This window comes from Caballeronia sp. ATUFL_F1_KS39, assembly GCF_023630985.1.
Classification (GTDB): domain Bacteria; phylum Pseudomonadota; class Gammaproteobacteria; order Burkholderiales; family Burkholderiaceae; genus Caballeronia; species Caballeronia zhejiangensis.
This window is the reverse complement of record NZ_JALQDZ010000001.1, coordinates 112,009-168,753: the sequence shown is the minus strand read 5'-3', so window position 1 is coordinate 168,753 and position 56,745 is coordinate 112,009. Positions and strand designations below refer to the sequence as shown.

At 63.4% G+C, this 56,745-nt stretch carries 53 protein-coding genes and 1 tRNA gene (2 of these 54 cut by a window edge); 28 read left to right on the top strand and 26 right to left on the bottom strand.

Features of this window, described 5'->3' with window-relative positions:
- Both NCR93_RS00825 and NCR93_RS00820 read left to right on the top strand, forming a co-directional pair.
- On the top strand, window positions 1-32 hold the final stretch of the coding sequence (locus tag NCR93_RS00825; RefSeq protein ID WP_250507156.1) for a DUF1289 domain-containing protein. Its footprint begins 526 nt before the window's first position; 32 of the gene's 558 nt are visible here — the last part of the coding sequence; its start codon lies off the left edge, out of view; the stop codon is at window positions 30-32.
- A complete protein-coding gene (locus NCR93_RS00820) occupies window positions 29-940 on the top strand; it encodes an MBL fold metallo-hydrolase (RefSeq protein WP_250507134.1) in 912 nt (303 codons plus the stop codon). The genes NCR93_RS00825 and NCR93_RS00820 overlap by 4 nt, the downstream gene beginning before the upstream one ends.
- A 177-nt stretch (window positions 941-1,117) precedes the next feature.
- On the opposite strand, the gene NCR93_RS00815 is transcribed toward NCR93_RS00820, so the two are convergent.
- Window positions 1,118-2,008: an alpha/beta fold hydrolase gene (locus NCR93_RS00815; protein WP_175979726.1), complete on the bottom strand. Its 891-nt coding sequence runs from the start codon at window positions 2,006-2,008 to the stop codon at window positions 1,118-1,120.
- A 259-nt stretch (window positions 2,009-2,267) separates the two neighbouring features.
- On the opposite strand from NCR93_RS00815, the gene NCR93_RS00810 reads away from it, so the two are divergent.
- Window positions 2,268-3,230: an NAD(P)H-dependent flavin oxidoreductase gene (locus NCR93_RS00810; RefSeq protein ID WP_008351955.1), complete on the top strand. Its 963-nt coding sequence runs from the start codon at window positions 2,268-2,270 to the stop codon at window positions 3,228-3,230.
- 68 nt (window positions 3,231-3,298) lie between these two features.
- Here NCR93_RS00810 and NCR93_RS00805 read toward each other — a convergent pair whose 3' ends face one another.
- Together NCR93_RS00805 and NCR93_RS00800 are read right to left on the bottom strand one after the other, a co-directional pair.
- The gene (locus NCR93_RS00805; protein ID WP_008351956.1) at window positions 3,299-4,408 is read right to left on the bottom strand and encodes a porin; all 1,110 of its coding nucleotides are present in this window, start codon (window positions 4,406-4,408) and stop codon (window positions 3,299-3,301) included.
- Between the two features lie 508 nt (window positions 4,409-4,916).
- On the bottom strand, window positions 4,917-5,285 hold the full coding sequence (locus tag NCR93_RS00800) for a hypothetical protein (RefSeq protein WP_034470363.1): 369 nt from the start codon (window positions 5,283-5,285) through the stop codon (window positions 4,917-4,919).
- A gap of 513 nt (window positions 5,286-5,798) precedes the next feature.
- Here NCR93_RS00800 and NCR93_RS00795 point away from each other — a divergent pair.
- The 9 genes from NCR93_RS00795 to NCR93_RS00755 all read left to right on the top strand — a co-directional run bounded on the left by NCR93_RS00795 (window position 5,799) and on the right by NCR93_RS00755 (window position 13,517).
- Entirely contained in the window at window positions 5,799-6,818 is a 1,020-nt protein-coding gene (locus NCR93_RS00795; protein WP_033536558.1) for a bile acid:sodium symporter family protein, read from the top strand.
- 321 nt (window positions 6,819-7,139) lie between these two features.
- Complete coding sequence (locus NCR93_RS00790; protein WP_250532130.1) at window positions 7,140-8,177, top strand: acyl-CoA dehydrogenase family protein; 1,038 nt, start codon at window positions 7,140-7,142, stop codon at window positions 8,175-8,177.
- A complete protein-coding gene (locus NCR93_RS00785) occupies window positions 8,165-8,956 on the top strand; it encodes a PIG-L deacetylase family protein (protein ID WP_034470357.1) in 792 nt (263 codons plus the stop codon). Before NCR93_RS00790 ends, NCR93_RS00785 begins: the two co-directional genes overlap by 13 nt.
- A complete protein-coding gene (locus NCR93_RS00780; RefSeq protein WP_034470354.1) occupies window positions 8,953-9,564 on the top strand; it encodes a class I SAM-dependent methyltransferase in 612 nt (203 codons plus the stop codon). Before NCR93_RS00785 ends, NCR93_RS00780 begins: the two co-directional genes overlap by 4 nt.
- A gap of 203 nt (window positions 9,565-9,767) precedes the next feature.
- Window positions 9,768-10,787, top strand: coding sequence for a LacI family DNA-binding transcriptional regulator (locus NCR93_RS00775; protein ID WP_008351968.1), 1,020 nt, complete (start codon window positions 9,768-9,770; stop codon window positions 10,785-10,787).
- Window positions 10,784-12,037, top strand: a complete 1,254-nt coding sequence (locus NCR93_RS00770) for an AGE family epimerase/isomerase (RefSeq protein ID WP_034470352.1) — start codon at window positions 10,784-10,786, stop codon at window positions 12,035-12,037. The genes NCR93_RS00775 and NCR93_RS00770 overlap by 4 nt, the downstream gene beginning before the upstream one ends.
- A gap of 5 nt (window positions 12,038-12,042) precedes the next feature.
- Complete coding sequence (locus NCR93_RS00765) at window positions 12,043-12,954, top strand: carbohydrate kinase family protein (RefSeq protein WP_008351973.1); 912 nt, start codon at window positions 12,043-12,045, stop codon at window positions 12,952-12,954.
- 65 nt (window positions 12,955-13,019) lie between these two features.
- Entirely contained in the window at window positions 13,020-13,241 is a 222-nt protein-coding gene (locus tag NCR93_RS00760; protein ID WP_008351974.1) for a hypothetical protein, read from the top strand.
- Between the two features lie 30 nt (window positions 13,242-13,271).
- On the top strand, window positions 13,272-13,517 hold the full coding sequence (locus tag NCR93_RS00755; RefSeq protein WP_008351976.1) for a hypothetical protein: 246 nt from the start codon (window positions 13,272-13,274) through the stop codon (window positions 13,515-13,517).
- Here the strand turns inward: NCR93_RS00755 and NCR93_RS00750 are convergent.
- A complete protein-coding gene (locus NCR93_RS00750) occupies window positions 13,514-14,164 on the bottom strand; it encodes a glutathione S-transferase family protein (protein WP_034470349.1) in 651 nt (216 codons plus the stop codon). The genes NCR93_RS00755 and NCR93_RS00750 overlap by 4 nt on opposite strands.
- Window positions 14,165-14,398: 234 nt before the next feature.
- Here NCR93_RS00750 and NCR93_RS00745 point away from each other — a divergent pair, with 234 nt between their 5' ends.
- Window positions 14,399-17,965, top strand: a complete 3,567-nt coding sequence (locus tag NCR93_RS00745; RefSeq protein WP_250532129.1) for an indolepyruvate ferredoxin oxidoreductase family protein — start codon at window positions 14,399-14,401, stop codon at window positions 17,963-17,965.
- Here the strand turns inward: NCR93_RS00745 and NCR93_RS00740 are convergent, their stop codons facing one another.
- Window positions 17,966-19,282, bottom strand: coding sequence for an EAL domain-containing protein (locus NCR93_RS00740; protein WP_008351986.1), 1,317 nt, complete (start codon window positions 19,280-19,282; stop codon window positions 17,966-17,968). It lies immediately after the preceding gene.
- A 344-nt stretch (window positions 19,283-19,626) separates the two neighbouring features.
- On the opposite strand from NCR93_RS00740, the gene NCR93_RS00735 reads away from it, so the two are divergent.
- The 3 genes from NCR93_RS00735 (at window position 19,627) to NCR93_RS00725 (ending at window position 23,096) form a co-directional block, all read left to right on the top strand.
- Window positions 19,627-21,276: a Na+/H+ antiporter gene (locus tag NCR93_RS00735; RefSeq protein WP_250433399.1), complete on the top strand. Its 1,650-nt coding sequence runs from the start codon at window positions 19,627-19,629 to the stop codon at window positions 21,274-21,276.
- Between the two features lie 481 nt (window positions 21,277-21,757).
- The gene (locus tag NCR93_RS00730; RefSeq protein WP_241814073.1) at window positions 21,758-22,357 is read left to right on the top strand and encodes a contractile injection system protein, VgrG/Pvc8 family; all 600 of its coding nucleotides are present in this window, start codon (window positions 21,758-21,760) and stop codon (window positions 22,355-22,357) included.
- Window positions 22,245-23,096 carry a KPHS_23130 family T6SS system protein gene (locus NCR93_RS00725; RefSeq protein WP_502799841.1) on the top strand — a complete coding sequence of 284 codons (852 nt, stop codon included), beginning with the start codon at window positions 22,245-22,247 and terminating at the stop codon, window positions 23,094-23,096. Before NCR93_RS00730 ends, NCR93_RS00725 begins: the two co-directional genes overlap by 113 nt.
- Before the next feature lie 185 nt (window positions 23,097-23,281).
- Here NCR93_RS00725 and NCR93_RS00720 read toward each other — a convergent pair whose 3' ends face one another.
- The 5 genes from NCR93_RS00720 to NCR93_RS00700 form a co-directional block, all read right to left on the bottom strand.
- Entirely contained in the window at window positions 23,282-24,583 is a 1,302-nt protein-coding gene (locus NCR93_RS00720) for a solute carrier family 23 protein (RefSeq protein ID WP_250532127.1), read from the bottom strand.
- A gap of 145 nt (window positions 24,584-24,728) precedes the next feature.
- Window positions 24,729-26,306: a methyl-accepting chemotaxis protein gene (locus NCR93_RS00715; protein WP_250532126.1), complete on the bottom strand. Its 1,578-nt coding sequence runs from the start codon at window positions 26,304-26,306 to the stop codon at window positions 24,729-24,731.
- A 442-nt stretch (window positions 26,307-26,748) separates the two neighbouring features.
- Complete coding sequence (locus NCR93_RS00710; RefSeq protein ID WP_250480201.1) at window positions 26,749-27,291, bottom strand: response regulator transcription factor; 543 nt, start codon at window positions 27,289-27,291, stop codon at window positions 26,749-26,751.
- A 45-nt stretch (window positions 27,292-27,336) separates the two neighbouring features.
- Complete coding sequence (locus NCR93_RS00705; protein ID WP_008351999.1) at window positions 27,337-28,635, bottom strand: ATP-binding protein; 1,299 nt, start codon at window positions 28,633-28,635, stop codon at window positions 27,337-27,339.
- Between the two features lie 108 nt (window positions 28,636-28,743).
- The gene (locus NCR93_RS00700; protein WP_235366273.1) at window positions 28,744-28,962 is read right to left on the bottom strand and encodes a cysteine-rich CWC family protein; all 219 of its coding nucleotides are present in this window, start codon (window positions 28,960-28,962) and stop codon (window positions 28,744-28,746) included.
- 147 nt (window positions 28,963-29,109) lie between these two features.
- On the opposite strand from NCR93_RS00700, the gene argB reads away from it, so the two are divergent.
- Window positions 29,110-30,009 carry an acetylglutamate kinase gene (gene argB / locus NCR93_RS00695; protein ID WP_008352001.1) on the top strand — a complete coding sequence of 300 codons (900 nt, stop codon included), beginning with the start codon at window positions 29,110-29,112 and terminating at the stop codon, window positions 30,007-30,009.
- Window positions 30,010-30,070: 61 nt separating this feature from the next.
- Entirely contained in the window at window positions 30,071-30,823 is a 753-nt protein-coding gene (locus NCR93_RS00690; RefSeq protein WP_008352002.1) for a pyrimidine 5'-nucleotidase, read from the top strand.
- Here NCR93_RS00690 and NCR93_RS00685 read toward each other — a convergent pair.
- Together NCR93_RS00685 and NCR93_RS00680 are read right to left on the bottom strand one after the other, a co-directional pair.
- Window positions 30,809-31,129, bottom strand: coding sequence for a type II toxin-antitoxin system RelE/ParE family toxin (locus tag NCR93_RS00685; protein ID WP_008352003.1), 321 nt, complete (start codon window positions 31,127-31,129; stop codon window positions 30,809-30,811). The two genes, NCR93_RS00690 and NCR93_RS00685, sit on opposite strands and share 15 nt — an antisense overlap.
- Window positions 31,126-31,407, bottom strand: coding sequence for a type II toxin-antitoxin system Phd/YefM family antitoxin (locus tag NCR93_RS00680; protein ID WP_034470337.1), 282 nt, complete (start codon window positions 31,405-31,407; stop codon window positions 31,126-31,128). Before NCR93_RS00680 ends, NCR93_RS00685 begins: the two co-directional genes overlap by 4 nt.
- 304 nt (window positions 31,408-31,711) lie before the next feature.
- On the opposite strand from NCR93_RS00680, the gene metX reads away from it, so the two are divergent.
- Genes metX through NCR93_RS00660 form a run of 4 tightly spaced genes read left to right on the top strand, consistent with a single transcriptional unit; the run spans window position 31,712 to window position 35,705 of the window.
- Entirely contained in the window at window positions 31,712-32,857 is a 1,146-nt protein-coding gene (gene metX / locus NCR93_RS00675; RefSeq protein WP_008352005.1) for a homoserine O-succinyltransferase MetX, read from the top strand.
- The gene (metW, locus tag NCR93_RS00670; protein WP_008352006.1) at window positions 32,854-33,462 is read left to right on the top strand and encodes a methionine biosynthesis protein MetW; all 609 of its coding nucleotides are present in this window, start codon (window positions 32,854-32,856) and stop codon (window positions 33,460-33,462) included. Before metX ends, metW begins: the two co-directional genes overlap by 4 nt.
- Window positions 33,463-33,507: 45 nt before the next feature.
- Window positions 33,508-34,794, top strand: a complete 1,287-nt coding sequence (locus tag NCR93_RS00665) for an AmpG family muropeptide MFS transporter (RefSeq protein ID WP_008352007.1) — start codon at window positions 33,508-33,510, stop codon at window positions 34,792-34,794.
- A complete protein-coding gene (locus NCR93_RS00660; RefSeq protein WP_175979713.1) occupies window positions 34,791-35,705 on the top strand; it encodes a M48 family metallopeptidase in 915 nt (304 codons plus the stop codon). The genes NCR93_RS00665 and NCR93_RS00660 overlap by 4 nt, the downstream gene beginning before the upstream one ends.
- Before the next feature lies 1 nt (window position 35,706).
- Here NCR93_RS00660 and NCR93_RS00655 read toward each other — a convergent pair whose 3' ends face one another.
- The 5 genes from NCR93_RS00655 to gatC all read right to left on the bottom strand — a co-directional run bounded on the left by NCR93_RS00655 (window position 35,707) and on the right by gatC (window position 40,764).
- On the bottom strand, window positions 35,707-36,492 hold the full coding sequence (locus NCR93_RS00655; RefSeq protein WP_250480198.1) for an exodeoxyribonuclease III: 786 nt from the start codon (window positions 36,490-36,492) through the stop codon (window positions 35,707-35,709).
- 21 nt (window positions 36,493-36,513) lie between these two features.
- A complete protein-coding gene (locus NCR93_RS00650; protein ID WP_175979711.1) occupies window positions 36,514-37,353 on the bottom strand; it encodes a PPK2 family polyphosphate kinase in 840 nt (279 codons plus the stop codon).
- Between the two features lie 77 nt (window positions 37,354-37,430).
- Window positions 37,431-38,900 (bottom strand): Asp-tRNA(Asn)/Glu-tRNA(Gln) amidotransferase subunit GatB, encoded by a 1,470-nt coding sequence (gene gatB / locus NCR93_RS00645; RefSeq protein ID WP_250435423.1) that lies wholly within the window; start codon window positions 38,898-38,900, stop codon window positions 37,431-37,433.
- A 2-nt stretch (window positions 38,901-38,902) separates the two neighbouring features.
- Window positions 38,903-40,408, bottom strand: coding sequence for an Asp-tRNA(Asn)/Glu-tRNA(Gln) amidotransferase subunit GatA (gene gatA, locus NCR93_RS00640; RefSeq protein WP_250435422.1), 1,506 nt, complete (start codon window positions 40,406-40,408; stop codon window positions 38,903-38,905).
- Window positions 40,409-40,464: 56 nt separating this feature from the next.
- Window positions 40,465-40,764, bottom strand: coding sequence for an Asp-tRNA(Asn)/Glu-tRNA(Gln) amidotransferase subunit GatC (gatC, locus tag NCR93_RS00635; RefSeq protein ID WP_008352020.1), 300 nt, complete (start codon window positions 40,762-40,764; stop codon window positions 40,465-40,467).
- Between the two features lie 376 nt (window positions 40,765-41,140).
- On the opposite strand from gatC, the gene NCR93_RS00630 reads away from it, so the two are divergent.
- The 5 genes from NCR93_RS00630 to rodA all read left to right on the top strand — a co-directional run bounded on the left by NCR93_RS00630 (window position 41,141) and on the right by rodA (window position 47,531).
- Window positions 41,141-42,184, top strand: coding sequence for a rod shape-determining protein (locus tag NCR93_RS00630; protein ID WP_004189550.1), 1,044 nt, complete (start codon window positions 41,141-41,143; stop codon window positions 42,182-42,184).
- A 185-nt stretch (window positions 42,185-42,369) separates the two neighbouring features.
- A complete protein-coding gene (gene mreC / locus NCR93_RS00625) occupies window positions 42,370-43,488 on the top strand; it encodes a rod shape-determining protein MreC (protein ID WP_034470331.1) in 1,119 nt (372 codons plus the stop codon).
- On the top strand, window positions 43,485-43,997 hold the full coding sequence (gene mreD, locus NCR93_RS00620) for a rod shape-determining protein MreD (protein WP_008352165.1): 513 nt from the start codon (window positions 43,485-43,487) through the stop codon (window positions 43,995-43,997). The genes mreC and mreD overlap by 4 nt, the downstream gene beginning before the upstream one ends.
- Window positions 43,998-44,079: 82 nt before the next feature.
- Window positions 44,080-46,359 carry a penicillin-binding protein 2 gene (gene mrdA / locus NCR93_RS00615; RefSeq protein ID WP_250480195.1) on the top strand — a complete coding sequence of 760 codons (2,280 nt, stop codon included), beginning with the start codon at window positions 44,080-44,082 and terminating at the stop codon, window positions 46,357-46,359.
- An 11-nt stretch (window positions 46,360-46,370) separates the two neighbouring features.
- The gene (gene rodA, locus NCR93_RS00610; protein ID WP_008352167.1) at window positions 46,371-47,531 is read left to right on the top strand and encodes a rod shape-determining protein RodA; all 1,161 of its coding nucleotides are present in this window, start codon (window positions 46,371-46,373) and stop codon (window positions 47,529-47,531) included.
- A 62-nt stretch (window positions 47,532-47,593) separates the two neighbouring features.
- Here the strand turns inward: rodA and NCR93_RS00605 are convergent, their stop codons facing one another.
- The 5 genes from NCR93_RS00605 to queC form a co-directional block, all read right to left on the bottom strand.
- On the bottom strand, window positions 47,594-48,262 hold the full coding sequence (locus NCR93_RS00605) for a tetratricopeptide repeat protein (RefSeq protein WP_034470327.1): 669 nt from the start codon (window positions 48,260-48,262) through the stop codon (window positions 47,594-47,596).
- Window positions 48,259-49,041, bottom strand: a complete 783-nt coding sequence (locus NCR93_RS00600) for an HpcH/HpaI aldolase family protein (protein WP_175979707.1) — start codon at window positions 49,039-49,041, stop codon at window positions 48,259-48,261. The genes NCR93_RS00605 and NCR93_RS00600 overlap by 4 nt, the downstream gene beginning before the upstream one ends.
- Window positions 49,042-49,222: 181 nt before the next feature.
- Window positions 49,223-49,669 carry a 6-carboxytetrahydropterin synthase QueD gene (gene queD, locus NCR93_RS00595; protein WP_008352173.1) on the bottom strand — a complete coding sequence of 149 codons (447 nt, stop codon included), beginning with the start codon at window positions 49,667-49,669 and terminating at the stop codon, window positions 49,223-49,225.
- 5 nt (window positions 49,670-49,674) lie between these two features.
- Window positions 49,675-50,307 carry a 7-carboxy-7-deazaguanine synthase gene (gene queE / locus NCR93_RS00590; protein ID WP_250532125.1) on the bottom strand — a complete coding sequence of 211 codons (633 nt, stop codon included), beginning with the start codon at window positions 50,305-50,307 and terminating at the stop codon, window positions 49,675-49,677.
- A 26-nt stretch (window positions 50,308-50,333) separates the two neighbouring features.
- Window positions 50,334-51,068 carry a 7-cyano-7-deazaguanine synthase QueC gene (gene queC / locus NCR93_RS00585; RefSeq protein WP_175979706.1) on the bottom strand — a complete coding sequence of 245 codons (735 nt, stop codon included), beginning with the start codon at window positions 51,066-51,068 and terminating at the stop codon, window positions 50,334-50,336.
- A 756-nt stretch (window positions 51,069-51,824) separates the two neighbouring features.
- Between queC and NCR93_RS00580 the strand changes: the two genes are divergently transcribed.
- Window positions 51,825-52,853 (top strand): glycosyl hydrolase, encoded by a 1,029-nt coding sequence (locus NCR93_RS00580; RefSeq protein WP_250435417.1) that lies wholly within the window; start codon window positions 51,825-51,827, stop codon window positions 52,851-52,853.
- A gap of 113 nt (window positions 52,854-52,966) precedes the next feature.
- Here the strand turns inward: NCR93_RS00580 and NCR93_RS00575 are convergent.
- From NCR93_RS00575 to NCR93_RS00560, 4 genes are all read right to left on the bottom strand, one after another.
- A tRNA-Phe gene (locus NCR93_RS00575) sits at window positions 52,967-53,042 on the bottom strand.
- Between the two features lie 83 nt (window positions 53,043-53,125).
- Window positions 53,126-53,839, bottom strand: a complete 714-nt coding sequence (gene esaR / locus NCR93_RS00570) for a response regulator transcription factor EsaR (RefSeq protein WP_175979704.1) — start codon at window positions 53,837-53,839, stop codon at window positions 53,126-53,128.
- Entirely contained in the window at window positions 53,840-56,266 is a 2,427-nt protein-coding gene (locus NCR93_RS00565; protein WP_284502244.1) for a sensor histidine kinase, read from the bottom strand.
- Between the two features lie 22 nt (window positions 56,267-56,288).
- Window positions 56,289-56,745, bottom strand: partial view of a DUF4390 domain-containing protein gene (locus tag NCR93_RS00560; protein ID WP_008352184.1) — the 3' portion only. The gene runs 140 nt beyond the window's last position; the window shows 457 of its 597 coding nt (coding positions 141-597); its start codon lies beyond the right edge, outside the window; it ends in the stop codon at window positions 56,289-56,291.

The window sequence follows — 56,745 nt, the reverse complement described above, 5'->3', positions numbered from 1 at the left end:
TCGTCGTGATGCCGCTGGAGACACGCGCGTGAGAACGCTGCCGGAGTCGATGACGGTCATCGAGCGCGGCTGGCTCTCGTCGAACAACGTGCTGTTCAGAAGCGCCGAAGGCACCGCGATCGTCGATACGGGCTATGTATCCCACGCGCCGCAAACGCTCGCGCTGGTCAAACAAAAGCTCGGCGCGCGCAAGCTCGATCTGATCGTCAACACGCATCTGCATTCGGATCATTGCGGCGGCAACGCGCTGCTCCAGCGCACGTACGCCTGCGACACGCTGATTCCCGCAAGCGAAGCGCACGCCGTGTGCGCATGGGACGAAGACGCGCTCACGTTTCGCGCGACCGGCCAGCGCTGCGATCGCTTCGATTTCACGGGCACGATCGCGCACGGCGCGACGCTCGCGCTCGGCGGCTTCGACTGGAACGTGCTCGGCGCGCCGGGCCATGATCCGCATTCGCTGATGCTCCATTGCCCCGAGACGCGCGTGCTCATCAGCGCGGACGCGTTGTGGGAAAACGGCTTCGGCGTGATCTTTCCCGAACTCGAAGGCGACAGCGGTTTCGCGGAAGAACGCGCGGTGCTCGAACTCATATCGACGCTCGACGTCGATATCGCGATTCCCGGCCACGGCGCGCCGTTCACGGACGTTGCGCGCGCGCTCGAGGTCGCTTCGTCGCGACTCGATTACTTGCAGGCCGATCCCGCGCGCAACGCGAAGAACGCGCTCAAGGTGCTGATCGTCTTCAAGTTGATGGAAGTGCGCACGATGACGCTCGATGCGCTCGTCACGATGACGCAAGACGCCCGCGCGATGCGCGCCGCCGCCGATGCGCTCGCGCCATCGGGCGAATGTCATACGCTCGTCGAGAAAATCGTCGGGGAACTGGCGCGCGGCGGCTCGGTGAACGTGAGCGGCGAAACCGTGTCGGTGGCCTGAACCGCCCGAGTGCACAAAAAGAAAGCCGCTTGTCAGCTACGGCAAGCGGCAGAATCATATGGACGTGATCAACGTCCCAAGTATCGTATCGCGACACTATTTCACGTGCATCGGTGCTTTCCCTACAAAATTGTAACGACACCTGAATTCACGTAAAGCCCAATGCCGGCGCGGGTTTCAGGGCGCATCTGCCTCGAAGAACGCGAGCATTTCCGCGAGCAGCATGTCGGGCTGTTCCTCGGGAATGTAGTGCCCGCACGGCAGCGCGCGGCCGCTCACGTCGCGTGCGACGCGCCGCCATTCGTCGAGCGCGTCGAAGCGCCGTCCGATGACGCCTTGCTCGCCCCACAGCACGCGCAGCGGACAGGCGATCTTCATGCCGCGTTCGAGATCGGCGCGTTCGTGTTCGAGGTCGATGCCCGCCGACGCGCGATAGTCCTCGCACGTCGCGAAGATCGCACCCGGCGCGGCAAACGCGTCGCGATACGCCCGCAACGCATGCGGCGCGAAGGGCGCAAATCCCGCTTGGCCACTGCCCAATAGCCGATCGATATATGCGTCCGGGTTGCCGCCGATCAGCAATTCCGGCAGCGGCGACGGCTGGATCAGCATGAACCAGTGGAAGTTTGCAGTCGCGAATTCGCGGTCGGTAGCGTCGTACATCGCGAGCGTCGGCGCGATGTCGAGCAGCATCAGACGATCGACGGCGTCGGGGAAATCCATCGCCATGCGATGCGCGACCCGCGCGCCGCGATCGTGCGCGCAGACAAGAAACTGTTCGAAGCCGAAGTGACGCATGACCGCGACCTGATCGCCGGCCATCGCGCGCTTCGAATACGGCGTGTGATGCGTGTCGCTTTCCGGCTTTCCCGACGCGCCGTAGCCGCGCAGATCGCTGGCGATCACCGTGAAGTGCTTCGCAAGCTCGCCGGCGCACTTGTGCCAGATCTCGTGCGTTTGCGGATGTCCGTGCAGGAGCAAGAGCGGCGGCCCCTCGCCGCCTTTCATCCCGGCGATCTCGACGCCGCCCGCATCGACGCGAAACGGCTCGTAGTCTTTGAACGACATTGTGTTTTCTTGTTCGTGGCGTTGCGGACCATTGTAGGCGCGCTCGCGCAGTCGCCGATGCCGTGGCGAGCGTGGAAACGCCGAAACCGAATACTTCTTCGGGAAATGGCGGATGTTTCGGCGGCGATGTCGTGCATATAATCGAACGATCGTTCGCTGGCCACGCGTGCCTTCCGGAAAATGATCGTGCGTGCCGGATCGCGCGCCAGTTCTCTAGAATGGTTTAACGCTGCTCGGACACACTCAGGAGATTCGTGCCATGGCTCTGCCCGCCATCTTGCAGCACCTCAGCTTGCCCGTCGTCGGCTCGCCGATGTTCATCGTCAGTTATCCCGAGCTCGTGCTTGCGCAATGCAAGGCGGGCATCGTCGGCTCTTTTCCGGCGTTGAACGCGCGTCCCGCCGAACTGCTCGACGAATGGCTCACGCAGATTCAAAGCGAGCTCGCCGCGCACAAGGCCGCGAATCCCGATGCCGTGATCGGGCCGATCGCGGTCAATCAGATCGTTCATCAGTCGAATGCGCGGCTCGAACAGGACGTGCGCGTGTGCGTCGAGCATGAGGTGCCGATCTTCATCACGAGCCTGCGCGCGCCGGTCAAGGAGATGATCGACGCCGTGCATTCGTACGGCGGCATCGTGCTGCACGACGTCATCAACTTGCGGCACGCGCAGAAAGCGCTCGAAGCGGGCGTCGACGGCCTCATTCTCGTCGCGGCGGGCGCGGGCGGCCACGCGGGGACGACGTCGCCGTTCGCGCTCGTCGGCGAAGTGCGGCGCATGTTCGACGGCCCGATCGTGCTGTCGGGCGCGATCGCCAATGGCGGCTCGATCCTCGCGGCGCAAGCGATGGGCGCGGACCTCGCCTACATGGGCACGCGCTTCATCGCGACGAAGGAAGCGCACGCGCTCGAGGAATACAAGCGCGCGATCGTCGATGCAACCGCCGCCGACATCATCTACACGAATCTCTTCACGGGCGTGCATGGCAACTACATCCGCGAGAGCATCGTCAATGCGGGACTTGATCCCGATGCGCTGCCCGTCTCCGACAAGAACGCGATGAACTTCGCCGAAGGCACGAGCAAGGCGAAGGCGTGGAAGGAAATCTGGGGCGCGGGCCAGGGCGTCGGGCTGATGGAGGACGTGCCGAGCGTCGCGGAACTGGTCGAGCGTCTGAAGCGCGAATACGACGACGCGAAGGCGCGCCTCGCGATCGGCTGATTTTTTGTGCCGTAGAAAGCAAAACACCGCGCCCTTGAGCGCGGTGTTTTCGTTCGATGCGAAACGCTTTAGAACTTCGCGCGGAGACCGACGCCGAAGGTATCGCCCGTCGACATACCCGTGTACTTGTCGTTCAGGTACGCGGCGTAGACGTCGGTGCGCTTCGACAGCGGATAGTCGTAGCCGAGCGCCCAGCTCTTGTGCGTCTGATCGAGACCGCCGTTGCTGCGCGAGTACGCATACGACGCCATCACCGTGCCCGGGCCGAGCGGAACCGTCACACCGCCTTGTCCGGTGTTGACGTGGAACGTGCCGGGGCCTTCGTAGTCGTTCTTCGTGTACATGTACTGCGCGAAGAACTTGACGTACTTCATGTCGTACGACGCGCCCAACTGGCCGACGCTCTGGCTCTTGTAGCCCGGCGAAGCGAAGCCGTCCACCGACGTCAGATCGCCCGGGGTGTTGTTGAAGTTCACGTACTGATAGACGCCCGTCGCCGCGAACGGACCGTGGAAGTACAGGAACTGCGCGCTGTACTTCTTCGAGCGGCCGTCGCCGGCGGTGTTGCCGAAGCTGTACATCACGCTGCCCGACAGACCGTTGAAGTCAGGCGATGTGTACTGGACCGAGTTGTTCCAGCCCGAATCGCCGATCACGCCCTGATCCGTGCGGTACGTCGGGAATGTGCCCGCGCCGAGGAACACGTGATAGACCATCGGCGAGAAGACGTACGAATCGACGAACGGGTTGAACAGGATCGTCGAGACGAAGAGTTGCGTCGTCAGGCGGCCCGCGGTGAACGTGCCGATCGGACCTTGAATGCCGACGTACGAGTTGCGCGCGAAGAAGGTGTCGCCCTGGAAGCGTCCGTACTGACCGTTCTGCGCGCGGAAGAAGCTTTCCAACGTGAAGATGGCCTTGTAGCCGCCGCCGAGATCCTCGGCGCCCTTCAAGCCCCAGTACGACGTCGACATGCCGCCGCCGCTCACGTTCCAGGCACGATCGCCGCCGGGAAATTTCTGCGCGCCGACCCATTCGTCGACCTGTCCATACAGCGAAACGCTCGATTGCGCGTGCGCCGTGCCCGCGGCGAAGAGGCCGAACATCGCTGCGGCGACCGCGGTGGCCTTGACCGTTGTTTTCACCGTAGTCATTGCACGGTTGACGGTTGACTTCATGAACTCTCCTGTTCTTTGTCGAAAATTGAAATCTTTGCGGGCGAGTTGCGTTGCGCTCGCCTCGTCTGACCGGCATAACGGTTTAGTGGGCGAAGAGGCATCGCGTGTGGAGCGGCACCATCTTTACGGACCATTTTTCCGGTCAAAAATGTTTTTGGTTATTGCGGGTATAGCGGTTCGAATACTTCCCGCCCCGCCCGCGCGCAGGAAGGGACGCTTTGCCTCAGGCTCGCGATGGCCGGATCGACAACCGGCGAGATGCGCAGCGAGTACCGGCGCGCCTCTCCAAGCGTCGAAAGGCGTTTGAAATTAAGAATTTCGGACATTTTCCCGCGCAGGCCGCATTGTCCTTGCGCGGAAAAAAGAGCGGAACGTCTGAGGGAAATTCGATGCGCAACTGTGGCGAGATTACGTCATCGTGACAGCGAAGCTAGACGCGCAAACGGTTTTGCGCTCCGCGCGGTGAACGCGGCGAAACGGAGGTCAGCTCAGGAAGACTGCGGAGCGTTCAGTTGCGGTAGTTCGCGTTCGTCGGCGCGCGACCGTCGTCGGCCGGACGGCCGGGGGGGCGCGGCAGGCTGCGCTCTTCGTTGTAGCGCGTGATGTCGGCGCGAATCGAGCCCGCGCCACGCAGCGGCACCGTTTGATCGCCCCGCGGGCCCGGACGCACTTCGGCGCTAACGGGCGTCAAGCCGTCTTTGGCGGCGACCGGCGTGTAATGCAGCGATTGCCTGCTGGCGCCGGAATCGGTGAGGACTGTCGACGGCAGCCACTCGACGCGCGGCCCGGCAAGCGCGAGCGAACCCGCCACCGCGAGCGCGCCAAGCGCTGCGGATGCGAAAAGCCGGGTAGTGTTGCGAATGCCTGTGAGCGCCATGTCGAAACAGCCTGCGTCCGACCGATATTTCCGTCCGTGAATGGAAAGCGGAGACTTTCGCTTCAGGCGGACAACCGGCGGCAGTCGGAACATTCGGGGCCTTGCATCGAGCGATGCATAAACCCGCCAACCGGTGTATTCAACAATTTATTTCGCGCCGCGAAAGCAGTCGAGCCAAAAAGTGTTAGGCCCGCTCGATGGTTGTAACACCATGTTACGTCAGAGTTTTTCGCTGCCGCCTAGCATTTCGGACGACCAAACATATGAAGAACAAACGTGCTGGACAAAAGAATCTGACGGCCGCGAAATTGGCTCGCGCGCGGCCCGAGTTTTGCTGTAGCGCTCATTCGGCCTTCCTCGTGCACAGGTCGTTTCATGTGGACGTGTCATCAATCGATCCAGTAAATGAATTTGCCAATTTAATCGGGTGCGAGCGAAAATCATGGTTTTTCCTGACTTGACGCAAAAAACGCCCCGCCCAGCGGCCGGCGTGTCCAAGTACGAGACTCTTTGATGGCACGGCCCAAACTTCTTCCCGACAACTTCACGCTGGCGCTCGTCGGCACCGTCATCGTCGCGAGCTTTCTGCCCTGCCGCGGCGGCGCGGCGGTCGCATTCAACTGGATCACCGATATCGCCATCGGCCTCTTGTTCTTCCTGCATGGCGCGAAGCTTTCCCGCGAGGCGATCATCGCCGGCGCGACGCACTGGCGGCTGCATCTCGTCGTGCTGCTCAGCACCTTCGCGCTCTTTCCACTGCTCGGGCTCGCGCTCAAACCGGTGCTGACGCCGCTCGTGACGCCGGCGCTCTACACCGGCATCCTGTTTCTGTGCACGCTGCCGTCCACGGTGCAGTCGTCGATTGCGTTCACGTCGATGGCAAAGGGCAACGTGCCGGCCGCCGTGTGCAGCGCGTCCGCGTCGAGCCTGCTCGGCATTTTCATCACGCCGGCGCTCGTCGGGATCGTCGTGAGCAATCACGGCGCGACGACCGGCTCGCCGTGGCACACCGTCGGCAACATCACGCTGCAACTGCTCGTGCCGTTCATTGCCGGGCAATTGCTGCGGCCGGCCATCGGCAAGTGGATCGACAGGCATCGCGCGATGCTCAAGTTCGTCGATCAGGGCTCGATTCTGCTCGTCGTGTACGTCGCGTTCAGCGAAGCCGTGAACGAAGGCATCTGGCATTCGATTTCGCTCGGGACGCTCGCGGGGCTGCTCGCGGTCAATATCCTGTTGCTGGCGGCGGCGCTGTTCATCACGGCGTTCACGGCCAAGCGCCTCGGCTTCTCGCGCGCCGACCAGATCACGATCATCTTCTGCGGTTCGAAGAAGAGTCTCGCGTCCGGCATTCCGATGGCGAAGGTGATTTTCGCGTCGCACGCGGTCGGTGCGGTCGTGCTTCCGCTCATGCTTTTCCACCAGATTCAATTGATGGTGTGCGCGGTGCTCGCGCAGCGCTGGGGCGCACGCAAAACTGCGCCCGAAGCCGCGCGCGAGAACAAGGCCGTCGGAGCGCCCGCCCGCCGCTGATTCACGCCCGTCCGCGAACGGCGCCCGCTGGTTCGCCATATTCGATCCCTTTCCAGAAGGCCGCCGCGTGCGGCCTTTTGCGTCATTTGAACCCGGCCACGCTCAAGCGACCATTCAGCCAAGCGACATAAGCCAGAAAGCCTGACTTTTCACATCGATTCGTCGGAACCCGTTGCCGCGCGTCCGGCACTTTGGCCTACGTCTTTCGGCTGAATGGTGCTCGGGCATGTCCCTTGCCACACTCTTGTTCAAAACCGGGCAGAAACGGACACGGCGCGCCATGTGGACACAACGCATCAAACTTAAACAGCGGATGGACCGATGAACTGCGTCGAACAGCATGCGACGGCCTCCGCCTTGCGCGACTTTCTCGGCAAGTTGCCGTTTCAACGCGGCAACGCCGAAGAAACAGGCCGCGCGCTTCATGCGCTGATCGGCGCGGGTCTCGATCGCCTTCCCTTGCCGGGCCGGGGAAACACGGCTGAGCGCTGGCGCGCGTTGGGCGCGGTCGCAGCCTTCGACCTCTCTTTGGTCAAGCTCTACGAAGGCCACACGGACGCGCTCGCCATCCTCGCCGAACTGGGCGGCCCGCCACCCGACGACGGCAGCGCGTGGGCCGTCTGGGCAGCCGAACCGCCGAGCGCGCGCTTGTTGGCGCTGGGTGACGCCGGCTCACAGATCGTCGCGCTGGACGGCACGAAGGCATGGTGCTCCGGAGCGGCATCGGTCACGCATGCGCTCGTAACCGCGTGGAACGAGCGCGACGAACCGGTTCTCGCCGCCGTCGATCTGCGGCAGAACGGCGTGAAAGTCACCGGTTCCGGCTGGCAGGCGGTCGGCATGGAGGCGAGCGCGAGCGTCGACGTGCGCTTCGAGCGAGTACGCGCGCAGTTGGTCGGTCCGCCGCGTGGTTATCTCGAGCGCCCTGGTTTCTGGCAGGGCGGCGCGGGCATTGCCGCGTGCTGGTTCGGCGCGGCATCGGGCATTGCAGCGTTCGTCGCGCGCGATACAAAGCATCGCGCGGGGCCGCACAAGCTCGCGCATCTCGGTGCGATCGATACGGCGCTATCCGCGACGGCCGCGTTGCTGCGCGAGACGGCGGCGTTCATCGAACGCGAGCCGCAGGCCGACGCCATGGTGCCGACGATGCGTGCGCGCCTCGCGGCCGAACATGTGGCAACGCTGGTCGTGGAGCGCGCGGGCCGCGCGCTGGGCGCCGGCCCGCTCTGCCGCGACGCGCACTTCGCGCAGTTGATGGCCGATCTGCCGGTTTTCATTCGACAAAGCCACGCCGAGCGTGACGAAGCATCGCTCGCCGAGCACGTCATAGAGGAGGAAAGGATTTCATGGCAAGTGTGACCACGCAAGCGCCTACCGACGAAACGGCCACTGACCGCGCCATACGCGGCGAAGGCACGCCCGAAGCCGCATGGCAGGGATGGGCGCGTCTGAATGCGCTGCCCGAAGTCGATCCGGCGGAACTGGTGCCGCTCGGCAGCCGGGCCGTCGTCGTTGCGCCACACCCCGACGATGAAATCCTCGGCACCGGCGGCCTGCTCGCTCGACTGTCGGAGATCAGCCGGCACATTCTCATCATCGCCGCAACAGACGGCACGGCAAGTCACCCGAAGTCATCCGAATGGCCGCCGGAACGTCTTGCACGCGTACGTCCGCAGGAAACGAGGGCTGCGCTGCAACGGCTGCATCTGCGTCAGGTCCAGGTAGTCCGGCTCGGGCTCCAGGACGGCGATCCTGACCAGATCGAATCGAGTTTGTCAGGATGCCTGTCGGAGTACCTTCAACCGGGCGACATAGTTTTCACGACATGGCGCTATGATGGTCACCCCGACCACGAGGCGGCCGGGCGCGCCGTTCAGTCCGCGGCACAAGCGCTCGATCTGCCTTGTGTGGAGGTGCCGCTCTGGACCTGGCACTGGGCGTCGCCGGACGATACGCGCGTGCCATGGAGCCGTGCTCGCCGCATCGTGCTCGACGGCGCCACGCATGCCCGGAAGCTTCGGGCCGTGCAGGCTTTTCGGAGCCAGCTCGACCCCGACGCCACCACCGGACAAGCGCCAGTGCTGCCCGAGCATGTGCTGGCAAGGCTTACACGGCCTTTCGAAGTCGTACTCATATGAACAACACCAACAACAATACTAAGCAGTACTTCGATACTCTTTATCGAGATAACGACGATCCCTGGAAAATCAGGCATCGATGGTATGAACGGCGCAAACGCGCGCTCCTGCTCGCCTCGCTTCCGCACGAACGCTATGCGCGCGCATTCGAGCCAGGCTGCGGCAACGGCGAACTGACGGCGCTGCTCGCGCCACGCTGCGACGAGCTGATCGCAACCGACATCGCCGAGGACGCCGTCGCGCTCACGCGGCAACGCGTCGCGGAATATCGGAACGTCGATGTCCGGCAGATGCTGCTGCCCGACTGCTGGCCCACCGGCAAGTTCGATCTCGTCGTGATCAGCGAGATCGGCTATTACCTCGACGAGCCGCAGCTATGGCACATCGTCGAGCATATACACCAAAGCTTGTCGCACGACGGCGCGGTCGTCGCGTGTCACTGGCGTCGGCCGATCGAAGGCTGGCTTCAGAACGGCGACGAAGTCCACGCAAAGCTGCGCGGCCGCATGAGTCTGCCGCTGCTAAGCCACTATTGGGACGACGATCTGATCCTCGACGTATGGACGCCCGACAAGCGCTCGGTTCACGACCGCGAAGCCGCGGCGTAATGTTTCCGTATTTTTACTAAACAAATAACTCGCAAGGAATCGCATATATAACAACGGCCTACTGGTTTTCTCCAATCTTCGCTGACGCTAGGTTCGAGGCTTTTTACTATACAATCGCCTCGAACAAGTGAACCGGCCGAGCGCGCGCAACATCGCGCCTGAGCGGAAAACAGCCGAGAAAAGCGGAGACAGAGAACACCACGATGGCCACCACCATTCGCGATGTCGCGCGCGCGGCAAGCGTCTCGATCGGGACGGTTTCGCGCGCGCTCAAGAATCAACCAGGCTTGTCCGAGGCGACGCGCGTGCGCGTCGTCGAAGTGGCGCAGCAACTCGGCTACGATTCGGCTCAGTTGCGCACGCGCATTCGTCGCGTGACCTTTCTGCTGCATCGGCAGCACAACAATTTCGCCGTCAGCCCTTTCTTTTCCCATGTGCTGAACGGTTTCGAGGAAGCGTGCCGCGAGCGGCGGCTCGTGCCATCCGTGCTCACGGCCGGTCCGACGCACGATCTCGCGCAGCAGATGCGCCTGCACGCGCCGGACGCTATCGCGGTCGCGGGTTTCGTCGAGCCGGAACTGCTCGCGCATCTGCATTCGCTCGCGCGGCCCACCGTGCTGATCGACCTGCGCGCGCCGGGATTCCGCTCCGTCAACATCGACAATGTGACCGGCGCGTCGCTCGCGATGCAGCATCTGTTCGCGCAAGGGCGGCGGCGCATCGCGTTCATCGGCGGATCGCTCGCGCATTACAGCATCGCGCAACGCGCGCTCGGCTATCGGAAAGCATATTTCGATGCCGGCCAGCTTTTCGATCCGACGCTCGAGGTCATGACGCAGCCGGGCCTGACCGCCGATCAGGCCGCCGCCGACGCGATGGAACGCCTCATCGCGGAAGCCCGCGCGCAATCCGGTCCCCTGCCCGACGCCGTTTTCGCCTATAACGATGCAGCGGCCCTCGCCGCGATGCGCGTCTGTCTCGCGCACGGCTTGCGCGTGCCGGACGACATCGCGTTCGTCGGTTTCGACGACATTCCGGCCGCCGCCCAAAGCACGCCGCCGCTCTCGACCGTGACCGTCGACAAGGAAGCGCTCGGGCGCCGCGGTGTCGAATTGCTGTTGGAAGATCAATCGAGCCCGCCGAGCCAGGCCGACACGCTCGTCGCCGTCAATTTCGTTCCTCGCGCGAGCTCGGGCACGAAACAGGACATCAGCACGCCATGAACATGACCGCCTCACCTGCCCTCGCGGAACCGGCGCCAGCAGAACGCGCGATCGATTTCCGCAGCCGCGACTTCCTGCTCTCCCACGTACGCGACACGCTCGCGTTCTACGCGCCGAACGCGCGCGATCCGTCCGGCGGTTTCTTTCATTTCTTCAAGGACGACGGCAGCGTCTATAACCGCACGACGCGCCATCTCGTCAGCAGCACGCGCTTCGTCTTCAACTACGCGATGGCCTTCCGCCACTTCGGCGACGCGCGCTATCGGGACGACGCGCATCACGCGTTCAGATTCCTGCGCGACGCCCACTGGGACGCCGCGAACGAAGGTTACGACTGGGAAATCGAGTGGCACGACGGCCAGAAGCGCACGCTCGACGGCACGCGCCACTGCTACGGCACGGCGTTCGTGCTGCTCGCATGCGCGCACGCGGCGATGGCGGGCATCGACGAAGCCAGGCCGATGATCGACGAAACCTTCGCGCTGATGGAAAAGCGTTTCTGGGACGCCGACGCCGGCCTCTACGCCGACGAAGCCACGCCCGACTGGCGGCTTTCGGACTATCGCGGGCAGAACGCGAACATGCACGCGACCGAGGCGCTGCTCGCGGCTTACGAGGCGACGGGTCACGTCATCTATCTGGATCGCGCGGAAAAGATCGCGGGCAACATCACGCTGCGGCAGGCGAAGCTGTCGCACGGCATGGTGTGGGAGCATTTTCATCGCGACTGGTCGGTCGACTGGCATTACAACGAATCGGACAGTTCGAACATCTTCCGTCCGTGGGGTTTTCAGCCGGGTCATCAGATCGAATGGGCGAAGCTGCTGCTGATTCTGGAGCGGCACCGCGCGCTGCCGTGGCTCTCGGCGCGCGCCGTCGAACTGTTCGACGCCGGCTTCAACCGCGCGTGGGACAGCCGTCACGGCGGCCTCTACTACGGCTTCGGCCCGGACGACACCATCTGCGACCACGACAAGTATTTCTGGGTGCAGGCCGAAGGCTTCGCGGCGGCGGCGCTGCTCGGCGCGCGCACGGGACGCGAGCGTTTCTGGGATTGTTATGACGAACTCTGGCGCTATAGCTGGGAGCACTTCGTCGATCACGAATACGGCGCGTGGTATCGCATTCTGACGTGCGACAACCGCAAGTACGGCGACGAGAAAAGTCCCGCCGGCAAGACCGACTACCACACGATGGGCGCGTGCTACGAAGTGCTGAACGCGCTGGCCCCGACTTCGACTCAACGGTGACAAGCATGGCAAGCGAGCAAACCACTTTTCCGCAATTCGTTTCCGCGGGCGACATCCTCACCGACATGATCCGCACGGACGTGTCGAGCTGGCTTTCGCGTCCGGGCGGCGCGGGCTGGAACGTCGCGCGCGCGGTCGCGCGGCTCGGCCTGCCGACGGCCTGCGCCGGCTCGCTCGGCACGGACAATTTCTCCGACGATCTGTGGGACGCGAGCGTCGCTTCGGGCCTCGACATGCGCTTCATGCAGCGCGTCGAGCGTCCGCCCTTGCTCGCGATCGTCCACAAGACGCAGCCGCCCACGTACTACTTCATGGGCGAGAACGGCGCCGATCTCGCGTTCGATCCGTCGCGGCTGCCGCAAGGCTGGATGGAGCGCGTGAAGTGGGCGCATTTCGGCTGCATCAGCCTCGTGCGTCAGCCGCTCGGCGCGACGCTTGCCGCGCTCGCCCGTCAGTTGCGCGAACACGGCGTGAAGATCAGCTTCGATCCGAACTATCGCAATTTGATGGAGCACGGCTACGAGCCGATCCTGCGCAACATGGCGGGCCTCGCCGATCTGATCAAGGTGTCCGACGAAGATCTGCACATGCTGTTCAAAGGCATGCCCGAAGCCGACGCGCTCGCGAAAATCCGCGCGATGAACCGCCAAGCCACCGTGCTCGTCACGCGCGGCTCGTCGGAAGCCACGCTCTATGCCGGCGACGAGCAATACAGCGCGCGTCCGCCGAGCGTCGAAGTGGCCGATACGGTCGGCGCGGGCGATGCGTCCATCGGCGGATTGCTCTATAGCTTGATGGCGCGTCACGGCGAATGGCCCGAACATCTGAAGTTCGCGCTCGCGGCGGGCGCGGCGGCGTGCCGTCATTCGGGCGCGCATTCGCCGTCGCTGGATGAGGTCGAGGCGTTGCTGAAATAAGCGTCGCACGCGTTACATATCAGCGTGCTAGCATGGATTCGTCCTTGCCTGGAGGCGAATCCATCATGGAAGACACCACCTACACGAAAGGCATCTACACCGCGACGATCGGCGTGCGCGCCATCGACGGCGGTCAGTACCAGGGCCTCGTCTCGCTCGCACGCGACGACGGCGAAGATACCGAAGCGACGCTCTACGAAGTGGAAGCCGCGTCGGGCAACGAAGAAGAAGCGCTCAACGAAGCGCGCGCGCTCGCGCACCGCATCCTCGGGGAAATCGAGTTGTAGCCACGCTGCATGGCCGCATCGGAGGACAACATGCCGGAGCAGATCTTCCTTTATGGCGTCTACGCCATCCACGTGAGGCCGGTCGAGCTGCAGGGCTCGCGCTGGGACGCGGAGTACGAGATCCGTCATCACGACAAGGCGGTGCAGACGTGGACGACCGTCGGCGGCGACGACGGTCTCGCCGATCGCGCCGAAGCCGTCGAGCTGGCGCATCGGCGCGCGGTGTCGGATATCGAAGCCGGCGCGGGCATTCCCAAGCCGCGCGCGTTTCCCTAACTCTCGCTCGACGAATGCACGACGCCCGCGTGGCTGTTCAGCGCCAGCCGCTCGGCCTCGCGATGATCGATCGCTGACGCGCGCTCGTAGCCCTCGCGCCCGAGCGCGCGTTCGACGTAATCGAAAAGCACCCCCTGCGGCTCGATCAGCTTCGCCCTGAACGCGATCTGCAGCGTGCTCGCCGCGAGAATGTCCGCGGCGGTGAATTGCTCGCCGAGCAGCCACGGCCCCTCTTCCAGCGCGTTTTCGATCGCGTGCTCGACGCGCGCGAGATCGCCCCATCCGAAACTCACCGTGTTGCCTTGCGCGCCGGTCACGCGTTCGGCCATCGCGGGTTCGAGACACGAACCGGTGAAAAACATCCACTGCAGAAAGCGCCCGCGCGACGGATCGTGCAGCGGCACGCCGAGCGTCGTTTCCGGATAGCGATCCGCCAGATACAGCAGCACCGCGCCCGATTCGGCCACGCGCACGCTGCCGTCTTCCAGCGCGGGCAGCTTCGACATCGGATTGACGCGGCAGAAGTTCGGATCGTTCTGCGCGCCGGCTCGGATGTTCACGAACTCCAGTTGATACGGCACGCGCATTTCTTCGAGCATCCACAGCGCGCGAAAGGCGCGCGTCTTCGGCCAGTAAAAGAGCTTCATCGGCTGCAATCGGGTTGGCTGTCGAGGCATTCAGGTTAGCCCTTTCGCGCGCCGACGCCCGATCCGGGTTTACGCGAAGCACGGACAGATCGAGGAAATTTCTCTCGCGTATCTCGAAAATCAGCCCGATGTTTCTCGGCGCGACGGTATTCGCTGCGAGTAAGCAAAAACATTCCGCTTTTGTCGGCAAAGAATGTCGCATTGCCTCGCATACCTACAAGACACGGAGATCTCATGAACGCGCGCGTCCCCGCCGATGCCTTTTTTCCTCCCGCGCTGTCGGACTATCAACTCGGCGACAACCTCTCCGCCACGAAAGGCCAGATCTTCCTCACCGGCACGCAGGCGCTCGTGCGTCTCGTTTTGATGCAGCGCGAACTCGACCGCGCCGCCGGCCTGAACACCGCTGGCTTCATCAGCGGATATCGCGGCTCGCCGCTCGGCATGGTCGATCAGCAATTGTGGAAAGCGAAGAAACTGCTCGCGTCGCACGATGTGCGCTTCTTGCCCGCGATCAACGAGGAACTCGGCGGCACGGCCGTGCTCGGCACGCAGCGCGTCGAATCGGACGCGGAACGCACCGTCGATGGCGTGTTCGCGATGTGGTACGGCAAAGGCCCGGGCGTCGATCGAGCAGGCGATGCGCTCAAGCACGGCAACGCGTACGGCTCGTCGCCGCACGGCGGCGTGCTCGTCGTCGCGGGCGATGACCACGGCTGCGTGTCGTCGTCGATGCCGCATCAGAGCGATCAGACGATGATCTCCTGGCACATGCCGGTGGTGAATCCGTCGAACGTCGCCGACATGCTGGAGTTCGGCATCTACGGCTGGGCGCTGTCGCGCTTTTCGGGCGCGTGGATCGGCTTCAAGGCGATTTCGGAGACGGTCGAATCCGGCTCGACCGTCGATCTCGATGCGCTCAGGCTCGACTGGCAAGCGCCGCAAGATTTCACGCCGCCGGCGGGCGGCCTGCACAACCGCTGGCCCGATCTGCCGAGCCTCACGATCGAAGCGCGTCTCGCGGCGAAGATCGAGGCCGTGCGCCACTTCGCGCGCACGAACAGCATCGACAAGTGGATCGCGCCGAGCCCGCGTGCGAACGTCGGCATCGTGACGTGCGGCAAGGCGCATCTCGATCTGATGGAAGCGCTGCGCCGCCTCGATCTCACCGTCGACGATCTCGACCGCGCGGGCGTGCGGATCTACAAGGTCGGGCTGTCATATCCGCTCGAAACGACGCGGCTCGAGACCTTCGTCGAAGGTCTGAGCGAAGTGCTCGTCATCGAGGAGAAAGGCCCGGTCATCGAGCAGCAGATCAAGGACCATCTGTATAACCGCGTCGACGGCGCGCGGCCGATCGTCATCGGCAAGAACGCTCGCGACGGCGCGCAACTGCTTTCCGCGCTCGGCGAATTGCGTCCGTCGCGCGTGTTGCCGGTGTTCGCGGACTGGCTCGCGCGTCACAAGCCGGCGCTCGATCGCCGCGACAAAGTGGTCGATCTGGTCGCGCCGCAAATCCTGTCGAATGTCGCCGATGCCGTGAAGCGCACGCCCTATTTCTGCTCGGGCTGCCCGCACAACACCTCGACGAAAGTGCCGGAAGGCTCGGTCGCGCAGGCGGGCATCGGCTGTCACTTCATGGCGTCGTGGATGGAGCGCGACACGACCGGTCTCATCCAGATGGGCGGCGAAGGCGTCGACTGGGCGTCGCACTCGATGTTCACGAAAACGCCGCACGTCTTTCAGAATCTCGGCGACGGCACGTACTTTCATTCCGGCATTCTCGCGATTCGTCAGGCCGTGGCGGCGAAGGCGAACATCACGTACAAGATTCTGTATAACGACGCCGTCGCGATGACGGGCGGCCAGCCCGTCGACGGCAGCATTTCCGTGCCGCAGATCGCGCGTCAAGTGGAAGCGGAAGGCATCGCGCTGCTCGTCGTCGTGAGCGACGAGCCGGAGAAATACATCGGTCACGAAGATCAGTTTCCGCGCGGCACGACGTTTCATCATCGCGGCGAGCTCGACGACGTGCAGCGCCGTCTGCGCGACACGCCGGGCGTCACCGTGCTCATCTACGATCAGACGTGCGCCGCCGAAAAGCGCCGCCGCCGCAAGAAAGGCGAGTTTCCCGATCCGGACAAGCGGCTTTTCATCAACGAAGCCGTCTGCGAAGGCTGCGGCGATTGCGGCGTGCAATCGAATTGCCTGTCGGTCGAGCCTGTGGAAACGGAACTGGGACGCAAGCGCCGCATCGATCAGTCGTCGTGCAACAAGGATTATTCGTGCGTGAACGGCTTCTGCCCGAGCTTTGTCACGGTCGAAGGCGCGAAGCTCAAGAAGGCCGAAGGCCACGCGTTCGATCCCGCCGAACTCGCGCGCCGCGTCGATGCCTTGCCGCTGCCGCAAGGCCAGCTCGATAACGCGCCGTACGACATCCTCGTGACGGGCGTCGGCGGCACGGGCGTCGTGACGGTCGGCGCGCTCATCAGCATGGCAGCGCATCTGGAAGGCAAGAGCGCGTCGGTGCTCGATTTCATGGGCTTCGCGCAGAAAGGCGGCTCGGTGCTGTCGTTCGTGCGCTTCGCCGCGACCGATGCGCTGCTCAATCAGGTACGCATCGACACGCAACAGGCCGACTTGCTGCTCGCGTGCGACATGGTCGTCGGCGCGAGCCCGGAAGCGCTGCAGACGGTGCGGCACGATCGCACGAAGATCGTCGTGAACACGCACGCGATTCCGAACGCGAGCTTCGTGCAGAACCCCGAAGCGAATCTTCACGCGGATGCGCTGCTCGACAAGATGCGTCACGCCGCCGGCCCCGCCGCGCACGACGCGATGCGCAGTTGCGACGCGCAAGCGCTCGCCCAGCGTTTTCTCGGCGACACCATCGGCGCGAACATTCTGATGCTCGGCTTCGCGTGGCAGCTCGGCCTCGTGCCGCTGTCGCTCGCAGCGTTGATGCGCGCGCTCGAACTGAACAACGTCGCGGTCGCGGCGAACAAGCTGGCGTTTTCGATCGGCCGTCTCGCCGCGCACGACATGAAAGCGCTCGAATCGCTGACCGCTTCGACGCAGCCGAAGCGCATCGTCATGGCGGATATGCCGCTCGCGGAACTCATCGGCGATCGCGAAGCGCGCTTGCTCGCGTATGGCGGCAAGAAGTTCGTCGGGCGCTATCGGTCGCTGCTCGCGAAGGCATCGGCGAATGAGGACGTGAAGCGCGCCATCGCGATCTCGTTCTACAAGCTGCTCGCCGTGAAGGACGAATACGAAGTCGCGCGCCTGCACGCGGACCCGGCGTTCCGCGCCGCGCTCGGCGCGCAGTTCGAAGGCACGGCAGGCTCGGATTACGCGGTGAAGTTCAACTTCGCGCCGCCGGTTCTGTCACACGGCGCGCCGAAGAAGAAAGTGTTCGGCCAGTGGATGTGGCCGGTGCTCGACGGCCTCGCGAAGTTTCGCGCGCTGCGCGGCACCGCGCTCGACGTCTTCGGACGGACGCTCGAACGCCGCATGGAGCGTCAGCTCGCCGACGACTTTGAGATCACCATGACGCGCGCCTTGTCCCGCCTGAACGCCGACAACGCGAAGGACGTGCAAGCCCTCGCCGCGCTGTTCGAGAGAGTGCGCGGCTACGGACACGTCAAGCTCGCGAACGTCGCGATGGTCAAGCGCAGCGAACGCGACATCGCGGCGCGCATCGGCATCGAAGCGGCGACGGGCGACGCGGTGCGCGCCTCCATCGATTCGATGAAGGGCGCGGCATCGCTGAAGGGGATTCCGGTCGTCGTGGCGAAGTAATCAGTCGATATCGTCGGGCAGCCAGTCGATATCGCCGCACAGCACGCAGCGCTTGCCCTGCGCGCGCGTCTCCACGGAGAGCGTGACGCAGGGCATCGCTTCGTTGATCGACAGATACGGCTTCGTCACGTGCACGCGCTCGGGATCGCCGAGCGCCGCGCGGAAGTACGGACGGCGCAGCCAGTTCGCGCCCTGCGCATCGATGAGCGGCAGAAAGCGCGCTTCGTGCGCGGCGCGGTCGGCGCGCAGCACGACGTTGCGGCCGGCCTGCTTGCCGTTCTGATCGAGCAGAAAACAGCGCGCGGCGTTATCGAGCGCGAGGAAATTCCAGCACACTTCTTCGAGCGGCTCCCCCGCCGCGAGCCGCTCGGCCGCGCGCTCGAACGCGCGGATATACGGCTGAAGCCTCGTCGCGACGCGCCGTTCGCGCGCTTCGGTCTGCAGTCGGTAGCGCTCGGTCAGCTCGCCGATCACGTTTTGCGCGTGCGCGCTGTCCGCGAGACCCGGATGCGGCCGCGCGAAGAAAAAGCCCTGCACGAAATCCGCGCCGCTCGCGAGCGCGAGTTGCGCCTCGTGCTCGGTCTCGACGCCTTCGATCAGCACGAGCTTGCCCGCCTGATGCAGCAACGACACGATGCCCGACAGCACCGCCTCCATGTTCTGCCGCTGCTTGAGCGAGCGAGCGGACAGCGGCGCGTGAACGTTGTGGCCGGCGTGCGAAAGCATGACGCGATCGAGTTTGACGATGTCCGGATCGAGCTGCCAGATCCGTTCGATGTTCGTGTGCCCCGCGCCGAAATCGTCGAGCGCGATGAGAAAGCCGTGGTCGCGGAACTGCTGCACCGCGAGCGCGAGCCGCTCGATATCCTCGGCGCTTTGCTCGAGCACTTCCAGCACGACGCGGCGCGGCTCGAGATTCAGGCGCTTCAGATTCGCGAGCAGCGCGGCGGCGTGATACGGCTCGGTCAGCGCGCCGGGATGCACGTTAAGAAAGAGCCATTCGTCCTTCGCGCCGAGCATCCTGAAGTTTTCCAGATGCAGCGCCTGCGCGAGCCGGTCGATCTGCAACGCCTCGCCGACGCGCGATGCCTGCCCGAACACATCGAGCGGCGACACCGGGCGATCGAGCGCATCGTGCGCGCGCAGCAAGCCCTCGTATCCGACGGCGCGCATGTGCGACAGACTGAACACCGGCTGAAAGACGCTCGATAACGTCAACTCGCCGTGTTCGACCGAATAGCGATCGAAGCCCGATGTCACGCCTAGCTCGAAGCTGCGCGCGGAAACCGTCGTCTTCTCGGGATTTGCGATCATCATGCCGATGCCCTCGCCTGAACGCCGTGGCGAAACGCACTCGGCTGCGTGATGCCCCATACCATTGTCATAAGAACTGCCCTCGGTGATCTCGCCGGGAGTCTCTCTGTCCCGTGGCTTTCGGTAAAGCAAGCTCCATGCGCAGAGCGCGCTGCGCGCAGCCGGTGTTTTGCGTCCCGCGTGCACCGTCAGCAGGCGATTTCAGGTGCACGCGCACCGTCGCGGTGCGAAAGCCGGCGGCGCGTCCGCTGCCCGCATCGCGAGCAAACGCTAAACTTTGCGCTCATCGAAACAATGCTAGACGCCGCGCGCACAGCCGTTCGTGCGTCTGGTGCAGTAGCGCACACATGGAAATCGTTTTTACCGTCCTCATTCTTCTGCTGGCTGTCGCGCTTTCGGGATTCGGACTGAGCCTGCTTCCGATCAAGCTGCCGCTGCCGCTCATCCAGATCGCGATCGGCGCGTGCCTCGCGTGGCCGGGCTTCGCGCTGCACGTCACGTTCGATCCTGAACTTTTCATGCTGCTCTTCATTCCGCCGCTGCTGTTCGCGGACGGCTGGCGCATACCGAAGCGCGAGCTGTACATGCAGCGCCGCGCGATCCTGATGCTTGCGCTCGGGCTCGTGTTCATCACCGTCGGCGTGCTCGGCTATTTCCTGCACGCGATGATTCCGTCGATGCCGCTGCCCATCGCGTTCGCGCTCGCCGCCGTGCTTTCGCCGACCGATGCCGTCGCGCTGACGGGCATCGCCGGGCGCAACCGGATTCCCGCGAACCTGATGCACGTTCTCGAAGGCGAGGCGCTGATGAACGATGCGTCGGGCCTCGTCGCGCTCAAGTTCGCGATCGCGGCCGCGCTGACGGGCGTGTTCTCGCTGCGCGACGCGACGGTCAGCTTTTTCATCATCGCGGCGGGCGGGTTGGCGATCGGCGCGGCGATCAGTTGGGCCGTCACCGAGATTCCGTCGCGCCTGCTGAAATTCTCCGACGACGACGATCCCGCCGCGGGCGTCATCCTCACGATCCTGATTCCGTTCGCGTCGTACGTGATGGCCGAGCACGTTGGCTGCTCGGGCATTCTGGCGGCGGTGTCGGCGGGCATGATGATGAACATTCAGAGCTTGCGCGAAGGCATTCCGAGCGCGGTGCGCGTGCGCATGACGAGCACCTGGACGATGATCGAATTCGTCTTCAACGGCATGGTGTTCATCCTGCTCGGGCTGCAGTTTCCGCACATCATCGGGCAGGCGCTGATCGAGGCGCATCACGACGGCAACGCGCAGGTGGGGCTGTTGATCGGCTATGTGTTCGCGACGCTGATCGCGCTTTATGCGTTGCGTTTCGTGTGGGTGTATTCGCTGCGCTGGGTCGCCGCGCGCCGTACGGCGAAGCAGGGCCTCGACAGCGCCGCGCCCGGTTTTCGCACGCTGGCGCTGACGACGATCGGCGGCGTGCGCGGTGCCGTGACGCTGGCGGGCGTGCTGTCGCTGCCCGTGACGCTCGCCGGGCGCGATCTGGCGATTTTCATCGCGTCGGCGGTGATTCTGGCGTCGCTCCTGATCGCCGTCGTCGGCTTGCCGCTGATGCTGCGCGGCATCGAGCGCGAGAAGAATCCGCATGCGGTGGAGGAGCGCATGGCGCGTCGTCGCGCGGCGCAGGCCGCGATTCGCGCGATCGACGATACGCATGATGAGCTCATCGAACAGATGGACGAAGCCGCGTCCGCGCGTTGCGCCGATTCGACCGCGCGCGTGATGAGCATGTATCGCAGACGGCTGGAATCGCTCGGCGATGAAGAAGCGTCGCGCAAGGCCGCGAAGAAGAGCGAAATGGTGGAGACGCGGTTGAAGATGGCGGCGTTGCGGGCCGAGCGAGCGGAATTGCTGAAGCTGCGCTCGTTGCAGCATATCAACGATGAAACGCTCAATAAGCTGATGCGGGAGGTGGATCTTTCGGAGACTGCTATTGTGAATCGGAAGCGGGGGGCGGGGGCGTAGGGGTTTGGGGCTTCTTGTCGCGATCTTGATTTTTATTGGCCTCGTTTCTGTGCGGCGCAAAGCAGGAATTTTTTTATCTTCCTTACATGGGCCATGCGAATTCACGAATAGATACGACTAACGCTGAGTAAAAAGTTCGCAACGCGCGAGACGCTAAAGCGAGTTACGCTTTCCCTTTGCGACTGTCTCGCCTCGCCTGAGCGCGCAAGAACAATCTGATTCTCTCGTCCGGCGCGGGAGATTGATCTTCACAAGGGCGGTGCGTCAAGAATTGACACACATATCAAGCGGCTTGCGCCACCCTTCGTAGGACTAACGAGTCTGATCGGAAACGATGGCAACTTCGGACTAGGAAAGCGCGGCTTCTCGCGTACGTCATCGTCTGGATCAACGACGCTCCGAAGTTAAGCACTGCTTCTGACTCGCCAACGGCGGTTTTTTTTATGCCGGTTACGTGCGTTCAGCCACGAAGGAGGAATACTTGAATCGAAGCGACGAATACTTTGAAAGGCGTGACCATGCCTTTCAAGGACAGCATCAGCCTTATTTTCTGGAGATACGCAGCGCACAAAGCTCGGCCATTGCCGACGTTTTCAGTATCGAGGGCGAAGAAGCGATCGGACGCGAGAGCCGCTACACAATCCAGTTCACGCATACCTCGCATGAGCTGTCTCAGCGTGAATATCTTGGCAAGCGCGGCTCGTTGCTTATTCAGCCGCCGCGACGACTCAGACCCGAACCGCCACGTCACAAATACGGCGTCGTGACGGGCTTCTCCAAACTTTCGACCTCGAAGAACCAAAGCGTCTACGAAGTCGTATTGGAATCGCGGCTCGCGCTTCTGCGAAACACGCCGAAGGTTCGCTTCTTCTTCGACAAGAGCGAGCCCGAGATCATGCAACAACTCTTGCAGGAGCACGGCTTCAACAAGATTTGGGCGCGCGTGGACATGAAGCTGTATCGGACGTATCGAAAGCGGCGCATCGTCACGCAGTGGCAAGAGTCCGATCTGGCATTCCTCAAGCGGATGTGCGAACGCACCGGCATCTGGTTCGTCTGCGAGGAAGTCCGCCCGCTATGACTACGCCTCTGACCGGCGCAAGAGAACGCCGGACCTGTGCCTTCTGCTCGCGTGTCAGCTTCAGGAGGAAGGCGCGGCACCTTGCACGGAAGCGGCCGTCGCGCTGCTGTTCGCTTCATGGAATCTGCTTCGCGAGAAGAAGCTCAAGCCCAAGGCGCGGCTCTTTCGCTCGATGCCCACGACAACAGACGACATACCTGACGCCATCAAGACGCTTGTCACTGCCGAGCCGACACCGGTCAAGCGCCTGAAGCACATGTGGATGAGCGGTCTGTCCAAACCCGACGGCCACGTGATGCGCGCAGCGGTGAAGGACAGCGAGCCGGAATTGACCTTGCTCGACCTCGATCATGCAATCGGCCTTCCGGGACCGGCCAGCCCGCTGCTGATGCAAGCACTCGCGGCTGAATTGATGCAGTACGGGCAAGGTCCGCAGGTCGTAGTCGCGCCTGCCGCCGAGGGTGTCCGGCTGAATTTGATCGGCAAGGACTATGCACCGATCGCGCGCGCCGTCGAGCCGAACCTGAGCCTGATTCAAATGTCGACTTCATACGGCTTCGTTTGCCTGACCGTGTTGCTGCTGATCCTGGGCGAATCGGGCGAGTTCGGCCCTGGCTGGTTTTGGGGTATCGCGGCCGCCGGGGTAGTCTTTCTGTTGATAGTTCAGCCCGCTGCGCAGATCTTCAAGCGGCGCACAGTGACTCAGGAGTTCTACGAGCGAGCGCGTTCGGGGGGATGAAATCGATCAGGAGAAGCGGATGGATCGGCTGAGGTGGCGACGCGCGCTGTGGCGCGTCGATCGCTGAGCCAGCGCGTCTGCGACGGACGCGCTTGCGCGGTTTGAGGGACGTCATCCACCGATGCCGCCCCGTACGAGCGCAATGTTCTCAAACCCAAGAAATTGAAACCGAGCGGCAAAGACCCTCAAACCACCCCCGCCCCCCGCCGCCGCAACAGCGCATAAAAGATGATAGCGCCGAACGTAGCCGTCCCGATGCCACCGAGCGCGAAACCCCCGAGCTTCAGCGTGAAATCCCCGGTCCCGAGCACGAGCGTCACCGCCGCAACGATCAGATTCCGGTTATCCGAAAAATTCACCTTGTTGACGACCCAAATGCGCGCGCCCGTCACCGCGATAAGCCCGAACACGACGATCGACACACCGCCGAGCACCGGCCCCGGAATCGTCTGAATCAGCGCGCCGAACTTCGGCGAAAACCCGAGCACGATCGCGAACAGCGCCGCGATCACGAACACGAGCGTCGAATAGATCTTCGTGACGGCCATCACGCCGATGTTCTCGGCATACGTCGTCACACCGGTGCCCCCGGCAAAGCCCGATGCAATCGTCGCCAGCCCGTCGCCGATGAACGCGCGTCCGATGTACTTGTCGAGACTCTTGCCGGTCATCGCGCCGACAGCCTTGATGTGCCCGAGATTCTCCGCGACGAGAATGATCGCGACCGGCGCGATCAGCGTCATCGCCGGGGCTTCGAAGACAGGCGCGGTGAAGTGCGGCATGCCGAACCACGCAGCGTTCGCGACGATCGAAAAGTCGATCGGCTTGCCCATGCCCATCCCGTTCGTGAGCGCCGCATAAATGATGTACGCGATCGCGAGACCGATCAGGATCAGCAGCCGCTGCGCCATCCCGCGCGCGAACACCGCGACGCCGCCCACGCACAGCACGGTGACGAGCGCCATCCACGATTCGAAGCTGCTGCCCATCACGCCTTTCACCGCGATCGGCGCGAGATTCAGCCCGATCACGCAGACGATCGCGCCCGTCACGACCGGCGGCATCAGCGCTTCGATCCACTTCGTGCCGACCGCCGCAACGATCAATCCGATGATCGTGTAAGCCACGCCGCACGCAATGATCCCGCCGAGCGCCACCGGTATGTTCGGGTTCGGGCCATGACCGCTGTATCCCGTCACCGCGATCACGAGGCCGATGAACGCGAAGCTCGAACCGAGATAACTCGGCACGCGCCCGCCGACCAGCACGAAAAACAGCAACGTGCCGATGCCCGACATGAAGATGCACAGATTGGGATCGAAGCCCATCAAGAGCGGCGCGAGCACGGTCGAGCCGAACATCGCGACGACGTGCTGAACGCCCATCGCGATCATCTGCGGCCAGGCGAGGCGCTGGTCGGGCCCGACGACGCGACCCTCCTGGGCGTCCGGCTGGACCGGCCAGCGCGGGAAATAGGAATCGGACATCGGCGGGGCTCCTTGGCGGCGGTGAGGCGCCGCTCCGTGCGGCGCGCTCGATCTGAAAAGATCAGGCGCGAGTGTACGGAGCGGGCTCTCGGGTGGCAAGCGAGCCGATATTACGACCGTTTGGCCGTCGCATGCCCGCGACGCGTCACACTTTTCCCGCGCCGGAGACGTCGCGCTCCAGCTCGAAAACCGCGACCGCGCTCTTCAATTGCTCGGCCTGATCGGCCATCGCGCCCGCCGCGGCGGCGGCCTGTTCGACGAGCGCCGCGTTCTGCTGCGTCACCTCGTCCATCTGCGCGACCGCGCGATTCACCTGCTCGATGCCCGCGCTCTGCTCATGCGATGCCGACGAAATCTGCGCCATGATGTCCGTCACGCGCTGCACGGCCTGTGTGACTTCGGCCATCGTCGCGCCGGCACGCTCGGCGAGCGCCGCGCCGCTGTCCACGCGCGCCGTCGACGCTTCGATCAGCTCCTTGATTTCCTTCGCCGACGTCGCGCTCCGCTGCGCGAGCGAGCGCACTTCGCCCGCGACCACCGCGAAGCCGCGCCCTTCCTCGCCGGCGCGCGCCGCTTCCACGGCCGCGTTCAGCGCGAGTATGTTGGTCTGGAACGCGATGCCCTCGATCACCGCGATGATGTCCGTCATGCGCTTCGAGCCCGACGCCAGTTCGCGCATGTTGTCGACGACCTCGCCCACGAGCTCGCTGCCGCGCGCCGATACATCCGACGCGCCGCGCGCGAGTCCGCTCGCCTCGTCCGCATTGCTCGCATTCTGTTTCACGGTCTGCGTGAGCTGCTCCATGCTCGACGCGGTTTCTTCCAGCGACGCCGCCTGCTCTTCCGTGCGCTGCGACAGATCGGTGTTGCCCTGCGCGATTTCGCGCGATGCGTACAGGATCGAATCGCTCGAATGCCGAATCCCGCCGACGATGTCCGCGAGCTTCGCGCTCATGTTGCCGAGGCTCGCGAGCATGCTGCTGTCGTCGCCGGGACGCGTGGCGACGCGCGTCGCCAGATCGCCGCGCGCGATGCGGTCGGCGATATCCGCCGCGTACGCCGGCTCGCCGCCGAGTTGCGCCGACAGACGCCGCCCGATCAGCACCGCGAGCAACGCGCCCGCGACCATCGCGCCGAACACGAGCGCGAGCATCACGACGCGCATCGTTTCATATTCCGATGCCGCGCTGCTGCGCGCCTCGGTCGCGCGCTTGCGCTTGAAGTCGGCGAGACGCTCAAGCGATTCGCGCGCCTTCTCGCTCGCGGCGATCGCGCGCGCGATGAGGCCCATCTGATCGACGTCGACGGGCATCGCTTTCTTACCCATCTGCATCAGCACGATGCCTTCCCACGCGGCGACGGACTTGCTGGCCGCATCGTAGAGCGCGAGGCTTTCTGCCGAGCGCATCGTCGGGCGCATGCGCTCGAACGCGCGGTGCATGCTGTCGAGCGATCCGGCCATGCCTTCCTTCAGCTTTTCCTTGCCGGCATCGTCGGCGAAAGTGAGGTTGGCGGCGGCGAGGTCCGTGTTGAGCTTGTGCTTGTTGATTTCCTCGACCCAATAGAGGCCGTCCATGTGACGGTCGCCGATTTCCTCGATCAGGAAGTTCATCTTCGCGAGCGAAACCACGCCTGTGGCGCCCACGCACGCAGTGAACAGAATCACGACCGCGAAAGACAGCAAAAGCTTGCTGAGCACGGACAGGCGGTCAAACCATTTCATCGAAGTCTCCTCTTTCACGCCCCGCGGACGACGCCCGCGGACGGCGCGGCGCAAACTTCGGTTCGCGCACAGAGTGGCTTTACGGCGCTCGCTGCAAAATTCTTGAGCGCGTATGAAGGAGATAACGCCGGCGAAATGGACGCTGAAACGAGGACGAAAGAACCGCGAAAGCTCGTCCGAAAGAAATCCGCAAATTGCTGCTAAGTAGCAGACAACCTAAGCAAATTCCTAATTGGGAATTTTCTGATTTGGGCGCCCAACGCTGCAACGTATGCTTTGTCCATGCGTGTTCCATGTACGCGCATGTCGTTGCAACTCTCCGATTTCCGCCCTTGGCACCCGGCTTGGGCGGTTCTTTTTTTGGGCGCCCGTTTTCGTCGATGCGATTTTCGAACGCATCGATATCGAAACGACGCCCGAGCTTCCTCGGGCGTCATCCGCCTTACTGCCGCACCGGTTTCTTCGCCAATTTGCGCTGCAGCGTGCGCCGATGCATGTTGAGCGCGCGCGCCGTCGCGGAAATATTGCCGTTGTTCTCCGCCAGCGCGCGCTGGATGTGCTCCCATTCGAGCCGCGCGACCGAAAGCAGCGTCGGGTTCTCGATCGCCTCTTCGGCCGTCTGCTCGCTCGCCTGCTCGTGCAGCGCGGAAAGAATCGATTCGACGTTCGCCGGCTTCGCGAGATAGTTGTCCGCGCCGTCCTTCACCGCCTGCACGGCCGTCGCGATGCTCGCGTAGCCGGTCAGCACGAGAATGCGCGCGTCCGGTTGCAGGTCGCGCAGCGGCGCGACGAGGCGCAGGCCGGAATCGTTGCCCAAGTGAAGATCGACGGTGACCATGCCGAATTTGTGCTGGTTGGCGAGTTTCAGCGCTTCGTCCGCATTGTGTGCCTGATGCGGCGTGAAACCGCGCCGTGTCAGGCCGCGGGCGAGAATGCCGGCAAAGACTTCATCGTCGTCGATGATCAGGAAGTTGGTATCGCTCATGTGTTTCTTCTCCAAAATGCCGCTCGCGTGCGCCTGAGTTCGAGTTCAGGCCGCGCCGCTTCGTTCAGTTCTTGCCGTCTGCGCGGGCGCCGCCACCGCGCCGCGATTCGGCAGGCGCAACACGGCGCACGTGCCGCGCGGCTTGCCGTCGATCAGTTCGATCGAACCTGCGAGCCGCGCCGCCGCTGCGAACGCCAGATATAACCCGACGCCGTGTCCGCCCTGCGTGCTGTCCACCGGTCCGGCGCCCAGCGTGCCGCGCAGCGCGGCAGGAATGCCCGGACCGCGGTCGCACACGTCGAAGCGCACGTAATCCAGTTCGTCGACGGTTTCCGCCGACGCCTGCAGCGTCACCGATTCGCTGCTCGCGCGCGCGGCGTTGTCGAGCAGGATCGTCAAAATCTGTCCGACGGCGACGGCATCGTCGATCGATGCATCCGCGGGCGTCCGGTCGATTTGCGCGAATTTCACCTGCGGATGCCGCAGACGCCATTGCTCGATGAAACTCGACAGCCACTCGTCGAGCGCCTGGCGGCTCGACGGCCCGGTCGCGCGGCTGCGCAGGCGCGCGAGCGCGGACGTGCACAAAGCCATCTGCTGTTCGAGCAATTCGAAATCGGCCGCGTAGGGCGCGAGGTTCTTGTCGTGCGCGGCGGAATCGCGCAATTCCTCCGACAGCATCGCGATGGTCGAAAGCGGCGTGCCCATTTCGTGCGCGACGGTCGCCGCCTGCACGCCGAGCGCGACGGCCCGCTCATCGCGAAGATGACGCTGCTGCGCGTCGGCAAGCGCGGCGTCGCGCACGCGCAGCGCCCGCGACATGCGCGCGACGAACCAGCCGATCAGCACAACGCTCACCATGAAGTTGACCCACAGGCCCGTGCGGAAATAATCGAACAGATTGGCCGGATTCTCGATGTTGAGCGGCACATAGTTGTAACTAAGCAGCGCGTAACAGGTGACGGCGAAGAGCGCGAGGCAGGTCATCATCGTCCACGGCAGGACGGCGGCGGCGATCGCGAGCGACGGCAGATAAAGCGTGACGAACGGATTGGTCGCGCCGCCGGACAGGAACAGCAGCGCCGACAGCGCGCCGAGGTCGACGAGCATCTGCCCGAACAGTTCGAGATTGGTTTCCGGACGCGCCCGCGCGACGCGCATCCAAGTGAGGCCGTTGAAGACCATTTCGAGCGCGATGACGAGCAGCATCGCGGGCAGCGGAAGCTTCGCGCCGAAGAATATCTGGACGACGGCGATGGTCGTCAGCTGGCCGATGATCGCGAGCGAGCGAAGCCAGAAAAGATGGCCGAGATTGACCCGTCCGGTGTTGGTTATGCGATGCATCTGATTGAGTGCGTGTTAGCGCGTGCGCGCTCCGTGCGACATTATCCCGTTTGCATCCCGCCTGCTGCGACATCTGGCGCGATTTGTCGCACCTCGGCACGCGCTCTGCTAACTGGAAGTCGTGCCGCGCCCGGCTTCCGTTGTGAGACACGCGGGACACAGACAACGAATGCCGGGCCGCAATCGATCCAGCGGCAACGCGGGCAGCGACGCGCACCAGCAGGACGCATCGCCCGCGAGCGCGCCGCAGCGAAACGTCGCGCCGCAGCGTTCGCAAACCTGCGCGCCCGGCGCTTCGCGTTCGTTCGTTTCCGTGGATGGGTTCATCATCTTGTCATCAATCTGCCGAAACGATGATCGCACGCCGGAACGCCCGCCGGAAAACGTGGCGCGACCGCGGCAATTCGTCCTGCCGCGGAGCGTCGGTCCTGTACAATTCGGCGTGTTTAAACGCTCCTCGCCTCACTTGCCGCCATGTCCGAGCTACCCGACCTCACGCAAATCGCGCCGACCCTGAAGGCTGAAATCCTGGCCGAGGCGCTGCCCTACATCCGTCAGTATCACGGCAAGACGGTCGTGATCAAATACGGCGGCAATGCCATGACCGAAGAGCGCCTGAAGCAGGGCTTCGCGCGCGACGTCATTCTGCTGAAGCTCGTCGGCATCAATCCGGTGATCGTGCATGGCGGCGGCCCTCAGATCGATCAGGCGCTGAAGAAGATCGGCAAGCAGGGCACCTTCATTCAAGGCATGCGCGTCACCGACGAAGAGACGATGGAAGTCGTCGAGTGGGTCCTCGGCGGCGAAGTGCAGCAGGATATCGTCACGCTGATCAATCACTTCGGCGGCCACGCGGTCGGTCTGACCGGCAAGGACGGCGGCCTGATCCACGCGCGCAAGCTGATGATGCCGGACCGCGACAATCCGGGCCAGTTCATCGACATCGGTCAGGTCGGCGAGGTCGAGGCGATCAATCCGGCGGTCGTCAAGGCGCTGCAGGACGACGCGTTCATCCCGGTCATTTCACCGATCGGCTTCGGCGAAGACGGCCTCTCGTACAACATCAACGCGGACCTCGTCGCGGGCAAGCTCGCCGTCGTCCTGAACGCGGAGAAGCTCGTCATGATGACGAACATCCCCGGCGTGATGGACAAGGAAGGCAATCTGCTCACCGATCTTTCCGCGCGCGAGATCGACGCCCTGTTCGCCGACGGCACCATCTCCGGCGGCATGCTGCCGAAGATTTCGTCCGCGCTGGATGCCGCGAAGAGCGGCGTGCGCTCGGTGCACATCATCGATGGCCGCATCGAACATTCGGTGCTGCTCGAAATCCTGACCGAGCAGCCGTTCGGCACGATGATCCGCTCGCATTGAGCTCGTTCCCTTGCTAAAGACGCCCGCCTTCGCGCGGGCGTTCTTACGATAACGGCGCACGATGACCGCGCAACGCATTTCCCGCCGACGCCGCGTCAAGACGCGCGGCCCCGTCTGGCTCTTCGATCTCGACAACACGCTGCATCACGCGTCGCACGCGGTGTTTCCGGCGATCAATCGCGGCATGACGCAGTACATCATGGATCGCCTGAACGTCGACGTCGACGAGGCGAACCGGCTGCGCGTCGGCTATACCGTGCGTTACGGCGCGACGCTGCTCGGGCTCGTGCGGCATCACGGCGTCGATGCCGCCGACTTCCTGCACGAGGTGCACACGTTTCCCGATCTTGCGTCGATGCTGCGCGCCGAACGCGGCCTCACGCGCATGCTGCGCGCGCTGCCCGGACGCAAGATCGTGCTCACCAACGCGCCGACGCTCTACGCGCGCACGGTGCTCGCGGAACTGGGCATCGCGAAGCTGTTCGAGCGCGTGATTGCCATCGAAGACATGCGCAGCGGCCACCATTGGCGCGCCAAGCCCGATGCGCCGATGCTCCGCCACGCGATGCGCCGCGCGCACGTGCGTCTCGAGGACGCGATTCTCGTCGAGGACACGCGCGGGCATCTGAAGTCGTATCGGCGGCTCGGGATTCGCACCGTGTGGATCGTCGGACATCTGCCGGTCGCGAAAACGTCGAACGGCGGGCTGTCGATTCGCAAGCCCGGTTCCGGGCGGCCGCACTATGTGGATCGCACGGTGCGCTCGCTGCGCGCGCTGACGCAATCGCGCCGATTGCCGCTACATCCGAAATAAGCGGCGCGCGAGTATGTCTTCGAGGTCCGAGCGTGCATCGACGACGAGATGCACGTAAATCGTGTCGCCATCGACCTTGTAGATGATGCGGTTGGTGCCGCTCGGCACTTCGTAATAGCCCGACATGCGAAAGTCGACGAGCTCGGGCGGCGTCGAGCCGTTGCGCGGCGCGGCTTCGATCTCGGCAATGGTTTCCGCGAACTTGTTGCGCGTAGCGGCCCACGCCGTGCCGCCGAACTTGTTGATGACATAGCGCCGGAAATCCTGCAGATCCCGACGCACCGGATCCAGGAAAACGGTCTTCATTTGAAGCCTTCCTCGCGGTCCATGCGCTCGATCTCGGCGAAGACATCGCCGGCGCTCACGCAGTGGCCGGCTTCGATGGTCTTCTGTCCCATCGCGAGAATCTTCAGCAAGGCAAGCGTCTGATGCAGGTCTTCATAGGACTGCACATCCTGCACGACGACCCTGCCTTCACCGTTCTGCGTGATGAGCATCGGCTCGCGGCTCTCGACGATATTGCGGATCATCTCGGCCGCGCGGCTCTTCAGGTGACTGAGCGGTCTGACCCGGCTCGGTTTCATGTCCTTTCCTCGGGACGACGAGGCGATTAGACAATATAGACGCTAAAGCGGGCCGCATCCAAGGCGCGGCAGATGGCGGCATTATTGACGGCGTTATGACGTTTTCCGCTATACTTCCCCGCTAACGAGATTTTCTCGAACATGAACAGTGCGCCGATTTGCTGACTCGATTGCGGGCGCGCGAACCTCAGTGATCTTTCGCGGGGTTCACTATAAATGCGGCTAAAGAGGTCGTCAGCCGCGCTCGATTTCTCAGGCAGCGCATCGCCGACACCGTTTAGCCGCCAGGTCAAAGGCGGAATGAATGGAATCGATCGGCATCGTCACTCCCCAAACAATGCGCTTCACCGAGCCGCTGCGGATGCAGAACGGCTCGTCGCTCGGCGACTACGAACTCGTCGTCGAAACCTATGGCGAACTGAACGCCGCGCGCTCGAACGCCGTGCTCGTGTGCCATGCGCTGAACGCGTCGCATCACGTCGCCGGCATTCACGCCGATAACCCGAAGAACGTCGGCTGGTGGGACAACATGGTCGGCCCCGGCAAGCCGCTCGACACGAACCGCTTCTTCGTCATCGGCGTGAACAATCTCGGCTCGTGTTTCGGCTCGACCGGACCGATGAGCATCGACGGCGCAACCGGAAAACCGTATGGCGCGAGCTTTCCGGTCGTCACCGTCGAGGACTGGGTGAACGCGCAGGCGCGTCTCGCGGACCGCTTCGGTATCGAGCGCTTCGCGGCCGTGATGGGCGGCAGCTTGGGCGGCATGCAGGCGCTCGCGTGGAGCATGATGTATCCGGAGCGGCTCGCGCATTGCATCGTGGTGGCGTCGACGCCGAAGCTGTCCGCACAGAACATCGCGTTCAACGAGACGGCGCGCTCCGCGATCCTCTCGGACCCCGACTTCCACGGCGGCGATTACTACGCGCACGGCGTGAAGCCGCGCCGCGGCTTGCGCGTCGCGCGGATGATCGGCCACATCACGTATCTGTCGGACGACGACATGGCCGTGAAATTCGGCCGCGCGCTGCGCCGTGCCGAAGGCGCGCTCGACGCGTACAACTTCAATTTCGATGTCGAATTCGAAGTGGAGTCGTATCTGCGCTATCAGGCCGACAAGTTCGCCGAATACTTCGATGCGAACACGTATCTGCTCATCACGCGCGCGCTCGATTATTTCGATCCCGCGAAAGCCTTCGACGGCGATCTAACGAAAGCGCTTGCCAATACATCGGCGAAATATCTCATCACCAGCTTTACGACCGACTGGCGTTTCGCGCCGGCGCGCTCGCGCGAGATCGTGAAGGCGCTGCTCGACAACAAGCGCACGGTGAGCTACGCGGAAATCGACGCGCCGCACGGCCACGACGCCTTCCTGCTCGACGACGCGCGCTATCACAATCTGATGCGCGCCTACTACGAACGCATTGCCACGGAGATCGGCGCATGAACCAGCACACTCTCGATTCCCTCGCGCTGCGCTCGGACTTTCGCGCGATCGCCCGCTGGGTCGAACCGCGCTCGACGGTGCTCGATCTCGGCTGCGGCGACGGTTCGCTGCTGTCGCTGCTCGGTGAAGAACTGGAAGTGAAGGGCTACGGCATCGAAATCAACGATGCCGGCGTGCTCGCGTGCGCGCAAAAAGGCGTGAACGTGATCCAGCAGAATCTCGAAGACGGCTTGCGTCTCTTCGAAGACGACAGCTTCGACTTCGCGATCCTCTCGCAGACGCTGCAGACGATCCATCAGACCGCCGCGATCCTGCGCGAAACGGTGCGCGTCGGACGCGAATGCATTGTGTCGTTTCCGAATTTCGGTTACTGGCAGCATCGGCTTTCGGTGATTCAGGGACGCATGCCGGTGTCGAAATCGCTGCCTTATCAATGGCACAATACGCCGAACGTGCGCGTGCTCACGATCAAGGACTTCGAGGCGCTCGCGCCGGAAGTGGGCATCGAGATTCTGGATCGCGTGGTGCTGCACGGCGGGCAGTCGGTCCGTTGGGGCGCGAACTGGCGTGGTAGTCTTGCGGTCTATCGCGTGAAGCGCCGGTAACATCGACCGGCGGGTTCCCGCATCGACAACTGCCCGTTATCTGACATGCCCGATACGCCACACGAGGCGCCCGCTCTAACTGCTCACGAAGATCATCCCGGATGGCGCGCGTTCCTCAACAAGCGCATCCTCATTTGCGTCTTTCTCGGCTTTACGTCCGGATTGCCGCTCTTCACGCTTTATAGCCTGTTGCAGGCGTGGCTCACGACCGCGCACATCAACGTCAAGGAGATCGGTCTCTTCGCGCTGATCGGACTTCCGTACACGTGGAAATTCGTCTGGTCGCCGCTGATGGACCGTTTCATTCCGCGCTTTCCCGGCTGGAGTCCGGGCAGGCGGCGCGGCTGGATGTTCGTCACGCAAGTGCTCGTGATGATCGCGATCGGCTCGTTCGGCTTCTTCTCGCCCGAGCAGAATCTCTGGGCCGTCGCCGCGATCGCCGCGCTCGTCGCGTTCTTCAGCGCGAGTCAGGATATCGTCATCGATGCCTATCGCCGCGAGCTCCTCGCCGACACCGAACAAGGGCTCGGCAACGCGGTGCACGTCAACGCATATAAGGTCGCGGGACTCGTGCCCGGTTCGCTGTCGCTGATTCTCGCGACCGTCCTGCCGTGGAAAAGCGTCTTTCTGATCACCGCCGCGTTCATGCTGCCGGGACTCATCATGACGCTCGTCGTGAAGGAGCCGCAGATTCATGGCGCGCCGCCGAAAAATCTGCGCGAGGCGATCGTCGAGCCCTTTCACGAGTTCGTCACGCGTGACGGCTGGCGCGCGGCGCTGCTCGTGCTCAGTTTCATCTTCCTGTACAAGCTCGGCGATACGATGGCCACCGCGCTCGCGACGAAGTTCTTCATCGACGTCGGATTCTCGCTCGCGCAGATCGGCGTGATCGCGAAAGCGGTCGCGTTCTGGGCGAGCATCGCGGGCGGCTTGCTCGGCGGCATCGCGCTCGTGAAGATCGGCATTGCGCGCGGATTGTGGATCTTCGGCATTCTGCAGATCGTCGCGACGCTCGGCTTCGCATGGCTCGCGAAGATCGGGCCGTCGCCGTTCGCGCTCGGCGTGCTGTACGGCTTCGAAACCTTCGCGACGGGTCTCACGCTCGCGACCTTCACGGCGTATATCGCGAGCACGACCGACCCGCGCTACACCGCGACGCAATTCGCGCTCTTCACGAGCCTCGCGGCCGTGCCGCGCACCTTCGCGGCGGCGGGCAGCGGCTACATCGTGAATGAAACCGGCTGGTTTCCGTACTTCATGATCTGCGTCGCGCTGTCCATTCCGGGCATGTTACTGTTGCCCAAGATCGCGCCCTGGAGAATTCGACGATGACGGTTTCTTTCAAGCTTCGCGCCTTGGTTTGCGCATGGACATGGGCGTCGCTCGCGCCTTCGTCCGCGCATGCCCAGGACGAACAAAAGACGCCGCCGCCGTACTCCGCACCGAACAACCAGATCCGTTTCGGCAATACGGCGCTGTTTCGCAACTTGATTGCGCCCGCGACGCTCGAAGCGCAGGCCGCCGACGAATACGCGCAGGTCATCCACGATGCCGAGCGCAACAAGACGCTGCTCCCCGATACCAACCCGCTCGTCAAACGCGTGCGCGAAATCGCGAATCACGAGATTCCGTTCGCGCTCAAGTGGAACGATCGCGCGAAGAGCTGGAAGTGGGAGATCAACGTCATCAAGTCGGCCGACGAGCGCATGGTCTGCCTGCCGGGCGGGAAGATCGTCGTGTACAGCGGGCTGATCGACAAGCTGCATCTGAACGACAACGAGATCGGCATGATGATCGGCCATGAAATCGCGCACGCGTTGCGCGAGCATGCGCGCGAGCGGCTCGGGCGGCAGCAGGCGGCGCAGCTCTCGTCGAACGGCATGCCGCAGCTTTTCGGCTTTTCGAATTACGCGTCGCAGCAGCCCGATATCGGCGATGAACTGCTGACGATGCGCTATTCCCCCGCCGACGAAACCGAAGCCGACGTGATCGGCAGCGAGATCGCGTCGCGCGCGGGCTACGATCCGCGCGCGGCCGTCACGTTGTGGAACAAGATCGATTCGGGCACGCGCCGCGCGGACGATGGCTTCATCTGGCTGCATCCGTACGGGCCGGATCGCCGGCAGGATCTGCTCAAACGCATGCCGGACATGATGCCGCTCTATGCGAAGGCGGTCGGCAAGACCATCGATCAGTTGCCGAATTACGCCGGGATGGGGCGGTTCAAGAAGAGCGGGCGCTAGCTCACTTCTTCTTCGCGATCTTCCAGTCGTAATCGATCGTCAGCGGCGCGTGGTCGCTGAACTTGATATCCCGGAAAATCGACGTCTTCTTCGCGGTCGCGGCGACTTCCTTCGTCGCGATCTGATAATCGATACGCCACCCGACGTTCTTCGCATACGCCTGGCCGCGATTGCTCCACCACGTATATTGCTCGGGACGCTGATCGAGCGTGCGGAATACATCGACATAACCGACGTCCTCGAAAAGCTTCGTGAGCCACGCGCGTTCTTCGGGCAAACAACCGGAATTCTTCTGGTTGCTCTTCCAGTTCTTGATGTCGATTTCCTTGTGCACGATATTCACATCGCCGCACAGGATGACTTCGCGCTCCTTCGAAAGCGCGTCCAGATGCGGCATGAACTCGTCCATGAAGCGATACTTCGCCTGCTGACGCTCGTCGCCGCTCGAACCCGACGGCACATACACCGACACGACCGACAACTTGCCGAAACGCGCTTCGACATAGCGCCCTTCCGGATCGAACTCTTCCGAACCGAAGCCGATGATCACGTCATCCGGTTCGTGGCGCGTGTACAGACCGGCGCCGCTGTAGCCCTTCTTCACCGCGTGCTGGAAATAGCCCTGGAAACCGTGCGGCGCGAGAAATTCCGGCGTCAGATCGTCCTGCGAGCATTTGATTTCCTGAACGCACACGACGTCGGATTTCTGCTCTCCGAACCAGTCGAAGAAACCTTTCTTGGCGGCCGAACGGATGCCGTTGAGATTGGCGGTTATCACGCGAAACATGTTCTTCCTTTTTGATCTTGATTATTCGACCTTCACGCCCTTCAGCGATTCTTTCGCCGGCGGGAATTCGAGCTTCATGTCCTGCATCGTGCGCAACAGCAGCTCTGCGACCATCACGTTGCGATGCGTCTTCGAATTGCCCGGAATGATGTACCAAGGCGCGTAATCCGTCGATGTCGCCGCGAGCGCGTCGGCGTATGCGGCCTGATAGTCGTCCCATTGCTTGCGCGCTTCGAGATCGGAGACGTCGAACTTCCAGTGTTTCGTCGGATCGTCGATGCGCGCCTGCAGTCGCTCGCGCTGCTCGTCCTTCGAAATGTGCAGGAAGCATTTGACGATGGTGGTGCCGCTGTCAGCGAGCAGCGCCTCGAATTCGCGAATATGCCGATAACGCCGTTCGCATTCGTCGGCATCGATCGACTTCAGCACGCGCGGCACGAGCACGTCTTCGTAGTGACTGCGGTTGAAGATCGCGAATTCGCCGGCCATCGGCGCCTGCGCGTGCACGCGCCACAGAAAATCGTGCGCGGCCTCGCGCTCGGACGGCGCGCGAAACGGCACGATGCGCAAGCCGAGCGGATCGACATCGTGAAACACCGCGCGCACCGTGCCGTCCTTGCCGCTCGTGTCCATGCCCTGCAGCACGAGCAGCACGCGCCGGCGGCGCTGCGCGTGCAGTTTCTCCTGAAGATCGTCGAGTTGCACGCCGATCGCCGTGAGACGCTCGCGGTCGATGTCCTTCGTGCCGCTGGAAAACGGCTTCGCGGACGGATCGATCGCGCTCAGGTCGAATGGCTTGCGCTTCTTGCCGGCGTCGAAGAAAGGCACACGGAAGTCGTCGAGTTCGGGTTTTTTTGCCATATTTTTGTGATCACCAAAAAGAAAGGCCGTCGCCTAGCTTAACCGGCAACGGCCCTGTCTTTCACGCACCGAAACAATCAGCCGAGCTTCTTCTTCAAAAGCTCGTTCACCTGCTGCGGATTCGCCTTGCCCTTGGTCGCCTTCATCGCCTGGCCGATCAGCGCGTTGAACGCCTTCTCCTTGCCCGCGCGGAATTCCTCGACCGACTTCTGGTTTGCCGCAAGCACCTCGTCGATGATCGCCTCGAGCGCGCCGGTGTCGGAAATCTGCTTCAAACCCTTCGCGTCGATGATGCGATCCGCGGCGGCCTCGTCGGTCGCCTTCTCTTCCCAGATCGTCTGGAAAATGTCCTTCGCGATCTTGTTGGAGATGGTGCCATCGGCGATGCGCTGAATGATGAGCGCGAGCTGCGCGGCCGATACCGGCGATTCGCTGATATCGAGCGATTCGCGATTCAGTTGCGCGGAGACGTCGCCCATCATCCAGTTCGCGGCGATCTTCGCCTGGGCCGCGCCCGCCTTCTGCACGAGCGCTTCGAAGTAGGACGCCATCGCCTTCGACGAAGTCAGCACGCCCGCGTCATACGGCGTCAAACCGTACGTGTCGACGAAACGCTTCTGCATGTCCGCCGGCAGCTCGGGCATCTCGCCCTTCACGCGATCGATCCACGATGCATCGATCACGAGCGGCATCAGATCGGGATCGGGAAAATAGCGGTAATCGTGCGCGTCTTCCTTGCTACGCATCGAACGCGTTTCGCGCTTGTCCGGGTCATAAAGACGCGTTTCCTGAACCACCGTGCCGCCGTCTTCGATCAGCTCGATCTGACGGCGCACTTCGTACTGGATCGCTTCTTCGAGAAAGCGGAACGAGTTCAAGTTCTTGATCTCGGCGCGCGTGCCGAATTCCTTTTGGCCGACCGGGCGCACCGAGACGTTCGCGTCGCAACGGAACGAGCCTTCCTGCATGTTGCCGTCGCAGATGCCGAGCCACACGACGAGACCGTGCAGTGCCTTCGCATACGCGACCGCTTCCGCGGCGCTGCGCATTTCCGGCTCAGTGACGATTTCGAGCAGCGGCGTGCCCGCGCGGTTCAGGTCGATGCCCGTCATGCCCGCGAAGTCTTCGTGCAGCGACTTGCCTGCGTCCTCTTCGAGGTGCGCGCGCGTCAGGTTGATGGTCTTCTCGTACGCTTCCTTGCCCGCCTTCTCGTTGGCCGGCACCTGAATCGTGATCTGCCCGCCCTGCACGACCGGAATCTCGTACTGGCTGATCTGATAGCCCTTCGGAAGATCCGGATAGAAGTAGTTCTTGCGCGCGAAGATGCTGCGCGGCGCGATGTGCGAACCGATCGCGAGACCGAAGCGGATCGCGCGCTCGACGGCGCCGCGGTTCATCACAGGCAACACGCCGGGCAACGCGAGATCGACGGGACTCGCCTGCGAATTCGGGCTCGCGCCGAACTGCGTGGGCGCGCCGGAAAAAATCTTGGAGACGGTGGAAAGCTGCGCGTGCGTTTCCAGACCGATGACGACTTCCCACTGCATGTTCACACTCCCGATGCCAATGCCGATGCAGGTGCCTTGCGGTGCCAGTCGGTCGCGCGCTGATAAGCGTCGGCGACCTGGAGCATCCGGGCTTCGTTGAAATAGTTGCCGATGATCTGCAGACCGACCGGCCGATTCGCATTCGCGCCCGCGCCGAAACCGCACGGCACGCTCATGCCGGGCAGGCCCGCGAGGCTCACGGAAAGCGTGTAGATATCGGCGAGATACATCTGCACGGGATCGTCGGCCTTCTCGCCGAGATTCCACGCGACCGACGGCGCGACCGGTCCCATGATGACGTCGCACTGCTTGAACGCTTCCTGGAAATCGCGCGCGATGATGCGGCGAATCTTCTGCGCCTGCAGGTAGTACGCGTCGTAATAACCGTGCGACAGCACGTACGTGCCGACGAGAATCCGCCGCTTCACTTCCGGCCCGAAGCCTTCCGCGCGCGACTTCTTGTACATGTCGAGCAGATCGCGGTACTCGGCCGCGCGATGCCCGTAGCGCACGCCATCGAAGCGCGACAGATTCGACGATGCCTCCGCCGGCGCGATGATGTAGTACACGGGAATCGAAAGCTCGGTCTTCGGCAGCGACACTTCGACGAGCGTCGCGCCGAGCGCTTCGTATTGCTTCAATGCGGCGTCGATGGACGCGCGCACGTCGTCGGCGAGACCCGCGCCGAAATACTCCTTCGGCATGCCGATGCGCAGGCCCTTCAGCGGCTTGCCGGCATCATCGCTGCCGTTCCACGTCTTGCCGAGGTAGCGCGTGTAGTCTTCGTTCTCGCGTTGAAGGCTCGTGGAATCGCGCTCGTCGAAGCCGCCCATCGCGTTCAGCAGCAGCGCGCAGTCGTGCGCCGTTTGCGCCATCGGGCCGCCCTGATCCAGCGACGACGCGAACGCGATCATTCCATAACGCGAAACGCGGCCATACGTCGGTTTGATGCCGGTGATGCCGGTGAACGAAGCGGGCTGGCGGATGGAGCCGCCGGTGTCCGTGCCGGTCGCGGCGGGCGCGAGACGCGCGGCCACGGCAGCAGCCGAACCGCCCGACGAACCGCCCGGCACGGCCTTCATATCCCACGGATTCTTCACCGCGCCGAAGTACGAATTCTCGTTGGACGAGCCCATCGCGAACTCGTCCATGTTGGTCTTGCCGAGCGTGACCATACCGGCGTTCGCGAGGCGATCGACGACGGTCGCATCGAACGGACTCGAATAGTTTTCGAGCATGTGCGAGCCGGCGGTCGATGTCCAGCCGCGCGTGACGAAGACGTCCTTGTGCGCGATCGGCAAGCCGGTGAGCGCGCCCGCGCGGCCTTCGCCGATGAGCGCGTCGGCGGCTTTCGCCTGTTCGAGCGTGAGCGCGGCGTCGACGCCGATGAACGCGTTCAGTTCCTTCGCGCCCTCGATGCGCCGCAGATACGACTGCGCCAGTTCGACCGCGGATACTTCCTTCGAGTCGAGCGCCGCGCGCAGTTCGGTCAAGCTTTTCTGATGCATTGCAGTTTCCTGATGAGCGCGGTGTGAATCACGCGCTGACGCTGAATGTTTGATGCTTATTCGATGACTTTGGGCACGAGATAGAGTCCGTCTTGCACGGCGGGCGCGCAACGCTGGAACTCTTCGCGTTCGACACGCTCTGAGACAGCGTCGTCACGCAGACGCAGCGCGACTTCCTCGATCTGCTCGATCGGGTGCGCGAGCGGTTCGATGCCGGTCGTGTCGACGGCCTGCATCTGCTCGACGAGACCGAAAAAATCGTTGAGCCGCGTGAGCGTGGGCTCGGCTTCGTGGTCGGGCAATTCGAGCCGCGCGAGGTGCGCGATGCGTTTTACGTCGGTCAGGGTCAAAGACATGGATTCACCGGAGAAAGCGTGGACAGCCTCAATCTCGAAAACTTTCGCTGCAGCAGCCAGTTGCGATCTTGAAAGGAGCCCTCGGAAACAGGTCTGGCGATGGCAAAAACTGCCATCCTTTTCCTATAGATACCCACAAATTATAAGGTATCATTACACGTTCGACTCACCTCTGGAACGGCTTGTCGGTGGCTTTCTCCCGCATTTGATGGATTCCGAGAAACGTTTGCGTCCAGCGTTCCGTTCTGCAGTAGATTTCTTCCCGGATTTGCCCTTCCCGGCGAGCGTTCGCCGCCCCGGCAAACCGTTATTTTTTCCGCTGCCGTCCCCGGCGCTCCTCGCGACGAACGGCCACCCAGCGAGACAGGATTTTTGAATGTTCGGTTTTTTGCGCAGCTATTTCTCCAACGACCTGGCGATTGACCTCGGCACCGCCAACACGCTGATCTACATGCGCGGCAAGGGCATCGTCCTCGACGAACCCTCGGTCGTTTCGATTCGCCAGGAAGGCGGCCCCAACGGCAAGAAGACCATTCAGGCGGTCGGCAAGGAAGCCAAGCAGATGCTCGGTAAAGTGCCGGGCAACATCGAGGCCATCCGCCCGATGAAGGACGGCGTGATCGCCGACTTCACCGTCACCGAGCAGATGATCAAGCAGTTCATCAAGACCGCTCACGAATCCCGCATGTTCTCGCCGTCGCCGCGCATCATCATCTGCGTGCCGTGCGGCTCCACTCAAGTCGAGCGCCGCGCGATCAAGGAAGCGGCACACGGCGCGGGCGCCTCGCAGGTCTATCTGATCGAAGAGCCGATGGCCGCGGCAATCGGCGCGGGCCTGCCGGTTTCGGAAGCAACGGGCTCGATGGTCGTCGACATCGGCGGCGGCACGACGGAAGTCGGCGTCATCTCGCTGGGCGGCATCGTGTACAAGGGGTCGGTGCGCGTCGGCGGCGACAAGTTCGACGAGGCCATCGTCAACTACATCCGCCGCAACTACGGCATGCTGATCGGCGAGCAAACAGCCGAAGCCATCAAGAAGGAAATCGGCTCGGCGTTCCCCGGCTCCGAAGTGAAGGAAATGGAAGTCAAGGGCCGCAATCTGTCGGAAGGCATTCCGCGCAGCTTCACCATTTCGAGCAATGAAATTCTCGAAGCGCTGACCGACCCGCTGAACCAGATCGTGTCGTCGGTGAAGATCGCGCTCGAACAGACGCCGCCGGAACTCGGCGCGGACATCGCGGAGCGCGGCATGATGCTGACGGGCGGCGGCGCGCTCCTGCGCGATCTCGACCGCCTGCTCGCGGAAGAAACCGGCCTGCCGGTGCTCGTCGCCGAAGATCCGCTGACTTGCGTGGTGCGTGGCTCGGGCATGGCGCTCGAGCGCATGGACAAGCTCGGCAGCATCTTCTCGTACGAGTGATCTGCTGCTTCGGGCGTCCGGATATCGACGCAACGCCGAAGCACGCTTGCAAGCACCCGCGTAACGCGACGCGCGCACGGCCCGGCCTCTGTCCGGGCCGTTGTCGGAACAGCGTAGGGCAGGTTTCGCCGCCGGCGAAGTGACCTGCAGCATCGATCCATCCGTTCACGCCCTCGGCGCCGACCATGGAATACAGTCCGCCGCCCCTTTTCAAGCAAGGCCCTTCCGCGCTCGCGCGCCTGATTTTCTTCGTGGTGCTCGCCATCGCGCTGCTCATCTCGGACGCTCGCTTCAGCACGCTGGAAATCGTTCGCGGGATGCTCGGCGCCGGGCTGTATCCGTTGCAGCGCGCGGCGCTGGTGCCGCGCGACATCTTCATGGGCGCCGCCGATCTCGCCGTGACCAGCGCGACGCTGCGCAGCGAAAACCGCAAGCTCAGCGACAAGAATCTGGAGCTTTCCGTCAAGGCGGGCGACGCGGCCCAGCTCGCCATCGAGAACGCGCATCTGCGCGCGCTGCTGAATCTGCAATCGCGCGCAACGACCGAAGAAACGCCCGCCGAAATTCAATACGACACGCGCGATCCGTTCACGCAGAAAGTCGTGATCGGCAAGGGTTCGCAGCAGAATATCCAGGACGGCGCGCCCGTCGTCACCGAAGACGGCGTGATCGGTCAGGTGACGCGCGTGTTTCCGCTGCAATCCGAAGTCACGCTGCTCACCGATAAAGACCAGGCCGTGCCCGTCCAGATCTCGCGCACCGGCTTGCGCAGCGTGATTTACGGCACGCCGAAGGGCGACACGCTCGATCTTCGCTTCGTGCCGATCAGCGCCGACGTCCAAGCCGGCGACGAACTCGTGACGAGCGGCCTCGACGGCATCTATCCGCCGGGACTGCCGGTCGCGAAGGTGCTGCGCGTCGACAAGCAGGCGGATACGGCGTTCGCGCGCGTCGTCTGCGTGCCGATCGCGGCCGTGCGCGGCGCGCGCCAGTTGCTCGTGCTGCACTACAACTTGAATCAGCCGCCGAATCCGGTCGAAGTCGAAGCAGCCGCGGCCGCCAAGGAAGCGAAGGAAAACAAGGGCAAGAAGAAGCCCGCGCCGAAGGCTGCCGCCGCAGCGGGCGCGAGCGGCGCTTCCGCTCCGGTGCCGGGTTCTGCGCCAGCGGCTGCAACACCGGCAGCGCCCGCGCCCGCGAAGCCGTCGGAGAAGGCGGCCGAGCCGAAAGCTGCATCGGGCGCGGCGGCGAAACCGTCGAAGAAGGCGCATGCGCCGAAACCCGCATCATCGGGAGCCGCGCGATGAACCGCCCGCAATACATCCTGCAGCCGGTCAATCCGTACTTCATCACGTTCAGCCTGGCCGCCGCGTTCCTGCTGAACCTCATGCCGTGGGGACGGCTCATCGGCGTGCCGGATTTCGTCGCGCTCGTGCTGCTGTTCTGGAACGTGCATCAACCGCGCAAGGTCGGCATGGGCATCGCGTTCATGCTCGGCATCCTGATGGACGTGCACAACGCGAATCTCCTTGGCGAACACGCGCTGGCCTACACGCTGCTTTCGTACGGCGCGATCACGATTCATCGCCGCGTGCTGTGGATGACACTGCCCGTGCAGATGTTCGTCGTCGCGCCGCTGCTGGTGGGCGCGCATCTCGTGCCTTTCATCATCCGCCTGATGACGGGCGCCGCGTTCCCCGGCTGGAGCTATCTCATCAACGGATTCGTCGAAGCGCTGCTCTGGCCGATCGCGAGCTTCCTCCTGCTGATGCCGCAACGCCGCGCCGCCGACCCGGACGATACGCGTCCAATCTGAGTCTTGCCGCGCGGCGCCGGGTCGGCGAAAAAACCGCCGCGCGCGAACTACACTTGAATCGCGAGCACACCGCGAAAGCTGCATGACCGAAATCAAGAACACCGAGCAACAGTTGTCGAAGTTCCGCCTGCGCGTCGCGGCGGCGGGACTGTTCGTGTTCATCTGCTTCGGGCTGATCGGGCTGCGCTTCCTCTATCTGCAGGTCTGGCATTTCAGCAAATACTCGTTGCAGGCAAACGAGAACCGCATTTCGGTCGCGCCGATCGTGCCGAATCGCGGCATCATCACCGACCGCAACGGGGTCGTGCTGGCGAAGAACTATTCGGCGTACACGCTCGAGATCACGCGCTCCAAGATCAACGGCACGCTCGACGAAACCATCGACGAGCTGTCGCAAGTCATTCCGATCGACGCGCGCGACCGCCGCCGTTTCAAGAAGCTTCTCGAAGACTCGAAGAATTTCGAAAGCCTGCCGATTCGCACGCGTCTCACCGACGAGGAAGTCGCCAAGTTCACGGCGCAGCGTTTCCGCTTTCCCGGCGTCGAAGTGCGCGCGCGCCTGTTCCGCCAATATCCGCTCGGCACGACCGCAGCGCATGTGATCGGCTATATCGGGCGCATTTCGCAGCGCGATCAGGAGCGCATCGACGACGCGAGCGACGCCAACGACGAAAGCTCGGATCACTACGATCCGCGCCTCGACGCCAACAATTACAAGGGCACGGATTACGTCGGCAAGATCGGCGTCGAGCAGAGCTACGAAACGGAGCTGCACGGCCTGACCGGTTTCGAGGAAGTGGAAGTGACCGCGGGCGGCCGTCCGGTACGCACGATGTCGCGCACGCAGGCGACGCCGGGCAACAATTTGCAGTTGTCGCTGGATATCGGCTTGCAGCAGGTCGCGGAGCAGGCATTCGCGGGCAAGCGCGGCGCGCTCGTCGCGATCGAGCCATCGACCGGCGACGTGCTCGCATTCGTCTCCGCGCCGAGTTTCGATCCGAATTCGTTCGTCGACGGCATCGATCAGCAAACCTGGGACGCGCTCAACAATTCGCCGGATCATCCGCTCTTGAATCGTCCGCTGCACGGCACGTATCCGCCGGGCTCGACTTACAAGCCGTTCATGGCGCTCGCCGCGTTGTCGCTGCACAAGCGCACGCCGGGCTGGGGCTTCCAGGATCCGGGCTACTTCACGTTCGGCGGCCACACGTTCCGCAACGACGTGCGCTCGGGTCAGGGCTGGGTGGACATGAACCGCGCGATCGTCGTGTCGAACGACACGTACTTCTACATGCTCGCGCGCGATCTCGGCGTCAATGCGATGGCCGGCTTCATGAAGCCGTGGGGCTTCGGCCAGATCACCGGCATCGATATCGCGGGCGAGGCGAAGGGCATTCTTCCGTCGACGGAATGGAAGCGCAAGGCGTACCGCAAGCCCGAGCAGCAGAAATGGTACGAAGGCGAAACGATCAGCCTCGGCATCGGACAGGGCTACAACTCGTTCACGATCCTGCAACTCGCGCACGCGACGGCGACGCTCGCGAATAACGGCGTCGTGATGAAGCCGCACCTCGTGCGCAACATCGAGAATCCGATCAACAAGGACCTGCGCGCGGTCGTGCGCGATCCGAGCAACAAGATTCCGGTGCAGCAGAAGGACATCGACGTCATCAAGCACGCAATGGAAGGCGTCGTGACGAACGGCACGGCAGCGAAGGTTTTCGCGGGTGCGCCCTATCTCGCGGCGGGCAAGACGGGCACGGCACAGGTCTATTCGCTGCAGGGCGCGAACTATCGGGGCCACGGCGGAACGGCCGAGCATCTGCGAGACCATGCGTTGTTCATCGCGTTCGCGCCGGCGGAGCAGCCGAAGATCGCGATCGCGCTGATCGTCGAAAACGGCGGCTGGGGCGCGGAGTCCGCCGGTCCGATCGCGCGCAAGGTGCTCGACTATTACCTCGTCGACCGTCTCAAGCCGGGCGCGGAAGCGGCGGCGGTCGCAGCGGCGGCTTCGGCCACGACCGAAGCGACCGTGCCGGTCATCGGCGGCACGCAACCGCCCGCCGCCGTCGCGCTGCCCGCGTCGGTCGCGAATTCGTCGCCGGCGTTTTCGCCGCAAGCGGCGTCGAATCCGGATGCCGCGAAGGCGGCGTCGGCGCCTGCGGCATCCGCTCCGAAAGTCTCGAAACCGCGCGCTGCGTCGGCGCCGCCCGCTGCGCCTGCGGCTGCGGTGCCTGCATCGACGCCCGGCCGATCGCCCGCGCCGAAGAAGCGCCCGAGCGAGCCGACGCCCACCATGGTGCGCAGCAACGAAAACGACGGGGTGCGCGTTCTCGCGCCGTCCGGCGGCATCGACGAGTAAAGGAAACCGCCATGCAACTGCACGTCCAATTCGACAAGCGCGAGCTGCTGGACCGCGCCAAGCGCATGTTCGCGGGCTTCGACAAGCCGCTCGCGCTGATCGTGTTCCTGCTGCTCGGCGTCGGAATCGTGACGCTCTATAGCGCCAGCCTCGACATGCCGGGCCGCGTCGAAGACCAGTTGCGCAACATCATGCTGACCTTCGGCCTGATGTGGATACTCGCCAACATTCCGCCGCAAACGCTGATGCGCTTTGCCGTGCCGCTCTATACGGTCGGCGTCGCGTTGCTGATCGCGGTCGCCGCGTTCGGCCTGACGCGCAAGGGCGCGAAGCGCTGGCTCAATGTCGGCGTGGTGATCCAGCCATCGGAAATCATGAAGATCGCGATGCCGCTGATGCTCGCGTGGTACTACCAGAAGCGCGAAAGCAACATTCGCTGGTGGGATTACATCGTCGGCTTTCTCATTCTGATGCTGCCCGTCGGCCTGATCGCGAAGCAGCCGGACCTCGGCACCGCCGTGCTCGTGTTCGCGGCGGGCATGTTCGTCATCTATTTCGCGGGGCTGAGTTTCAAGCTGATCCTGCCGGTGCTGATCGCGGGCGTCATCGCGGTGGCGGGCGTCGCGACCTTCCAGGAAAAGATTTGTCAGCCCGAAGTCGTCTGGCCGATGATGCACGACTACCAGAAGCATCGCATCTGCACGCTGCTCGATCCGACTTCCGATCCGCTCGGCAAAGGCTTCCACACGATTCAGGCGGTGATCGCGATCGGCTCCGGCGGCACGCTCGGCAAGGGTTGGCTGAAGGGCACGCAGGCGCACCTCGAGTTCATCCCCGAGAAACACACCGACTTCATTTTCGCCGTGTTCTCCGAAGAGTTCGGGCTCGCGGGCGGGCTCGTGCTGCTCTTTCTTTATATGGCGCTCATCGCGCGCGGACTGTTCATCGCGGCGAACGGAGCGACCTTCTTCGGGCGATTATTGGCGGGATCGCTCACGCTCGCGTTCTTTACTTACGCGTTCGTCAACATCGGCATGGTGAGCGGGATTCTGCCGGTGGTCGGCGTGCCGCTGCCCTTCATGAGTTACGGCGGAACCGCGCTGACGACGCTCGGCGTCGCGGCCGGGCTCATCATGAGCGTCGCGCGGCAAAAGCGGTTGATGCAGAGTTAGCGGGCTATCTTCCGCCACATGAGCCGCGGCTTCGACCGCGGTTTTTTTATCGACGCGCGCCGTCACTGCGGCTTTTGCTGCTCGAGTTCGGTGCTGAGCTGCAGATACTTGAGCTTCGCCGCCGGATCGCCCTGCGCGGCCGCTGCCGCGTAATAAGCCCGCGCGACATTCAGATTGCGTTCGACGCCATCGCCGCCGCGCTCGTAGAACGATCCCGCGACGTATTGCGCCGTCATGTCGCCGCCTTCCGCAGCCTTCTTGTACCAGGTGAACGCCTGTGTGTTATCGCGCGCGGTGCCGCGTCCGTCGAGGAACTGGTTGGCGAGCGCGAGTTCGGCCTGTACGTGACCCTGATTCGCCGCGCGCAGGAACCAGCGATGCGCCTCCGCCGGATCTTTCTCGACGAACTGGCCGTCGTCGTACATCTTGCCGTACACGTATTGCGCGTGCGTCATGTTGGCGTCGGCGGCGCGGCGCAGCCATTTCTTGCCTTCGGGCACATCCGCCGGGCCGCCCTCGCCGTTGAGCAGCATCATCGCGTAGTTGAATTCGGCGAGGCGGCTGCCTCTTTGCGCCGCACGCCGAAACTCCGAGCGCGCCGCGACGAAATTGCCCGCGTTGTAATCGGCGACGGCGTTTTGCGTCGCGATGTCGGTCGGCTTCGGCGCGTTGTCGGCGCGGGCCGCACCGGCGAGCGCCAGCGCGATGATCGCAGCGGCGGCGGCTTTCATGATCTCGCCTCCTGCAACGCCTGACGCGTCGCCTTCAACAGCCACATTACATCCGCGCCGATCGCGACGAGCTTGACGCCCGCCTGCGCGTACTGCTTCGCGCTCGCGGCATCGAGTGCGAAGATGCCGCTCGCGATGCCCGCGCGATTCGCCGCGTCGACGATCTTCGTGATCGCCGCCTGCACATCCGGATGCTTGCCGTCGCCGAGATGACCGAGGCTCGCGGCCAGATCCGCCGGCCCGATGAACAGGCAATCGACGCCCGGCGTCGCGGCAATTTCATCGACGGCTTCGAGCGCCGCGACCGATTCGATCTGCACGATCGTCGCAATCTGCGCATTCGCGCTCGCCATGTAATCGCGACGCATACCGTATGCCGCCGCGCGCACCGCGCCCGCCACGCCGCGCAGGCCGTGCAGCGCCGCTTCGGTCGGATATTGCGTCAGCCTCACGATGCGCGCCGCCTCTTCCGCCGATTGCACGTTCGGGAACATCAGCGTGCGCGCGCCTGCGTCGAGCGCGCGCTTGACGAGCCAGCCTTCGTTCGCCGGCACGCGCACGATCGGCTCGCTCGGCAGATGCGCGGCGGCGATCGCGCGCAACTGGGCGACGACGTCGGCGCTATCGTTCGGCGAGTGCTCCATGTCGATGCAGAGCCAGTCGAAGCCCGCGTGCGCGAGCGCTTCGGCGGCATCGGCGCTGCCGAGCGACAGCCACAGGCCGAACAACGTGCCCGGTTCGGAGAAGCGCTGCTTGAGGGGATTGGTGAAGGTGCTCATCGCGCGTCTCCTTCGAGCGGTTGAAGGACGGCCACGCGCGGCCACTGGAAAAACGGATGAAGTGACGGCATGCGTGCGCTCCGTGTCTCGCCGCCTCGGAGGATGGGCGACTCATCGGACGATCATACCGTGACAAAAGCACGCGCGCCGGAGGTGCTTCCGGCCGCGCGCACGCCTGAAATCAGCCGCGCGCGACGTCGGCCCAGCAGTTCGGCGTTTCGTACAGACGCACGCGCTTCAGCTTGAGATTGACGCCGTAGTGCGCGTCATAGACTTCCGCGAGAATGTTGAACGCGACGGCCGCGAGGTTCTCGACGGTCGGAATGCGATCGAGCACGACGGTCTTGTGATCCGACAGCGTCTGCAGAAATTCGCGCACCTTGACATCGCCCTCGTAGACGATGAACGCGTGATCCCATTTGTTGACGAGATGCTCCATCGCGAGCGCTTTCACGTCGGCGAAGTCCATCACCATGCCGCGATCGGGCGCGCCTTCCACATCGACGAGATCGCCTTGCAGCGTGATTTCGAGCACGTAGCGATGCCCGTGCAGATTGCGGCACTGGCTGCGGTGATCGGGAATGCGGTGGCCCGCATCGAATTCGAGTTTTCGGGTAATCGTCTGCACGGCGTTCAGGGGATATTCAGGTATTTGTGCGTCTGCATCGACAGGCGCCACTTCGGATGCCGCTTGCACCAGTCGATCGCGAGCCTCGTATTGATGTCGCGCGATGCGTTGTCCATCGGTTGCACGAGAAAGTATTCGAAGTCGAGCTTTTCGTACTCGGCAAGACGCTGGTTGTCCTGCGGCACCACGACTTTCAGCTCGTTGCCTTTCCTCACGACGAGCGGCGCGTCGGCTTTCGGACTCACGCAGATCCAGTCGATGCTCTCGAGCACCGGCAGCGAACCGTTCGTTTCGATGGCCATTTCGAAGCCGGCTTCGTGCAGCGCATCGACGAACGGCTGGTCGATCTGCAGCATCGGCTCGCCGCCCGTGCACACGACGAACTTGTGCGCCTCGCCTTCCGGCCACAGCGATGCGATCTTCGCGACGAGTTCCGCCGGCGTTTTGTACTTGCCACCGTTTTCGCCATCGGTGCCGACGAAATCGGTGTCGCAAAACTGGCAGACGGCGTCCGCGCGATCTTCCTCGCGCCCCGACCACAGATTGCAGCCCGCGAAACGGCAGAACACGGCCGGACGCCCGGCATTGGCGCCTTCGCCCTGCAACGTGTAGAAAATTTCCTTTACCGCGTACGTCATGACTGCTCTGTGAACCTCTAAAAAAATCAGACCGGCGCGGTATCGACCTGCTCGCCCGCGCGATACGCCTCATAACCACGTTTGCGCAGTTTGCATGCCGGGCATTGGCCGCAGCCGAAGCCCCAGTCGTGCAATTCCGCGCGCTCGCCGACATAGCAAGTGTGCGTCTCGACGCGCACCAGTTCGACGAGCGCCTCGCCGCCGAGCGTTTCCGCGAGCCGCCAAGTATCGGCCTTGTCGAGCCACATCAGCGGCGTTTCGAGCGCGTAGCGCGTTTCCATGCCGAGATTGAGCGCGACTTGCAGCGCTTTCATCGTGTCGTCGCGGCAATCCGGATAGCCGGAGAAGTCCGTCTCGCACATGCCGCCGACCAGCACCTTCAGCCCGCGCCGATACGCCACTGCTGCAGCAATCGTCATGAACAGCAGATTGCGGCCCGGCACGAACGTGTTGGGCAGGCCGTTCGCGGTCGCCTGAATCTCGATCTCGCGCGTCATCGCGGTATCGCTGATCGCGCCGAGCACGGACAGATCGATCATGTGATCTTCGCCCAGCCGTTCGGCCCACTGCGGAAACTCGCGCATGATCGCGGCGCGAAAGCCCTCGCGGCACTCGAGTTCCACGCGATGGCGCTGTCCGTAATCGAAACCGAGCGTCTCTACCGTCTTGTAACGTTCGAGCGCCCAAGCGAGGCACGTGGCCGAGTCCTGGCCGCCGGAGAACAGCACGAGCGCGCTGTCTTTAGCGTCTATCCGAGTCACCGTGAAAACTCCGTACTCCGTGAATTTGATGGCGTCGCACGCCGCACAGGCAGTCGGAGTGACCGGACTTCGCGACGAGCGGCGCGGGCAAGACGCCCGCGAGTCCAGTATAGGCCGGCGGCCTTCGCCCTGAAGCGCACGCCTTTTATGCCGCCGATAGCGGAATGCGAGACGGATGACCAGCGCCGGACGAATGTTCCGGCGCGTCGCACGAGCAATTCGGAGCGCCGAAAAGAAAAGGACTTGCGGGGTCCGAGGACGAGGCAAGTCCTTAATTCGGCGCGAATTTTAACACGGAGGGCGGTTGTTCGCCGAGCTCGGCGCGCTGGCGCGCGGGGAATCGGTAATTCGTGCCATCATCGGAAGAAATAAATCGGCAATTCCGACGAAGTCTCTAAACCCGCCACCGCGCGCGCCGTTATACATGTAACAAAATGGCGCGGCCTCGTTACAGTTTCAGGTATTTTTTTCCTTTCGTTGCAGGACACTGGCGCGCCATCAAAGCCCCGTCGACTGACGGCCGCCGTTAATTCGCACTTCGAAGTTACTCGGCTTGAAACCCTCCCGCAGGGTTAAGCGGGACCGCAGGTCCGTTTCCGATCCGCCCTTTGGCTCGCGGCGCTCCTGAAGACGTACCTACTTCACCGATACACAACATCTCCATTAGTAGTACATACAATGAAAAAATACATTCAGACCAGCTTGCGCGTCATTGACGCATTACGGGCGCCCAAGGCGAGCCTTATCACCGCTGCCGTGGCAACCAGCGTGGTGCTGGCAGCGTGCGGAGGCGGCGGCAACGACGCGCTCGACACCGCATCGACCACAGCCGCGGCGAGCCGCAAGGCGGCGGCCGCGACAACCACGAGCACGATCTTCTACGGCGCCAACGGCCACAACAACGAAGGCGGCGCGTACGACATCTCCAGCCCGGCAGTGCAGCTCTCGCAGTTGCAGGATCTCGGCGTGAAGCTGTATCGGAACGAGGTGTACAACCAGTCATCGGCGAACAAGCTGGCAGGCATCGCGAAGACGATGGCAGCGGGCGGCGTGACCGTGTATCCCGTCATGCTGATGAGCATCGACTTCAACACCGAGACCGACGCGTATAACGCCGGCTATCAGTTGGGCGTCTGGACGGCCACCGCCTACAAGTACCCGTACTACGAAGTGTCGAACGAACTCGACGCGATGACGATTTACAACAACGTCGACGGCGTCTATCCGCAGCAGTTCGACAACGCGAAATTTCAGATCGCGCGCGGCGTCATTCGCGGCATGATCGCCGGCGTGAAGTCGGTCGATACGAACGGCAAGATCATCATGGGCGGCGGTACGTGGATGCATTACGCCGTGGATCAGATGCTCGCGGCCGGCACCCAGCCGGACGGCACGACGGGGCACCCGGTCGTGAACTGGGACATCACCGCGTGGCACTGGTATTCGGATATGGGCGACATCACCAACGCGTGCGGCGGCACGGGTTGCCATGACGTACTCGGAACACTGCAGCAGTTCGGCAAGCCGATCTGGCTCAACGAATACGGCGTGCGTCCGTGGTATGGCTCGGATCAGCAGATCGCGTCGTATCTCGTCGGCAACAAGATGATGGCGCAGTTCGTCGCGCTGGCGTCGAAGTACAACATCCAGGCGATTCAGACGTACCAGTTGTATGACGATCCGGCTGGCGGCGAAGGCGCGTACGGCCTGCTGAAGAACGACGGCAAAACGCAGAAGGCGTCTTACACCGCGTTCAAGAATTTCGTCGCGGCCAATCCGAAGTAAGCGCCGGATCGCTGAAAAAAGAACGCGCAGTCGGCTTACACGGACTGCGCGTTTTTCACATGCGGAAAACGAAAAAGCCCGAGAGCGATAACACTCTCGGGCTTCTTGCATTCTGGTGGCCTGGGACGGAATCGAACCATCGACACGCGGATTTTCAATCCGCTGCTCTACCAACTGAGCTACCGGGCCAACGAAGAGGTGAAACTATAGCAGAGACTATCCCGCGCCTCAAGCCCCTTTGCGCATTTTTCTGAAAATGTCCGGGGCCGCGCTCACACCTCGTTCTTGTTCTTCCCAAGATCGACGCCGAGCTGCTTCAACTTGCGATACAGGTGCGTGCGCTCCAGCCCCGTCTTTTCGGCGACGCGCGTCATGCTGCCGTTCTCGCGCGCAAGGTGATATTCGAAGTACGCGCGTTCGAACGCATCGCGGGCGTCGCGCAACGGAATATCGAACGAGATCGACGCCGTCTGCCCGGGCTGATTCGGCGCCGCGCCGCTCGCCGCCGCATCGTTCGATGCATTCAGCGCCGATGCCGTCGGCAGCGCAGCCGCGACCGGCACGCCCGATGCGTTCACGCTCGACGGAGGCTTCGCCGCCGTCGCCGCGGGCGCCGCCGCAGTGCCGTGCGCGAGTCCCTGCTCGACGGCCTTCAGCAGTTTCTGCAGCGCGATCGGCTTTTCGAGGAAGTTGAGCGCGCCGATCTTCGTCGCCTCGACGGCCGTGTCGATAGTCGCATGCCCCGACATCATGATGACCGGCATCGTGAGCTTGCCCTGCGCGGCCCATTCCTTGAGGAGCGTTACGCCGTCGGTATCGGGCATCCAGATGTCGAGCAAAACGAGATCGGGCGTTTGCTGTAGACGGTAGTCGCGCGCGTGCTGCGCGTTTTCCGCCACTTCCACAACATGGCCTTCGTCGCTCAGGATCTCGGAGAGCAGTTCCCGGATCCCCATTTCATCGTCTACCACCAGGATGGTTGCCATTTACGCTGCCCTTGTCTGCACTGTTGCTTTTGTCGTTCCATGATTCGCCGGCGCACCGGAGCCAGGCGTCGCGCCGGGCGCCGCGGTATCGTCCGCGAGTTGTAGAAACAGAATCGATATCTGCGCGCCTTCGATCACATCCGCGCTCTTCGAGCGGTTGCGTATGTCGATGCGCGCGCCGTGCTCGTCGACGATCTTCTTCACGGTCGCAAGTCCCAGGCCCGTGCCTTTCGCTTTCGTCGTCACGTAAGGCTCGAAAGCACGCGAAAGAATACGCGCCGGAAAGCCCGAGCCGTTGTCCGACACAGTCAGGCGAACCGCGACGCGCGCATGACCCGATGCATCGGGCTCGCCATATTCTACTGTCCTCGTTTCGAGCAGCACGCGCGGCTCCGCGACTTCGGCCACCGCATCCTGCGCGTTCTGCAACAAGTTGTGGATGACCTGGCGGATCTGCGTCGCATCGCCGCGTATCACCGGCAGCTTCGCGAGATCGACTTTGATCGGCGTCTTGCCGTCCTCGATGCCGTACAACGTCAGCACTTCCGCGACGAGATCGTTCAGTTGCAGATTGCCGAGCACCGCGGGCGGCGTGCGCGCGTATTCGCGGAAGTCGTCGACCATCTGCTTCATCGCCTGCACCTGATTGACGATGGTCGTCGATGCGCGCTTCAGCACGTCCGCATCCGGCGGCGCGAGCTTGTCGGCGAGCTTCATCTGCAGACGTTCGGCTGAAAGCTGAATAGGCGTGAGCGGATTCTTGATCTCGTGCGCGAGACGCCGCGCGACTTCGCCCCACGCGACGGAACGCTGCGCGGAGATGACATCCGATATGTCGTCGAACACGACGACGTAGCCCGTGGTTTCCGCGTCGTCGGTGTCGCTCTCGGTCACGCTCAACAACTGCGTGCCGCGCACGAGCAACGTGAGCGGATCGCTCTCGCCCGGCACCGTCACCGCGACCTGCTGCTGCCAGTGACCGCGATCGCCGACAGGATGATCGCTGCCGACCGCCGCCGCGTCGCGCTCGGCGAACGCCTTTTTGACCATCGCGCCGAACTCGGCGAGCACCTCGATCTGATCGAGCGGCTGATTGAGCAACGCGGCGAACGGTTGGCGGAAGATGCGCTCCGCGCCGCGATTCGCGGTGGAGAGACGGAACTGCCGGTCGAACACGAACACGCCCGCGGTGAGGTTCGCGAGAATGCTCTCCAGATACGCCTTCGAATGCTCCAGTGCGATGCGATTGTTCTCGACCGCCGCGCGCGCCTCGGAAAGCTGGCGCGTCATCGCGTTGAAGGACTGCGTGAGAAAGCCGAGTTCGTCGCGTGAATTGATCTCGCGTTTGGGCGTGTAGTCGCCTTCGGCCACTTCCTTCGTGCCCTGCGCCAGCAGGAACAACGGCCGCGCGAGCTGATTGCCGAGCGCGAGCGCGAGCATCATCGCGATGAAGGTCGCGAGAAAAAGCGCGAGCGTCAGCGTGCCGATATACATCTTGCGCAAGCCGGTGCGCCCGAGCCGCTTCTCCTGATATTCGCGATACGCGCGCTGCACGGCGTCGGCGTTGCGCGCGAGCTCCTGGCTCACGGGCTGCTCGATCTGCAGGAAACGGTCGACGTGCTGAAATTCGGTGGTCGTCGTCGGATCGGGAATCTTCGTGAGCACGCGCAATCGCAATGCGCCCTTCGGCCCGTTCGATTTCGGATCGCCGTCGATCTCGCCTTCGATCGCGCCGTACGGATGATCCTGCGCCTCCCGCAGCATCGTGCCGGTCGGCTCGTTGGCCGGCAGGAGCGCGTAGTAATTGCCCGATGCCTGCGCGACCGTGCGCAATCCGGGCACGCGTTGCGAACTGTTGTTCGCCGCGAGATCCTCGCGGTTGTACTGATCGCGCGGCCGCTCGAACACGACGGCGTCCTGCACGCCGTACTGATCGCGCAGCCGCAAAAGCGACAGCGTGAGACTCGATGGATCGGCGCTCGCGAGCTGATCGCTCATCTGCCGGCCGCGGTTCTTGAAATCGGCGAGCGATGTCTGGAGCATGCCGCGCCCGAGCGTCAGACCGGAGGTGAGCGCGGTTTCGACATTCACGTCGAACCACGACTCGATGCTGCGCGACACGAACTGATACGAAACCACATAGATGATCGCGCCCGGCACCACGCCGACGAGCGCGAAGATGAACGCGAGCTTGGCGAGCAGGCGCGTGCCGAAGCGCCCTTGCCTCACCCTCGACACGATGATGATGAACAGGCTGATGACGATCAGCATGAAGACCATCGCCACCGCGACATTCGCCGCGTAGAGCCAGCCGTAGTAGCGGTCGAAGAACTCGGTGTTCGCGCTCGCGAGCGCGAGCATCACGAGCAGCAGGACTGCCGTGAGCGCCACCGTGGAGACCAGCAAGCGGACGACGAAACTCTTCATGTCCGTGCGGCCGCGTCGAAATCTATTTCGCACGTTCTGCCGCCGTAAAAGTAAAACGCTTCCAGTCCGAGGAAAGGTTCCAGTCGCGATTGTTCACCGCGTCGATCTGGAACGGCTTGGGCATCAATGCGATGTCGAGCTGCATACGCACCGATGCGGTATAGGTTTCGCCGCCATGCACCTGATTACGGTCGATGACATGCCACGAAGTCACATGCTTGATGACCGCGAGCGCTTCGTTCAACGATGCGAAGCGCAACTGCAGGCCGCCCGTCGACACGCGATATTCGTTCGTGAGCGGTTGAAATGACAGACGGATGCTCTGCGACACGTTGACCGGCTCTTCATCGAACCAGTACCAGCGCGGTCTCGACAGGTTGAAGTCGATCGTGAAATAGAGCGGCACGCTGCGGTTCACGGCATCTTCGAGGCTGTTGTTCAGGTCGAAGTCGAAATGCGCGTCCAAGCTCCAGCCGGCA

Coding starts and splice junctions, on each gene's coding strand:
- mrdA (WP_250480195.1), top strand. CDS start 44,080: ATGACCGAAATCAAGAACACCGAGCAACAGTTGTCGAAGTTCCGCCTG.
- queE (WP_250532125.1), bottom strand. CDS start 50,307: ATGACGTACGCGGTAAAGGAAATTTTCTACACGTTGCAGGGCGAAGGC.
- NCR93_RS00775 (WP_008351968.1), top strand. CDS start 9,768: ATGGCCACCACCATTCGCGATGTCGCGCGCGCGGCAAGCGTCTCGATC.
- NCR93_RS00650 (WP_175979711.1), bottom strand. CDS start 37,353: ATGGCAAAAAAACCCGAACTCGACGACTTCCGTGTGCCTTTCTTCGAC.
- NCR93_RS00770 (WP_034470352.1), top strand. CDS start 10,784: ATGAACATGACCGCCTCACCTGCCCTCGCGGAACCGGCGCCAGCAGAA.
- NCR93_RS00705 (WP_008351999.1), bottom strand. CDS start 28,635: ATGCATCGCATAACCAACACCGGACGGGTCAATCTCGGCCATCTTTTC.
- gatA (WP_250435422.1), bottom strand. CDS start 40,408: ATGCATCAGAAAAGCTTGACCGAACTGCGCGCGGCGCTCGACTCGAAG.
- NCR93_RS00630 (WP_004189550.1), top strand. CDS start 41,141: ATGTTCGGTTTTTTGCGCAGCTATTTCTCCAACGACCTGGCGATTGAC.
- NCR93_RS00735 (WP_250433399.1), top strand. CDS start 19,627: ATGGAAATCGTTTTTACCGTCCTCATTCTTCTGCTGGCTGTCGCGCTT.
- NCR93_RS00780 (WP_034470354.1), top strand. CDS start 8,953: ATGAACAACACCAACAACAATACTAAGCAGTACTTCGATACTCTTTAT.
- NCR93_RS00600 (WP_175979707.1), bottom strand. CDS start 49,041: ATGAGCACCTTCACCAATCCCCTCAAGCAGCGCTTCTCCGAACCGGGC.
- argB (WP_008352001.1), top strand. CDS start 29,110: ATGTCCGAGCTACCCGACCTCACGCAAATCGCGCCGACCCTGAAGGCT.
- gatB (WP_250435423.1), bottom strand. CDS start 38,900: ATGCAGTGGGAAGTCGTCATCGGTCTGGAAACGCACGCGCAGCTTTCC.
- NCR93_RS00815 (WP_175979726.1), bottom strand. CDS start 2,008: ATGTCGTTCAAAGACTACGAGCCGTTTCGCGTCGATGCGGGCGGCGTC.
- NCR93_RS00805 (WP_008351956.1), bottom strand. CDS start 4,408: ATGAAGTCAACCGTCAACCGTGCAATGACTACGGTGAAAACAACGGTC.
- NCR93_RS00785 (WP_034470357.1), top strand. CDS start 8,165: ATGGCAAGTGTGACCACGCAAGCGCCTACCGACGAAACGGCCACTGAC.
- NCR93_RS00810 (WP_008351955.1), top strand. CDS start 2,268: ATGGCTCTGCCCGCCATCTTGCAGCACCTCAGCTTGCCCGTCGTCGGC.
- NCR93_RS00700 (WP_235366273.1), bottom strand. CDS start 28,962: ATGAACCCATCCACGGAAACGAACGAACGCGAAGCGCCGGGCGCGCAG.
- gatC (WP_008352020.1), bottom strand. CDS start 40,764: ATGTCTTTGACCCTGACCGACGTAAAACGCATCGCGCACCTCGCGCGG.
- NCR93_RS00655 (WP_250480198.1), bottom strand. CDS start 36,492: ATGTTTCGCGTGATAACCGCCAATCTCAACGGCATCCGTTCGGCCGCC.
- NCR93_RS00790 (WP_250532130.1), top strand. CDS start 7,140: ATGAACTGCGTCGAACAGCATGCGACGGCCTCCGCCTTGCGCGACTTT.
- esaR (WP_175979704.1), bottom strand. CDS start 53,839: ATGGCAACCATCCTGGTGGTAGACGATGAAATGGGGATCCGGGAACTG.
- mreD (WP_008352165.1), top strand. CDS start 43,485: ATGAACCGCCCGCAATACATCCTGCAGCCGGTCAATCCGTACTTCATC.
- NCR93_RS00665 (WP_008352007.1), top strand. CDS start 33,508: ATGCCCGATACGCCACACGAGGCGCCCGCTCTAACTGCTCACGAAGAT.
- NCR93_RS00715 (WP_250532126.1), bottom strand. CDS start 26,306: ATGAAATGGTTTGACCGCCTGTCCGTGCTCAGCAAGCTTTTGCTGTCT.
- NCR93_RS00740 (WP_008351986.1), bottom strand. CDS start 19,282: ATGATGATCGCAAATCCCGAGAAGACGACGGTTTCCGCGCGCAGCTTC.
- NCR93_RS00660 (WP_175979713.1), top strand. CDS start 34,791: ATGACGGTTTCTTTCAAGCTTCGCGCCTTGGTTTGCGCATGGACATGG.
- NCR93_RS00760 (WP_008351974.1), top strand. CDS start 13,020: ATGGAAGACACCACCTACACGAAAGGCATCTACACCGCGACGATCGGC.
- NCR93_RS00800 (WP_034470363.1), bottom strand. CDS start 5,285: ATGGCGCTCACAGGCATTCGCAACACTACCCGGCTTTTCGCATCCGCA.
- NCR93_RS00710 (WP_250480201.1), bottom strand. CDS start 27,291: ATGAGCGATACCAACTTCCTGATCATCGACGACGATGAAGTCTTTGCC.
- NCR93_RS00745 (WP_250532129.1), top strand. CDS start 14,399: ATGAACGCGCGCGTCCCCGCCGATGCCTTTTTTCCTCCCGCGCTGTCG.
- NCR93_RS00690 (WP_008352002.1), top strand. CDS start 30,071: ATGACCGCGCAACGCATTTCCCGCCGACGCCGCGTCAAGACGCGCGGC.
- mreC (WP_034470331.1), top strand. CDS start 42,370: ATGGAATACAGTCCGCCGCCCCTTTTCAAGCAAGGCCCTTCCGCGCTC.
- NCR93_RS00765 (WP_008351973.1), top strand. CDS start 12,043: ATGGCAAGCGAGCAAACCACTTTTCCGCAATTCGTTTCCGCGGGCGAC.
- NCR93_RS00720 (WP_250532127.1), bottom strand. CDS start 24,583: ATGTCCGATTCCTATTTCCCGCGCTGGCCGGTCCAGCCGGACGCCCAG.
- NCR93_RS00755 (WP_008351976.1), top strand. CDS start 13,272: ATGCCGGAGCAGATCTTCCTTTATGGCGTCTACGCCATCCACGTGAGG.
- metX (WP_008352005.1), top strand. CDS start 31,712: ATGGAATCGATCGGCATCGTCACTCCCCAAACAATGCGCTTCACCGAG.
- NCR93_RS00750 (WP_034470349.1), bottom strand. CDS start 14,164: ATGAAGCTCTTTTACTGGCCGAAGACGCGCGCCTTTCGCGCGCTGTGG.
- metW (WP_008352006.1), top strand. CDS start 32,854: ATGAACCAGCACACTCTCGATTCCCTCGCGCTGCGCTCGGACTTTCGC.
- NCR93_RS00795 (WP_033536558.1), top strand. CDS start 5,799: ATGGCACGGCCCAAACTTCTTCCCGACAACTTCACGCTGGCGCTCGTC.
- NCR93_RS00605 (WP_034470327.1), bottom strand. CDS start 48,262: ATGAAAGCCGCCGCCGCTGCGATCATCGCGCTGGCGCTCGCCGGTGCG.
- rodA (WP_008352167.1), top strand. CDS start 46,371: ATGCAACTGCACGTCCAATTCGACAAGCGCGAGCTGCTGGACCGCGCC.
- NCR93_RS00680 (WP_034470337.1), bottom strand. CDS start 31,407: ATGAAACCGAGCCGGGTCAGACCGCTCAGTCACCTGAAGAGCCGCGCG.
- NCR93_RS00685 (WP_008352003.1), bottom strand. CDS start 31,129: ATGAAGACCGTTTTCCTGGATCCGGTGCGTCGGGATCTGCAGGATTTC.
- NCR93_RS00565 (WP_284502244.1), bottom strand. CDS start 56,266: ATGAAGAGTTTCGTCGTCCGCTTGCTGGTCTCCACGGTGGCGCTCACG.